44 protein-coding genes, 2 tRNA genes and 1 rRNA gene (1 of these 47 running past the window's edge) are annotated in these 56,834 nt (G+C 69.6%); 23 read left to right on the top strand and 24 right to left on the bottom strand.

Annotated features, from left to right (window positions below; all coding sequences use genetic code 11):
• Positions 1-175, bottom strand: partial view of a hypothetical protein gene (locus QHF84_RS16925; protein ID WP_281314338.1) — the start only. Its footprint begins 638 nt before the window's first position; 175 of the gene's 813 nt are visible here — the first part of the coding sequence; its start codon is at positions 173-175; its stop codon lies off the left edge, out of view.
• Positions 176-231: 56 nt separating this feature from the next.
• Here QHF84_RS16925 and QHF84_RS16920 point away from each other — a divergent pair, with 56 nt between their 5' ends.
• Positions 232-1,062 (top strand): J domain-containing protein, encoded by an 831-nt coding sequence (locus QHF84_RS16920; RefSeq protein WP_281314337.1) that lies wholly within the window; start codon positions 232-234, stop codon positions 1,060-1,062.
• 3 nt (positions 1,063-1,065) lie between these two features.
• Here the strand turns inward: QHF84_RS16920 and QHF84_RS16915 are convergent, their stop codons facing one another.
• Positions 1,066-2,241, bottom strand: coding sequence for a kelch repeat-containing protein (locus QHF84_RS16915; protein ID WP_281314336.1), 1,176 nt, complete (start codon positions 2,239-2,241; stop codon positions 1,066-1,068).
• A gap of 102 nt (positions 2,242-2,343) precedes the next feature.
• On the opposite strand from QHF84_RS16915, the gene QHF84_RS16910 reads away from it, so the two are divergent.
• Positions 2,344-2,748, top strand: a complete 405-nt coding sequence (locus QHF84_RS16910) for a PilZ domain-containing protein (protein ID WP_281314335.1) — start codon at positions 2,344-2,346, stop codon at positions 2,746-2,748.
• On the opposite strand, the gene QHF84_RS16905 is transcribed toward QHF84_RS16910, so the two are convergent.
• On the bottom strand, positions 2,735-4,393 hold the full coding sequence (locus QHF84_RS16905) for a PAS domain S-box protein (RefSeq protein ID WP_281314334.1): 1,659 nt from the start codon (positions 4,391-4,393) through the stop codon (positions 2,735-2,737). The genes QHF84_RS16910 and QHF84_RS16905 overlap by 14 nt on opposite strands.
• A gap of 142 nt (positions 4,394-4,535) precedes the next feature.
• On the opposite strand from QHF84_RS16905, the gene QHF84_RS16900 reads away from it, so the two are divergent.
• Complete coding sequence (locus QHF84_RS16900) at positions 4,536-4,967, top strand: hypothetical protein (protein ID WP_281314333.1); 432 nt, start codon at positions 4,536-4,538, stop codon at positions 4,965-4,967.
• Positions 4,968-4,971: 4 nt separating this feature from the next.
• Here QHF84_RS16900 and QHF84_RS16895 read toward each other — a convergent pair whose 3' ends face one another.
• Complete coding sequence (locus QHF84_RS16895) at positions 4,972-6,234, bottom strand: hypothetical protein (RefSeq protein WP_281314332.1); 1,263 nt, start codon at positions 6,232-6,234, stop codon at positions 4,972-4,974.
• Positions 6,221-6,937, bottom strand: a complete 717-nt coding sequence (locus QHF84_RS16890) for a hypothetical protein (RefSeq protein WP_281314331.1) — start codon at positions 6,935-6,937, stop codon at positions 6,221-6,223. The genes QHF84_RS16895 and QHF84_RS16890 overlap by 14 nt, the downstream gene beginning before the upstream one ends.
• 401 nt (positions 6,938-7,338) lie before the next feature.
• Between QHF84_RS16890 and QHF84_RS16885 the strand changes: the two genes are divergently transcribed.
• The gene (locus QHF84_RS16885; protein ID WP_281314330.1) at positions 7,339-8,943 is read left to right on the top strand and encodes a hypothetical protein; all 1,605 of its coding nucleotides are present in this window, start codon (positions 7,339-7,341) and stop codon (positions 8,941-8,943) included.
• 10 nt (positions 8,944-8,953) lie between these two features.
• Here QHF84_RS16885 and QHF84_RS16880 read toward each other — a convergent pair whose 3' ends face one another.
• Together QHF84_RS16880 and QHF84_RS16875 are read right to left on the bottom strand one after the other, a co-directional pair.
• Complete coding sequence (locus QHF84_RS16880; protein WP_281314329.1) at positions 8,954-10,549, bottom strand: YiiX/YebB-like N1pC/P60 family cysteine hydrolase; 1,596 nt, start codon at positions 10,547-10,549, stop codon at positions 8,954-8,956.
• Positions 10,546-11,400: an alpha/beta fold hydrolase gene (locus QHF84_RS16875; protein ID WP_281314328.1), complete on the bottom strand. Its 855-nt coding sequence runs from the start codon at positions 11,398-11,400 to the stop codon at positions 10,546-10,548. The genes QHF84_RS16880 and QHF84_RS16875 overlap by 4 nt, the downstream gene beginning before the upstream one ends.
• An 81-nt stretch (positions 11,401-11,481) precedes the next feature.
• Between QHF84_RS16875 and QHF84_RS16870 the strand changes: the two genes are divergently transcribed.
• Positions 11,482-13,293, top strand: a complete 1,812-nt coding sequence (locus QHF84_RS16870) for a bifunctional serine/threonine-protein kinase/formylglycine-generating enzyme family protein (protein WP_281314327.1) — start codon at positions 11,482-11,484, stop codon at positions 13,291-13,293.
• 84 nt (positions 13,294-13,377) lie between these two features.
• Positions 13,378-14,664: a metallophosphoesterase gene (locus tag QHF84_RS16865; RefSeq protein WP_281314326.1), complete on the top strand. Its 1,287-nt coding sequence runs from the start codon at positions 13,378-13,380 to the stop codon at positions 14,662-14,664.
• Between the two features lies 1 nt (position 14,665).
• Here QHF84_RS16865 and QHF84_RS16860 read toward each other — a convergent pair whose 3' ends face one another.
• The 4 genes from QHF84_RS16860 to QHF84_RS16845 all read right to left on the bottom strand — a co-directional run bounded on the left by QHF84_RS16860 (position 14,666) and on the right by QHF84_RS16845 (position 17,642).
• Positions 14,666-15,604: an alcohol dehydrogenase catalytic domain-containing protein gene (locus QHF84_RS16860; RefSeq protein WP_281314325.1), complete on the bottom strand. Its 939-nt coding sequence runs from the start codon at positions 15,602-15,604 to the stop codon at positions 14,666-14,668.
• Between the two features lie 44 nt (positions 15,605-15,648).
• Positions 15,649-17,337, bottom strand: coding sequence for a RecQ family ATP-dependent DNA helicase (locus QHF84_RS16855; RefSeq protein ID WP_281314324.1), 1,689 nt, complete (start codon positions 17,335-17,337; stop codon positions 15,649-15,651).
• A gap of 117 nt (positions 17,338-17,454) precedes the next feature.
• A tRNA-Glu gene (locus tag QHF84_RS16850) sits at positions 17,455-17,529 on the bottom strand.
• A 42-nt stretch (positions 17,530-17,571) separates the two neighbouring features.
• Positions 17,572-17,642, bottom strand: a tRNA-Gln gene (locus tag QHF84_RS16845).
• Between the two features lie 437 nt (positions 17,643-18,079).
• Between QHF84_RS16845 and groES the strand changes: the two genes are divergently transcribed.
• From groES to QHF84_RS16825, 4 genes are all read left to right on the top strand, one after another.
• Positions 18,080-18,385, top strand: a complete 306-nt coding sequence (groES, locus tag QHF84_RS16840) for a co-chaperone GroES (protein WP_281314323.1) — start codon at positions 18,080-18,082, stop codon at positions 18,383-18,385.
• A gap of 67 nt (positions 18,386-18,452) precedes the next feature.
• Positions 18,453-20,150 (top strand): chaperonin GroEL, encoded by a 1,698-nt coding sequence (gene groL / locus QHF84_RS16835; protein WP_281314322.1) that lies wholly within the window; start codon positions 18,453-18,455, stop codon positions 20,148-20,150.
• Between the two features lie 137 nt (positions 20,151-20,287).
• On the top strand, positions 20,288-20,935 hold the full coding sequence (locus QHF84_RS16830; RefSeq protein WP_281314321.1) for a Crp/Fnr family transcriptional regulator: 648 nt from the start codon (positions 20,288-20,290) through the stop codon (positions 20,933-20,935).
• A gap of 5 nt (positions 20,936-20,940) precedes the next feature.
• A complete protein-coding gene (locus QHF84_RS16825; protein WP_281314320.1) occupies positions 20,941-21,708 on the top strand; it encodes a 3',5'-cyclic-nucleotide phosphodiesterase in 768 nt (255 codons plus the stop codon).
• A 93-nt stretch (positions 21,709-21,801) separates the two neighbouring features.
• On the opposite strand, the gene QHF84_RS16820 is transcribed toward QHF84_RS16825, so the two are convergent.
• From QHF84_RS16820 to QHF84_RS16810, 3 genes are all read right to left on the bottom strand, one after another.
• Positions 21,802-22,575, bottom strand: a complete 774-nt coding sequence (locus QHF84_RS16820; protein ID WP_272421132.1) for a PP2C family serine/threonine-protein phosphatase — start codon at positions 22,573-22,575, stop codon at positions 21,802-21,804.
• Positions 22,576-22,753: 178 nt separating this feature from the next.
• A complete protein-coding gene (locus QHF84_RS16815; protein WP_281314319.1) occupies positions 22,754-24,349 on the bottom strand; it encodes an FAD-dependent oxidoreductase in 1,596 nt (531 codons plus the stop codon).
• Complete coding sequence (locus QHF84_RS16810) at positions 24,349-25,884, bottom strand: polyamine aminopropyltransferase (RefSeq protein WP_281314318.1); 1,536 nt, start codon at positions 25,882-25,884, stop codon at positions 24,349-24,351. Before QHF84_RS16810 ends, QHF84_RS16815 begins: the two co-directional genes overlap by 1 nt.
• A gap of 117 nt (positions 25,885-26,001) precedes the next feature.
• On the opposite strand from QHF84_RS16810, the gene QHF84_RS16805 reads away from it, so the two are divergent.
• Positions 26,002-27,474: a DUF4178 domain-containing protein gene (locus QHF84_RS16805; protein ID WP_281314317.1), complete on the top strand. Its 1,473-nt coding sequence runs from the start codon at positions 26,002-26,004 to the stop codon at positions 27,472-27,474.
• A 351-nt stretch (positions 27,475-27,825) separates the two neighbouring features.
• On the opposite strand, the gene QHF84_RS16800 is transcribed toward QHF84_RS16805, so the two are convergent.
• Complete coding sequence (locus tag QHF84_RS16800; RefSeq protein ID WP_281314316.1) at positions 27,826-29,127, bottom strand: UDP-glucose/GDP-mannose dehydrogenase family protein; 1,302 nt, start codon at positions 29,125-29,127, stop codon at positions 27,826-27,828.
• A gap of 58 nt (positions 29,128-29,185) precedes the next feature.
• Positions 29,186-29,653, bottom strand: coding sequence for a DUF4362 domain-containing protein (locus tag QHF84_RS16795; protein WP_281314315.1), 468 nt, complete (start codon positions 29,651-29,653; stop codon positions 29,186-29,188).
• 138 nt (positions 29,654-29,791) lie between these two features.
• On the opposite strand from QHF84_RS16795, the gene QHF84_RS16790 reads away from it, so the two are divergent.
• Positions 29,792-30,448: a bifunctional class I SAM-dependent methyltransferase/GNAT family N-acetyltransferase gene (locus tag QHF84_RS16790; protein ID WP_281314314.1), complete on the top strand. Its 657-nt coding sequence runs from the start codon at positions 29,792-29,794 to the stop codon at positions 30,446-30,448.
• On the opposite strand, the gene QHF84_RS16785 is transcribed toward QHF84_RS16790, so the two are convergent.
• Complete coding sequence (locus QHF84_RS16785; protein ID WP_281314313.1) at positions 30,415-31,152, bottom strand: lysophospholipid acyltransferase family protein; 738 nt, start codon at positions 31,150-31,152, stop codon at positions 30,415-30,417. The two genes, QHF84_RS16790 and QHF84_RS16785, sit on opposite strands and share 34 nt — an antisense overlap.
• A 104-nt stretch (positions 31,153-31,256) precedes the next feature.
• Here QHF84_RS16785 and QHF84_RS16780 point away from each other — a divergent pair, with 104 nt between their 5' ends.
• Complete coding sequence (locus tag QHF84_RS16780) at positions 31,257-31,646, top strand: OsmC family protein (RefSeq protein ID WP_281314312.1); 390 nt, start codon at positions 31,257-31,259, stop codon at positions 31,644-31,646.
• A 327-nt stretch (positions 31,647-31,973) separates the two neighbouring features.
• On the opposite strand, the gene QHF84_RS16775 is transcribed toward QHF84_RS16780, so the two are convergent.
• Positions 31,974-33,617, bottom strand: coding sequence for a L,D-transpeptidase (locus QHF84_RS16775; protein ID WP_281314311.1), 1,644 nt, complete (start codon positions 33,615-33,617; stop codon positions 31,974-31,976).
• 150 nt (positions 33,618-33,767) lie between these two features.
• Here QHF84_RS16775 and QHF84_RS16770 point away from each other — a divergent pair, with 150 nt between their 5' ends.
• Positions 33,768-35,975, top strand: coding sequence for an ATP-binding protein (locus QHF84_RS16770; RefSeq protein WP_281314310.1), 2,208 nt, complete (start codon positions 33,768-33,770; stop codon positions 35,973-35,975).
• Between the two features lie 347 nt (positions 35,976-36,322).
• Here QHF84_RS16770 and QHF84_RS16765 read toward each other — a convergent pair whose 3' ends face one another.
• The 4 genes from QHF84_RS16765 to QHF84_RS16750 are packed head-to-tail and all read right to left on the bottom strand — an operon-like array spanning position 36,323 to position 40,216.
• A complete protein-coding gene (locus QHF84_RS16765) occupies positions 36,323-37,846 on the bottom strand; it encodes an ATP-binding protein (protein WP_281314309.1) in 1,524 nt (507 codons plus the stop codon).
• A gap of 54 nt (positions 37,847-37,900) precedes the next feature.
• Positions 37,901-38,659, bottom strand: coding sequence for a CDP-alcohol phosphatidyltransferase family protein (locus QHF84_RS16760; protein ID WP_281314308.1), 759 nt, complete (start codon positions 38,657-38,659; stop codon positions 37,901-37,903).
• Positions 38,660-38,677: 18 nt separating this feature from the next.
• A complete protein-coding gene (locus tag QHF84_RS16755) occupies positions 38,678-39,145 on the bottom strand; it encodes a serine/threonine protein kinase (RefSeq protein ID WP_281314307.1) in 468 nt (155 codons plus the stop codon).
• An 18-nt stretch (positions 39,146-39,163) separates the two neighbouring features.
• On the bottom strand, positions 39,164-40,216 hold the full coding sequence (locus QHF84_RS16750) for a DUF4349 domain-containing protein (protein ID WP_281314306.1): 1,053 nt from the start codon (positions 40,214-40,216) through the stop codon (positions 39,164-39,166).
• Positions 40,217-40,370: 154 nt separating this feature from the next.
• On the opposite strand from QHF84_RS16750, the gene QHF84_RS16745 reads away from it, so the two are divergent.
• The gene (locus QHF84_RS16745) at positions 40,371-44,687 is read left to right on the top strand and encodes a DEAD/DEAH box helicase (protein WP_281314305.1); all 4,317 of its coding nucleotides are present in this window, start codon (positions 40,371-40,373) and stop codon (positions 44,685-44,687) included.
• Here the strand turns inward: QHF84_RS16745 and QHF84_RS16740 are convergent, their stop codons facing one another.
• Both QHF84_RS16740 and fbp read right to left on the bottom strand, forming a co-directional pair.
• Positions 44,688-48,215, bottom strand: a complete 3,528-nt coding sequence (locus QHF84_RS16740) for a caspase family protein (RefSeq protein ID WP_281314304.1) — start codon at positions 48,213-48,215, stop codon at positions 44,688-44,690.
• A gap of 13 nt (positions 48,216-48,228) precedes the next feature.
• Positions 48,229-49,287 (bottom strand): class 1 fructose-bisphosphatase, encoded by a 1,059-nt coding sequence (fbp, locus tag QHF84_RS16735; RefSeq protein WP_281314303.1) that lies wholly within the window; start codon positions 49,285-49,287, stop codon positions 48,229-48,231.
• Positions 49,288-49,489: 202 nt separating this feature from the next.
• On the opposite strand from fbp, the gene QHF84_RS16730 reads away from it, so the two are divergent.
• The 8 genes from QHF84_RS16730 to QHF84_RS16695 form a co-directional block, all read left to right on the top strand.
• A complete protein-coding gene (locus QHF84_RS16730; RefSeq protein ID WP_281314302.1) occupies positions 49,490-50,425 on the top strand; it encodes a class I fructose-bisphosphate aldolase in 936 nt (311 codons plus the stop codon).
• 243 nt (positions 50,426-50,668) lie between these two features.
• Complete coding sequence (locus tag QHF84_RS16725) at positions 50,669-52,147, top strand: leucyl aminopeptidase (RefSeq protein WP_281314301.1); 1,479 nt, start codon at positions 50,669-50,671, stop codon at positions 52,145-52,147.
• A gap of 10 nt (positions 52,148-52,157) precedes the next feature.
• A complete protein-coding gene (gene ttcA / locus QHF84_RS16720; RefSeq protein WP_281314300.1) occupies positions 52,158-53,021 on the top strand; it encodes a tRNA 2-thiocytidine(32) synthetase TtcA in 864 nt (287 codons plus the stop codon).
• 6 nt (positions 53,022-53,027) lie between these two features.
• The gene (locus QHF84_RS16715) at positions 53,028-53,846 is read left to right on the top strand and encodes a hypothetical protein (protein WP_281314299.1); all 819 of its coding nucleotides are present in this window, start codon (positions 53,028-53,030) and stop codon (positions 53,844-53,846) included.
• A 128-nt stretch (positions 53,847-53,974) separates the two neighbouring features.
• The gene (locus tag QHF84_RS16710) at positions 53,975-54,154 is read left to right on the top strand and encodes a hypothetical protein (RefSeq protein ID WP_272421154.1); all 180 of its coding nucleotides are present in this window, start codon (positions 53,975-53,977) and stop codon (positions 54,152-54,154) included.
• Positions 54,151-55,179, top strand: coding sequence for a peptidyl-prolyl cis-trans isomerase (locus QHF84_RS16705; RefSeq protein ID WP_281314298.1), 1,029 nt, complete (start codon positions 54,151-54,153; stop codon positions 55,177-55,179). The genes QHF84_RS16710 and QHF84_RS16705 overlap by 4 nt, the downstream gene beginning before the upstream one ends.
• Positions 55,176-55,838 (top strand): hypothetical protein, encoded by a 663-nt coding sequence (locus QHF84_RS16700; RefSeq protein WP_281314297.1) that lies wholly within the window; start codon positions 55,176-55,178, stop codon positions 55,836-55,838. Before QHF84_RS16705 ends, QHF84_RS16700 begins: the two co-directional genes overlap by 4 nt.
• Before the next feature lie 871 nt (positions 55,839-56,709).
• Positions 56,710-56,834: ribosomal RNA gene (locus QHF84_RS16695) — 16S ribosomal RNA — on the top strand; the annotation flags it as partial.

Below are 56,834 nucleotides of genomic sequence, written 5' to 3'. Positions count from 1 at the left end.
CGCAGGGGAGGGCGAGGCACGCGAAACGCAGGTGCTCGCCGAGCCCGCGCATGCGCACCTCCGATTGACCCACGAGGGCGGCGGACTCCAGCGTGGCGAGCAGATCTCGCAGCCGGCTCGAGAAGCCGAGCAACGAGGCTCGGGCGACGTCGGCGGCGGGCGCGGGAAGCGTCATGGCCCGCATCCTACAAAAACTTGGCCTCGATCGGAGGCTTTGGGTAACCGACGCCCATGATCCTGCCCAGCCGGCTCTCGGCGACGACGCTCGGGGATCTGCTCGGGAGGCTGTATCGCCAGCGGACGACGGGCACGCTCGAGCTCACCGATCTCTGGGCGCCTCCGGGCGCGGCGACGTCGAGGCACAAGATCCACCTGGCCTCGGGCCTCGTCGCCGGCGTGGAGACGAGCTTGCCCGCGCCGCCGCTCGGAGAGCTGCTCCGGCGCGAAGGATTCCTGGCCGACCCTGCATTTCGTGCGCTCCTGCGCCGCCTCGGCGACGGTGATCCGCGGCCGAGCGGAGAGATCCTCGTCGCGGAGCGCCTCGCGGATCCGGCGACGGTCGAGGCCGCGCTGCGCGTGCAGCTCCGCATGAAGCTCGACGCGTTGTTCGGGCTCCAGGACGCGGCCGTCGCGTTTCACACCGCGAGGCCCACGAAGGTCTCCGCGCGCCGCATTCATCCGCTCGAACCGCCCGATTTTCTGGTTGGCCGGCCCCGCTTTCGTGATCTCGTGCCCGCGTCCGAGGTCCGCTACCGCCGCGCGCCGGCACGCGCGCAAAGGTTTTACCCGGGCGCACCGAAGGCCGACGGCGAGCGACGCGCCGAGCCGCCGCGCGCGTCGTCGTCGCGGTTCGGACATCCGATCCCCGAGGCCAAGCGACGCGCGCTGGAGAAGCTCGGCCTCTCCGAGACGGCCGGCGCGGACGACGTGAGGCGCGCGTTCCGCAAGCTCGCGATCGAGCTCCATCCCGATCGCCACGCCACCGCCCCCGCGGCGACGCGGGATCGCAACGCCGCGCGTTTCGCCGAGGTCAGCGCGGCGTATCACGTGCTCGTGGCTTGAGGGTCAAAGCGGCGCTTCGGCGCCCGTGTCGGTCCGCGTCGACGGATCCGTTTGCCCGCCCCACGCGATCACCGAGCTCTTCGTGTACACGAGCGTCGCCCCGTACCGCGCCGAGAGGCTCGACTGCGCCGCGATCGGGTACCACGTGCCGCCGCTCCGGCTCGGCACGTATTGCCCCCCGTCGCCCTCGATGTTGTTCGCCGTGCACGGGTTTTCCCGACAACCTCCCCACACGACGAGGTGATTGCCGGCCCACACGCTCGCGTGATCGGCGCGAATGCCCGGGGCGCCCTCGATCGTGGTCGGGCTCCATTCGTTCGACTCCACGTCGAGCTGACCGCCCGTGTTCAAGTTGACCCCGCCGTTCCAGCCGCCCCACACGATGAACGACGGGCCCGTCGCGACCAAGGTCATGCGCTCGCGCCGCTCCGGTGCGCCGCCCGCGCCCGTCGGCTGGATCCACACGCCTTGCGGCGTACCCGTGGGATCGAACGTCAGGCCGTCGTTGAACCAATCGAAGCCGTCCGCCCCGCCCCAGACCAGCATCAGCTTCCCGTTCCACGCGGCCCCGTGGTAGCGGCGCGGAGGCGGGCTTCCCGCGCCGTTCGTGCTCGTCCACGTGTCCGTCTCCGGATCGTACATGCCGCCCGAGCCGAGCACGTTCGCCCCGCTCGCGCCGCCCCACACGATCATCTTCGAACCGGCCCACACCGCGGTATGCGCGAAGCGCGGCGGCGGTTGTCCCATCGTGCTCATCGGCGCCCACGTGTCCGTCTCCGGATCGTAGATCCCGCCCGCTGCTTCGAGATCCGTCGCGCCGAAGCCGCCCCACACGAGCATCTTCGAGCCGGTCCACAACGCCGTGTGCGAGAAGCGCGCCGCGGGCGCGCCCGTCGTGCTCATGCTCTTCCACGTGCGCGTGGCCGGATCGTAGATGCCGCCCGTGTTCGTCGCGGCCGGGTTTCCTCCGACATCACCGCCCCACACGAGCATCTTCGAGCCGGTCCACACCGCCGTGTGCGCGTACCGCGGCGAAGGCGCGCCGTCCGTGGGCAGCGCGCTCCAGACGATTTCCTTCGGCGGCCCGCCTTGGCTCGGCGGCGGCTCGTTCGAGTCCGGAGCAATGCAGGCGAGGCAAGCGAGAGGCAGAAGCGCGAGGAAAAAGGTACGCGAGAGCATGGCCCGAGCGTATCCCAACGCGGCGCGCTCCGGGGGCGTGGGAAAGGCGCTTTCTTGGCCGCATCGGGGAGGCTCGGTAGGCTCCGCGCGAGGAGGCCACTGATGGAGATGTTGCTAGCCAACGAGCGGCGCGCCCCGCGCCATGCCGTGACCGTCGAGTGTCAGGTCGTGCGCGAAGACGACTTCACCCTGCTCGGCGCTCGGGGCGTCGACCTGTCCACGTGCGGGATGCTCCTCGTCTCGGACGTGCCCGCCGCCGTGGGCGATGACGTCCTGATCACGCTCCGTATCCCCGGGCGCGAGCAGTGGATCGACGCGCGCGGCAAGGTCGCGCGGATCGCAGGCGAGCTCGAGGGCAGCCACGGCGTCGGCATTTCGTTCGAGCTCCAACCGGGCGGGGCGCGAGGCGTCCTCGAAGAGGCGCTCTGCGCGTATCCCACGGTCGCGTCGTCGCGCGAGCCGCGCGTCGATTACGCCGCGACGGTCGACATGATCAGCTTGCTCTAGCCCCGCTGCCGCGCCGCGACATCCCGAGCGCGATCGAGACGGCGCGCTCGAGCGTGCTGCACGGCCGGAGCACCGAGACCTCCTCGGCGTGCGCGACGAGCTGCCGCGCCACGAGGGGGCCGACGCCCGTGAGCAACGTCTCGGCGCCGAGCAGCCGCACCGCACGCGCGGCTCGCACGAGGCCCTCGGCCACGTCCGCGTCGACCACCGGCACGCCCGTGATGTCGAGGATCACCACGCGAGCCCCGTGCGCCGTGGTCCCGGAGAGCAGCGAGTCGAGCAGCCGCTCGGCGCGTGCCGAATCCACCCGCCCGACGAGCGGCATCACCAGCACGCCGGGCGCCACGGGCAGGATCGGCGTCTCCAGCTCCTCGATGAGCTTCCGCTGCGTCTCGATGAGCTTCTCGCGCAGGAGCAGCCGCTCCTCCTCCGCGAGCCGCTCCTCGGTCCGATCTCGCATGATCGTGCCGAACGACGTGGCCGTCCCGTCCTCGTTCGTCATGACGAACAGCACGCCATGCGTGGCGAGCTGCGACCGATCGCCGCGCACGAGCGCGAGATCTCCGCGGTAATGACCCTCGGCCCGGAGCGCCGCTTCGATGGTCCGGGCCTCCTCCGTCGCGAGCAGGCGCGACACGTTCGTCCCGACGAGCGGACCTCGACCGAGCATGTCCTCGAACGCCGCGTTCGCGTACGTGATCTTGCCGTCGAGGCCGACGATGGAGATCCCGTCGGGCGCGCGGTCGGCGAGCGCCTTCCAGCGCCTGAGCTCGTTCACCTGCGCGCTCACCTCGCTCGCCAGCCGATCACGCTCGACCTCGGCCCGCACGCGCTTCGTGACGTCCCGGATCGCGACCACGACCTCGCCCGTGCTCGCCCGCGAGAAGCTCGCATCGAAATGCATGGTCCCGTCGGGCGTCTCGACGGCATACCCGTCCATCCGCGGCTCGCCGTCCTCGGCCACGTCGCGGATGATGTCGGTTTGCCTTCGCGACCAGTCGGTGCCGAACACGTCGACGAGCCGCCGCCCGAGGAACTGCGCCGGCGGCACGAGCAGCGGCACGTCGCGCGCGGGTTTGCAGTCGAGGAAGCGCCCGTCGCGGGCCATCACGAAGAGCAGATCGGGCACCGCGTCGAGCAGGGCGCGGTTTCGGGCCTCGACCGCGCGCACCGACGTCACCGTGGTGCTGAGCTCCTCCTCCGCGTCCTTCAGCGCGCCGTAGGACGCGACGATCTCGCCCTCTTCGTTCCGCACGACGCCCGTGTACAGGCGCGCCCACATCCAGGTCCCGTCCTTGCGGCGGTAGCGCTTCTCGAACTCCACGAACGATCGCGTGCCGCGCGCGAGCGCGGCGAAGAGCGTCCGCTCGACCGGCAGATCGTCGGGGTGTGAAATTTCGTCGGTCGAGTGGCCACGCAGATCGTCGAGCGTGTAGCCGAGCAGCGTGACGAAGGCCTCGTTCATGTCCACGAAGCGCCCGAGGCCGTCGGTCAGGACCATGGCGGTGGGGACGCCGTGGAACAGCTCGCGGTAACCCGCGCCGAGATGCTTCTCCCGGTCCCTCTCCGCGCGGGCCTCTGCGAGCTCTGCGCGGAGCGCGTTCACCTCGGCGCGCAGCCCCTCCACCTCGTCCCGATGCTCCATCGCCCGCTTCGTGTCCTTGATGAGCCAGCGCGTATTGCGCCTGTTTGGGTCGCATCCTCGCACGATGCACGCGCGTCCGTCGACGGCATTGAAGGCGCTGTGGGCGCGCGTTCTGCTACACCGATGGTGGAAAGGAGGACGGGTGAGCGAAGAGGTCGTCTTCGGTACGCATCGCCTCGTGTTCGAGGATCCGGATCTCGTGTTCGTCGATCTGCGAGGCGACATCGGCGACGAGCTCGGCCCGATGATCCGTGTTGCCGTGGAGTGGACGCTCTCGAAGCCCTACGTCCTCGTGCTCGTGCCGCTGGGGCGCGTCGGCCATATGTCGGGCGCGGGGTGGAAGCTCGTGCGCGCGCCCGATCCGCGCATGCCGCCGCGCGCCGTCGCCACGTACGGCGGCGGCTTCGCGACGCGCGTCGCGCTCGACATGGCCATGCGAGCGACCGCGCTCCTCGGCAACCACAAGCGGCTGCTCTTCCACGGCAAGGACGAGGGAGAGGCGCGGACGTGGCTCGTTTCCGCGCGCGAAAAACTCGCCCGGATCACGACCAAGGAGCGCAGGTCTTCGTTCTAGCGCGTCACCGCGACGAACGATCGAGCGCGTCGGGCGGGAAGCCGAGCAAGCGTTCGAAGAGCCGCGGATAACTCGGCGCGCGCTCCTTCAACGACCGCGCGAGGAGCGGCCCGTCCTCGGCCTCGACCGCGCGCTCCACCGCGGGAATCCGATAACCGCTGCCCGTTGCGATCGCGCGGAGCGCTTCGAGCGCCTCGGCGCGCTCCTCCGCGCGGCGATCCGTCGCGAGGATCCGCAGCGCGAGCTCTGCCGTGAGGGGCACGTCTCCGAGCGACGTCGCCGCCGGCAGCGCCGTCCGGCAGAGCTCGGCGGCGAGCGGATCTCCGAGCGTCGCGAGCAGCCGCGACACGCGCGCTGCGATCGTCAAGTCGAAGAGCGTCGCGGGCCCGGCTGAGAGGCGCGATTCGACCCACCGCACGCACTCCTCGGCGACCGCGTGCGCCCGCACCGGGTCGCCGAACGCGGCGAGCGCCTCGGCGTGGCGGATCTCGAAGATCGGCCGCCGGATCGGGTGCGCCTCCGCGGCCCAGAGTGCGGCCACGAGCAGCGCCTCCTCGCCGCGACCGAGCCTGCAGAGCGAGACCAGATACGCCTCGCGCCGCATCGCTTCGAGCACCGGATCGTTCGGTGACGGCGCCTGGCCCCGCGCGATCTCCAGCGCGGCCTCGTGACGCCCCGATCCGAGCAACGTCCGTTGCGTCTCGATCGCCACCATCGACGTGAGCGCCGCCTCGGCGCCGCCTTCGCCCGGCCCGATGCGGGCCCAGGTCGCGGCCGAGATCGAGAGCGCCCCGAACGCGAGCCCCTGACCACGCAGGAGCCCCGAGAGGCGCTCGAGCACGCAGAGCGCCTCGTCGGTCCGACCGAGCCGCGCGTCGAGCCGCGACAGCTCCACGAGCGGGCCGAAGCCGAGGAGCAGGATGGTTTCGTCCCCCGACGTCTCCGCGTGCTCGGCCACGCTGTCGAGCCCCGCGTGGCAGACGAGCCGCGCCTCGTTCGGGCGGCCCAGATAACTCGCGATGAGCGCCGCGTCCTGGTGGGCGCGGGCGAACGCCGCGGCGCGCTCCATCGGGTCCTCGGGCGCCTCGTCGAGCCTTTGCAGCGCCTCGGCCGACCAGCTCGCGAGCTCGCGCCGCACGTGGCGGTCGTAGGGCGCGAGCGGCTCGTCCGTGAGAAACCGCCCGTCCACGCGCCGCCGCGACGCGGGTCCGATCGAAGGCTGCTGCAATGCATTTCGTCGCACGGGCACCTCTTCAAGCAAGGACACGGAATCCCTCCTCGCCCCAGGCCGTCGCGAGCTCCAGAAGCTCGCTGTCCTCGAGCTCGGCGAGCGCGGCGAGCTCCTCGTCGCTCAGCGCGTCGTTATCCTCTTCCAGCGTCATCGCGGCGACCTCCTCGATATCGCGATCGTCGAGATCGCCCATTTCGGTGTCGCACTGCGCGAGCAGATCGTCGATGTCGCTCGGCGTGAGCCCGAGGCCCTCGTTTTCGGCCTCGTCCTCGCCCGTGCCGAATCCCGTCTCGAAGATCCCGGTCGCGCGCCCCGAGATGCGGAAGATCGGCGTCCGCTCGGGCTTGTCGCCCTGCGCGCCCGTCAGCGCATTCTGTAGAGACGGCCCGCCTGGCTCGCACACGATCACGGCCACGCGCCGCACGCCGGGGCGCGCGCGGAGCGCCTGGATCGCCGCGGTGACCGCCTCGTCGCCGGCCTCGTCGTCTTCTTCGAAGCAATACATCTCGGGGCCCGTGCCGCGCGTATAGAGCGCCGCGTAGATCCAGGCTGCCGTGCGCACCGAGGAGCGATGCGAGCAGAGGAGCACGGCCGTTCCCTCGTCGATCCGCACGTAAGTATCCAGGAAGACGTCGATTCCTTGCATGGCCAGGTCCGAGGAATGGTTCGAGTCGTTCGTCGTTCGCTCGAAATGGGGGCGCGCCCACGTTTGGGCGCACTCCGCACAAAAGACGGCCATTGCCGCGCTTCTCGCGCGATCGGCCTCCCCGAGCGCCGGCTCATGTCCCGCGAGCCGTGAACCCATGCATACGCAATCTCCGGGTTCGCCGCAATGGAATCGATCCCGCGATCGGACATTCTCCGTCCGCGAACCGAATTCCTGGAAAAAAGCCGGAAGCCCTTGTTTCAAAGGCGATCCGGCGCGTTCCCGATTGTCGAGGGGATTGTCCGGCGATGGGACTGACAATGTCCATGCGCCCCACGGCGCAGTGCGTCGTCGTATTCACGCGAATCGGACATTGTTGGTCCGATCCGAGGCCAGGACGCGCGCCCTGCCGCCCGCGCCCGCGCCTCCGGATGGACGCCGCGCCTCGATCGTGGGAATTGCCCGGGCCCCCTCGTTCGTCCATCGGTCCCCCCATGCGCTGGGCACTCCTCCCGACCGTCGTTTTTCCGCTCCTCGGCCTCGCCTGCGACCGAGGCCCGCTCCCCGCGCCCGCGCTCGCCAGCACGGCGGCGCCCACCATCTCCGCCCCCGCGCCGGCCGCCCCGAACGTCGAGGACGAGGCAAACGCCTGCCGCCGCCGCGTCGCGGAGGTCCTCGCCTCGCCCGCATCCCCCGGCGCGCCCGCGTTCGACGCCGCCCGGATCGAGATCCTCGGCCGCGCCCGCGGCGAACCGGTCGTCTTCGTCCGCGAGCCCGCGCCTACGCCCGAGGAGGGCCTCGATACGCGCCTCGTCCCCTCGGCCCGCCTGTTCGCCAAGGAGCGCCCGGGCGGCCGCGTCGGCGGGCTGCGGAAGCGGCACCGCGGCGATCCCCGCGCCCTCCGTGCCCTCGTGCTCCACGAGGGATACGCCTATGCGTCGAGCCCAGAGGACGCTCTCGCGCTCATCACACAAATCACGCTGCCGGATCTCTTCGACGAACCCCGCATCCACCTCCTGCGCGGCCACGAGATCCGCGCCCTCGATCGTGTCGAGGTCCGCCGCGAAATCCGCTATCAAGACGCCTCGGGCAAACCCGCGGATTTGCTCTTCGGCGATCGGGTCGCCGTGACGGAGGCCGAGCTCGAACGCCCGCTCCACCGCGACCTCGCCGCGCTCGCCGATGAAATCGGCTTCGAGCGCGCGCGCCTGCGGCACACGACCGAGTCCGCGATCGTCGCCGATCTCCGCTTCGGCGAGACCTGGGCCGCGGCGCTCCTCCGCGCGGACGGCGCGCGCCTCTCGCTCGAATGCCTCGCCGAGGATCGACCCACCCGCGACGCCGTCCGCGCCTTCCAGGACAAGACCGCGCAAAAACGCCGCGCGATGCAGGCGATCCGCGACGCCGTGAGCCGCGCCGTCGACGAGGCGCTCCCGTTCGACCGCCCCGACGCCGAGCCCGACCATTTCCGCGACGGGACCCTCCGGCCGCAATGGATGACGGCCTATCTCCAGGGCCGCGACAGTTTTTCCTTCGAGGACAAACGTTACGCGGTCTTCGATTCCTCCGGCCGCCCGCGTCCGCCCGAGGTCTGCGTCGATTTTGTCCTCGATACCTACGAGCGCGCCGCCGGCACCTGGTACCGCGCCCGCGGCGACAAACCCGGCCGCGCCGTGGGCCGGCTCGATTTCGACGAGTCCGGCATCAAGAACCGCCGCGGCGTCATCTCGTTCGGCGAGTTCGCCGAGGCGAAGCCCGAGCTCTTCGAAGTGCGACGCTTCCGCGGCGAGGAGCGTATCCCCTTCGGCGAGCGCTCGCGGTTCTTCGCGGAGCTACGCGATTTCGCGGACGACGTTCGTCCGGGCGACATCATCTCGATCCAGGGCGAAAAGCGCGACAAGCACATCCACCAGCATGCGATCTTCGTCGAGCGCGCCGACCCCGTGACAGGTTTTCCGTTTGGTCTCGCCGATCAAATGAAGCGCCCGCGCCGCCGCACCTGGGAGGGCATCATGGCCGAAGCGCCGAAGCGCAGCCTGTTTTACCGCGCCCGGCCGCGCGACGAGGTCTTCGCGAAGATCGACCCTGGCGCGCCGTGAAACGAGGCCCTCAGGGCTGCGCGATGTCCCATTTCGGCCGGCGCGCGCTCGCGGCGAGGGCGTCCGCGTCCGCCACGATCGCGCGCTCCTTGCGCTCGCGCCCGTCGAGGAAATACACGAAATCGAGCTGGTGATCCTCGCGGGACCGCTCGGCCGCGAACAGGCGCACGATCTCCGTCGGCGGCACCGCGCGGCGGCCGGCGACGCTGATGAACGGGATCCGGAGGCCCGGCGCGCCCTCGCCCTTCGGTTCGTACGCCTTGATCACGAGCTCCGAGCAGACGAGCTCGTCGTCGGTGCCGAAATCGAAGTTGAAATCGTAGGGCCGGCCCACGAAGCCGAGCGTGCGATCGATCGCCGCCGCGATCTCCACGAGCGGGAGCCGCGGCCGGAGCGCCCCCACGTAATCGGCGCCGCACGAGTGCTCGAGCGACGCGGCGACGACGCCCTCGCTCACGGCCTCGATCACCGTGTGCGGGTGCCCTGCGGCGTCCTTCTCGCCGAGCTCCTTCCAGCCCCGGGCGCGCTCGCGCGCGAGGTGCTCGCTGAACACGCCGAAACGCGCTCGCGTCTCGGGATCCTCGTCGAACGTCTTCTTGATGTCGTCGGGGCTGCCCACGTAGAGCGCCGCGTGTGGCCAGAACCCGGGCAAACCCACGTTCGAGAGGTACCAGTTGCGCCGCTCGACGATGATGTCGCCGGGCCGGAGCGCGCGCCCGAGCTCCGTGATCTGCGCGTCCGAGATGAGCCGCCGATCCTCGGCCACGACACGCGTATCACCGAACCACTCGGCCACGTTTTTTTGCACCGGGAACCAGCGCTCGAAGGCCTCGCCGCGCAGCACCTCGGCCTTGTTCCGCGCCACGTTCGCCGTCGCCTCGATGCCGAGCCGCGCCTTCGCGCGCGCCGTGCGCGCACGCGTGAGGCCCGCGAGCTTCGCGTCAGCCTCGTCGTCGAGGTGTCGCTCGATCCACGTCGAAAACCACGCCTCGCCCGCCGGCACCATCGCGAGGTCGCGGGATCGCGCGAGGTGCTTGCGCAGCTCGCCGAACGTGCCCGCGGGCAAACCGAGGTCCTCGCGCGCCTCGTCGAAGAGCTTCGGCGAGACGTCACGCCCGCCGACGAGCTCCATCAGCCGATGCCCAGCCTCGACCTCCGCGCAGAGCGCAGCGAACGCGAGCGCGTACGCGCGGGCGTGCAGGCGCGGGTGGGTCTTGTAGTCGATGCTCCAGAAGCCCTGGTAGCGGTGCTTCAGCGCGTCGAGCGCGAGCAGCGGATCGAGCGTGTCGGACCAGACGTCGCGGATCGCGCCGCGATCCTCGGCCCGCAGCTCGTCGATGCGCTCGGCTGCGAGCAGCGTCTTCTTCGCCTCGGCGTTGCGAAGCGCGGCGTCGAGCCGGCCGATCACGCGGTCGAGCTCGGCGAAGTCGTTCGCCTCGGCGCGATCGAGGACCGGAGGCGCGAGCCGCGCGAGCGCGCCCGCCGCGCCGGGCAAATCCGGCGTGAAGGGATACCCGGCCTCCTCGTGGCTCCGTCGCCAGAGCGTGAACGCCACGGCGATCACGACGAGCAGCGCGGCCAGGCGCAGCGCGCGGCGACGGCTCACGAGGCCCGTTCGAGCGCGCGGAGCACGAAGTCCGCGAACGCTCTCGGGTCCTCCGTGTGCGGCGAGTGGCCGATGCCCTCGGGCTCCAGGAAGACCGTGTGCGGCGGCAGGTTCTCCTTGAAAAACTCGAGGCAGCACGACGGGATCACGCGGTCCGACTTGCCCCAGATCACGTGGATCGGCATGGAGAGCGAGGCGAGCTCGCCCGGGGCGAAGAAGTGTCTCGGCTCGAGCCCGTCGAGGATCGAACGCACGGACGGGTTCTTGAAGATGCGCACGAGGTCCGGCGCGACGAGCGGCCCGTACCACGGCACGGCGTGGTTCAATCGCCCGAGGAAGTCGCGGGCGTCGCGCACGTTCTCGAGGACGAACCCGCGCAGGAAGCGCTCGCGCTCCTCGGGATCCTCGACCGGCGCGCCGCCCGGCGAGGTGAGCGCGAGGCCCGCGACGCGGTCGGGCCTGCGTTGCGCGTACCTGAGCGCCATCGCGCCGCCGAGCGAGTTGCCCACGACGAGCGCCTTCGTGTCGAGCTCGTGATCGAGCACGTAGGACAGGGACTCGAAGAGGCGCTCGGGCCCGAGCGTCATCCAGGGCGTGCTCGACAGGCCGTGTCCCGGCGCGTCGACGGCGAGCACGCGACGGCTCTTTTTCCGGAGCCTCGCGAGGGTCGGTGCGAACACTGCGGAAGACGCGGCGATGCCATGCAGGAAAACGACCGGCGGGGCCGCTCCCTCGCCGCGCGCGTCGTACACGTGCACGCGCCCGACGGGCGTTTCGACGAAGCGGCTCTCGACGCCGCGGCGCACGAGCATCGCACGCGTCACGTGGTCGAGGACGGAGAGGAGTACCATGGTCACTTTTTACCACGCAGGGTTCGGGCGCGACGATGTCTTGCCTCGTGCCCCGGCGATCTGCGAAGCTCTGCCGCCCCCATGGCCTCGGGCGAGCCCTCCTGCCGGCGTTGCGGCGCCGTGATCGGCGAGAAGGCGCGGTTTTGCGCCGATTGTGGCGCCCCCGTGGCGGCCCCGTCCGATCCCACGGTCCTCTTCATGAAGGTGCCGAGCGCGCTGGCGCCGACGACGCCGGTCGAACGCGAGCCGACGCCTGCGTCCGCCCAGCCGAACAGCCGCCTTCCGCCCATGCGCATCCCGTCGGGCACCATGCTGTCGGGGGTGTACGCCGTGCAGAGCGTGCTCGGCGAGGGAGGCATGGGCGTCGTCTACCGCGCGCACGACGGCGCGCTCGGCCGCACGGTCGCGATCAAGTGCCTGCACTCGAACCTCGCGGGCGACGCCGAGATCCGGCGCCGCTTCATCCGCGAGGCCCGCGTCCTCCGCACGTTCTCGCATCCGCACGTCGTCTCCGTCTTCGACCTCATCGAGCACGAGCACCTGCTCGGCATCGTGATGGAGCACGTCGAGGGGCAGACGCTCGCGCACCACCTCGTGAAATGGCGCGGCCGCATGCCGTTCGTGGAGATCCGCGAGATCTTCGCGGCCGTGCTCGACGCGATGGACGCGGCGCACCGGCAGGGCATCGTGCATCGCGACCTCAAGCCCGACAACGTGCTCGTCATGCGAGGGCCCGCGGGCGAGCTCGTGCCCAAGGTCGTCGATTTCGGCATCGCGCGGATCCTCGAAGGCACGACGTACACCGTGAGCGGCGCGCTGCTCGGCACTTGCCGGTACATGTCGCCCGAGCAGGTGAAGGGCGACAAGACGGCCGATCATCGCTCGGACATCTATTCGCTCGGCGTCTCGCTCTACGAGCTCGCGGCGGGCCGACCGCCTTTCCCCGAGGACAACCATTTCGCGCTGATGATGGCGCACGTCCAGGCAGAGCCCCCGCCGCCCTCGCAACATCGCGCCGAGATCCCGGCCCTGCTCGAGGAGCTCATCCTCGCCGCGCTTTCGAAAAACCCCTCCCAGCGGCCGCAGACGTGCGCGGAGTTCCGCGAGCGCCTGCTCGCCGCCATCGACGAGCCCGCGCCGGGGATCGTCGTCCCGCGCCCGAGCAACACGTCCGTTCCGCCGCTCGCGACGGTCCTGCGTGATACCGACGGCGCCGAGTCCGTGCTCGTGCCGGCGGGGACATTCCTCATGGGGCCCGATCGGCGCGAGGTTTTCCTCGACGCGTATTACATCGATCGCACGCCGGTCACGAACCGGCAATTCGCGCTCTTCGTGCAGGTCACCGGATACACGCCGGCCGACGAGAGCGGGGGCCGATTCCTCGCGCACTGGGCGCGCGGCGCCGTGCCGCGTGGGCTCGAGGATCACCCCGTGGTGAACGTGTCGTGGGACGACGCGTGCGCGTATGCGTCGTGGGCCGGCAAGCGTTTGCCCACGGAGGCGGAATGGGAAAAGGCCGCGCGTGGGACGGACGGCCGGCGTTATCCCTGGGGCAAGGCCGAGCCGACGCCCACGCGGGCCCATTACGGCGGAAAACACCGCGGCACGTCGCCCGTCGGCTCGTATCCCGAGGGTCAGTCGCCGTACGGCGTCCTCGACATGGCCGGCAACGTCTGGGAGTGGTGCGAGGACGTCGACGATCCGGCGTTTTACATGGACGGCCCCTCGCGCAATCCCAAGAACACCGCGAAGCCGCGGCACCCGCTCTACGTCATGCGCGGCGGCTCCTGGCTCTTCGGCGCGCAATCGCTGAAGACGTATTCGCGCACCCGGTTCGAGCCGCATTATCGCTTCGCGGGCGGCGGCTTTCGTTGCGTGCGATCGGCGCGCTGAGGGCCGAGCCGGATCTCTTCGGGCGGCCCCCTCCCGCACGCGCCGGGCGTGCGCTACGCTCCGCGATCGAGGGCACGGCATCCCATGGGAATTCCGCGGTTGGTCATCTTTTTCGCGGTCATCACGCTCGTCCTCTTCGCGGCGAGCTTCTACGTCGGCCGCCGCGTCAAGCAGTCGTTCGGGCTCTCGGTGCGGGCCGAGCGGACCGGCCTCTTCGTGGTGCTCGGGTCCGTGGCGGCGATGATCCTCGCGCGCGCCCTCGGCGTGCGCCTGCTCGGCGAGGTCGCGTTCACGCTGCTGCTCGCCTTGCTCATCAGCACGGGTCTCCTCTTGCTCGTCGATCTTGCGAAGCTCGGGGCGCTGCCTTTCACGTGGCTCGCGTCGCGCGCGAAGCCCGTGCCCGCCCCTGCGCCCGCGGCCGAGCCCACGCTGGCCCTCGCGACCGAGCCCGCGGTGCCCGCGCCTGCGCCCGCTGCGGAGCCTGCGAAGACCGATCCTGCGCCCGAGAAGGGGCCCGTGTTGCCCACGCGCCGCGTGTTCCTCGGCCAGGCGGTGACGGGATCGGCGCTGCTCGTGGGCTCGGGCAGCTCGTTTTATGGCGCGGTCTTCGGCCGGCACGATTACGTGATCGAGGAGGTGCCCGTCCGGATCCCGGGGCTTTCGAAGCGCCTCGACGGATATACGCTGGTCCAGCTCTCGGACATTCATTTCGGCACGTTCGTCGGCGACGCGGAGATGCGCGCGGCCGAGGAGCTCGTGCGCAAGGCGCGGCCCGATCGGATCGTGCTCACGGGGGATCTGCTCGACAACGACGCGAAATACGCGGAAATGCTCGGGCGCTTCGTGCGGACCATCGCGCCGCTCGCGCGGGACGGTGTCGTGGCAATTCCGGGCAACCACGACTGGTATGCGGGGATCGACGAGGTCGTCTCGGCCTTGAAGGCGGCCGGGGCGCGGGTTCTGCGCAATGATGGTTTCGTCATCGGCGACGACAAGGACGGGTTTGCGCTGCTCGGCGTGGAGGACGTGTGGGCGCGGCGGCTCGCGCCGGGGGCCGGGCCGAACCTCGAAGCGGCGCTCACGCGTGTCCCGAAGGATTTGCCGCGCGTCTTGCTTTGCCACAACCCCGTGTTTTTCCCGGACGCCGCGGGCCAGGTGGCCCTGCAGCTCTCCGGGCACACGCACGGCGGGCAGGTCAATCTCGGAGCATTGCAGCCGGGCAAGCTCGTGCTGCCGTACGGATACGTGGCGGGGCTTTACGAGCGGAATGGATCGCGGCTCTGGGTGAACCGCGGATTCGGCACGGCAGGGCCGCCGGCGCGGGTCGGCGCGCCGCCGGAGGTGACGCGCGTCGTGCTCGTGTCGGCCTGATTCAAGAAGGCAGAACGAGGACCTTCAAGACGCCCGGCTGAGCCGCGTGCTCGAAGGCGCGCGCCGCGTCCGCGAGCGGATATCGCGCCGAAATGAGCGGCCGCGGGTCGACGACCCCTCGGGCGAGCACGTCGATCGCGCGCTGAAAATCGCCGCAACGCGAGCCGATGATCTTGTTCTCGTTGATCACGGCCGGCGCGAGATCGACGTTCGCGACGCCTGCATACGTGCTCTTCAGGATGATCGTGCCGCGGGGCTTGACGATGGCGAGCGCGCGGGCGAGCCCTACCGGCTTTCCGGTCGCCTCCACGACGAGATCGAATCCCGCCTCGGAAAACTCCGATTCGAGCGCGACGTCGAGCCCGGCCGCTTCGAGGATCGCGAGTTTGTCCCGGTGCCGGCCGACGGCGACCGCGCGACCGAGATCCCCGCGGCGCGCGGCGAGCGCGAGCCCCGTGAGCAGACCGAGCTTGCCGTCGCCGAGCAGGCAAACGCGATCACCCGGCCGTGGCGCGGCCTCGTCGAAGGCATGCAGCGCGGCGGCGAGCGGCTCGATGAAGGCGGCGCTCTCGTCGGGGATCACGTCCGGCAAGACGTGCAGGTTTTCCTCGGGGATCCGTACGAATTCGGCGATCCCACCGTCGCGGCCGAGGATGCCGAGCACGGTGCGCGTAGGGCAATGGTTGCGCCCGCCCGCGCGGCAGGTCGCGCATTTCCCGCAGGCGCAATTGATCTCCATGGCGACACGCTTGCCCGCGTGCACGCCGATGACCTCGTGCCCGAGCACGCCACGAAAGCCCATGTACCCACGGGCGAGCTCCTGGTCGGTGTTGCAAATGCCGGCCGACCGGACCTCGATCACGACCTCGCCCGGCGTGGGCTCGGGCGCGGGGACGTCGGCGAGTGCGACGCCGCTTTCTGTGCACTGGAGCGCCTTCATGCGTCCTCTCTCTCAAAAGCGCCCGGCGCGCGCAAGCACAGGGCTCAGGCCGCGTTCTTTTTTTCGAGGTAGGACGCCTCGACCACGCGTGTCCCGACCTCGCCCGGGAAGGCCACCTTGATGCGCTTTTCGTCCACCGCGACGACCTCGCCCTCGCCGAATGTTTCGTGGTGCACGGGCTCGCCCACGGCAAAGGGCGGCGGCTCCGGCGGCGCGGCGAGCGAGGGCACGACGACCGGCGGGGGCTCCTCGGCGCTCGCGGCGGCGGCCGCGGCGAGGCGCTCGGCCGCGTGATCGCGGCAATTGTCGCAATGGCCGCAGGACTCGCCTTCCTCCTCGCCGAAATAACGGCGGAGGTAGCGGGTGCGGCATTCGGTGGTCTCGGCATACCGGATGATCGCGTCGAGCCGCGCCCGATCCTCGTGGGTGCGGCGCTCGCGGATCTCGCGCAGCACGCTGGCGGAGCCGGCCCGCCGCAGCGCGGCCGTGGCGCGGAAGCAGCCTTTTCTGCGGAGGACGAGGCCCTCGGCGTCGAGCGACGCGAGCAGCACCTTGGCGCGGCGCTCGGAGACGCCGGCCATTTTGGCGATCTCGCGCGCTTCGAGGTCGCGGTTCGGCGCGGCGAGCAGGACCGCGAGCACCTTGTCCGCTTCCTCCGGGCGCGGGTGCTTGCCTGCGAGGAAATAGGCTTGTACGCGGCGATCCTCGATTCGATAAAGCAAGGCCGCGCGCGCGGCGTTCGTGTCGCGACCCGCGCGGCCGGCCTCCTGGTAGTAACTTTCGACCGAGTCCGGGAACTCCCAGTGCACGACGAAGCGGATATCGCTCTTGTCGATCCCCATCCCGAACGCCTTCGTCGCGACCATCACGCGGAACTCGTTCGCCATGAACCGCGCCTGGGCCTCGTCCCGCGCCGATTTCGTGAGCCGCCCGTGATACCGACCGGCCGCGATTCCACGGGCCGTGAGGGCCTCGGACAGCTCGTCGGCTTTTTTCACGGTCGACACGTAGACGATCCCGATCCCTGCCGCCTCCTCGGTGATCGCGAGGAGGCGCTCCATCTTGGCCTCCTCGTTCACCGTCCGAAAGACCTCGAAAAAGAGGTTCTCCCGCTCGATGGAGTTCGTCACGACGCGCGCGGACTCGATCCCGAGCGCCGCGTGGATGTCGTCGAGCACGGCGGGCGTGGCGGTGGCCGTGAGCGCGAGGACGGGCGGATCGCCGAGCTCTTTTCGCGCCGTGCGAAGGAATGAATACGCGGGCCGGAAGTCGTGTCCCCATTGCGAAATGCAATGCGCCTCGTCCACGACGAGCAACGAGACCCCGCCGCGTCGCAGATCTTCGAGGACGTCCGCTCGTTCGAGGCGCTCCGGTGTCACGTAAACGAGGGAAGGGCGACCTTCGCGGACATCTTCCGTCGCGCGGCGCTCCTCGTCCGCGGTGAGGGTCGAGTCGAGCCGCGTCGCGTCGATCTGGGCGTCCTGGAGTTTGTCCTCCTGATCGCGGATGAGCGCGATCAGCGGGGAGACGACCACGACGGGGTTCGGCAGGACGAGGGCCGGCAGCTCGTAACAGAGGGACTTGCCGGCGCCGGTGGGCAGGATGCCGATCGCGTCGTGGCCCGAGAGCACGGCCTCGATGAGCTCGCTCTGGCCGGGCCGGAAGCGCTCGACGCCAAACTTTTGTCGCGCCTCGCCGAGCAGGCGGCCCCAGGGAATCCGTTTGGTGGCCATCTGCCCCGGCTGAATGCAAGCCTGGGGCCGATTCCGGCCGCGGACGGGCATCCGGGAGCGGAAAGCACAAAACGAAAACGGCACCCGAAGGTGCCGTTTTTCGCGTTTCTGTTTTTCTGGCGATCCCAGCGGGAATTGAACCCGCGTTACCGACGTGAGAGGCCGGTGTCCTAACCGCTAGACGATGGGACCAGTTTTCAAATCCGTCGGCGACACTTCTTAGCCGACTTCGGGCTGGGGGACAAGGATTCGAACCTTGATAGACGGTGCCAGAAACCGTCGTCCTGCCATTAGACGATCCCCCAAGGATCGGCTGCCCCATAGCCCAACGGGTCATGGGACCGGTGGAGCACCGGAGCAGTCGCTCCGTCGTCCACGGGCCGCGCAAATTAGCCGAGCCGTCGGCCCTGTCAAGCACTTCTTGTCGTATGTTCGGAACAGCGCGGAATCGCTCGTGAATTCCGTCCACTTTGGCCCGGCTCGGCTCCTCGACGTCCGGTCCGGAACGCCGAACGAGGTCTTCGAGGTGCTTCCGGACGTACGCAGGCCTCCGGAAAAACGACCAGCCGGCCCAGGGCGGGCTTGACGGTGGAAAGGGGGGATCTATTTTCCCGCCCGGTTTTAGCCACCGGCATAGCCGAGTGCCAGCGGCGTTGGTGCTCGAGGCCCTCCGTGGCCAACAGCCACGGCCGGGGGGCGTCGGCCCGCCGGTGCCAGCAAACAGACGACAGAGGAAGCCATCATGAAGATCAGGCCGCTGCACGACCGCATCGTGGTCAAGCGTCTCGAGAGCGAGACCAAGACGAAGGGTGGGATCATCATCCCGGATTCGGCCAAGGAGAAGCCCATCGAGGGGCGCGTGGTGGCCGTGGGCAACGGCAAGCTCCTCCGCGACGGCAAGCTCCGGCCGCTCGACATCAAGGTCGGCGACGTCGTCCTCTTCGGCAAGTACGCCGGCAACGAGGTGAAGATCGACGGCGAGGACTTCGTGCTCCTGCGTGAGGACGATCTGCTCGCGGTCACCGGCGGCGAAGAGTCCGCGAGCTGAGCGCTCGCACGCCCACTCCTCCAAAACCCGAGCACGCGGCGACATCCGCCGCGAGGGAAGAAGATCCATGTCCGCGAAGCAGATCATTTTCAGCCGTGGCGCGCGCGCCGCGATCCTCCGGGGCGTCAACACGCTCGCCGAGGCCGTGAAGGTGACGCTCGGGCCCAAGGGCCGGAACGTCGTCATCGAAAAGAGCTGGGGTTCGCCCGTCGTCACGAAGGACGGCGTGACCGTGGCCAAGGAAGTCGAGCTCCACTCGAAGCTCGAGAACATGGGCGCCCAGATGGTCCGCGAGGTCGCCTCGAAGACGAGCGACAAGGCCGGCGACGGCACGACCACCGCGACCGTCCTCGCCCAGGCCATCTACAACGAGGGCCTGCGCCTCGTCGAAGCCGGCCACAACCCGATGGACCTGAAGCGCGGCATCGACGCCGCCGTCGCCGCGATCCTCGGCGAGCTGAAGAAGCAAGCCGTCCCCACCAAGGACAAGGGCCAGATCGCGCAGGTCGCCACCATCAGCGCCAACGGCGACAAGGAGATCGGCAACATCCTCGCCGAGGCCATGGAGAAGGTCGGCAAGGAGGGCGTGATCACGGTCGAAGAGAACAAGCGCATGACGACCGAGCTCGACGCGGTCGAGGGCATGCAGTTCGACCGCGGTTACCTGTCGCCGTACTTCGTGACCGATCCCGAGAAGATGAAGACGGTTCTCACGAACCCGCTCATCCTCGTGAACGAGAAGAAGATCTCGGCGATGGCCGATCTGCTTCCCGTGCTCGAGCAGGTCGTGAAGCACGGCCGCGAGATCCTCATCATCGCCGAGGACATCGAGGGCGAGGCGCTCGCGACGCTCGTCGTGAACAAGCTGCGCGGCACGCTCAAGGTCGCCGCCGTGAAGGCGCCCGGCTTCGGCGATCGCCGCAAGGAGATGCTGAAGGACATCGCGACCCTGACGGGCGCGACGGCCTTCATGGAGGACCTCGGCCAGAAGCTCGACACCGCCACGCTGCGTGACCTCGGCACGGCCCGCCGCGTCGAGATCGACAAGGACAACACCGTCATCGTCGACGGCGCCGGCGACAAGGCCGCCATCAAGGCCCGCATCGAGTCGATCCGCAAGCAGATCGCCGAGACGTCGAGCGACTACGATCGCGAGAAGCTCCAGGAGCGTCTCGCGAAGCTCGCCGGCGGCGTCGCCGTCGTGCGCGTCGGCGCGGCGACCGAGGTCGAGATGAAGGAGAAGAAGGCCCGCGTCGAGGACGCGCTGCACGCGACGCGCGCGGCCGTCGAGGAGGGCATCGTGGTCGGCGGCGGCGTTGCGCTGCTCCGCGCCTCGTCCGTGCTCGACACGCTCAAGTTCGGCGACGAGCGCGATGTCGGCGTGCGCATCGTGCGCAAGTCCGCCGAGGCGCCGATCCGGCAGATCGCCACGAACGCCGGCATCGACGGGAGCGTCGTCGTCGAGAAGGTCCGCGCGTCGCAGGGCACGTTCGGCTACAACGCCGCGACCGACACCTACGAGGACCTCTTCGCCGCGGGCGTCATCGACCCGGCGAAGGTCGTGCACCACGCGCTCGCCAACGCCTCCAGCGTGGCGGCCCTGATGCTCACCACCGAGGCGCTCGTCGCCGACAAGCCCAAGAAGGAGACCGCGGCCGCGGCCGGCGGCGGCGGCGGCATGGGCGGCATGGGCGGCATGGGCGGTATGGGCGGCATGGGCGGCATGGGCGGCATGGGCGGCATGGGCGACTTCGACATGGGCTGATCGCCCCGCGAAGGCTCACGCCATCAAGAAGGCCCCGGGCGTCCGTGACGTCCGGGGCTTTCGTTTTTCGAAGAGCGCGGCGGCGAAGCCTCCGGTTTTTGACCCGGCCTGCCGTATGGCGGTAAACTCCCCCCACGATGTCGGACCCGCTCTTCGCCCGGTTTGGCCGCGAGTTCTCGGCCGGGGACATACTGTGCCGCGAGGGCGATCCCGGCGACGTGATGTACGTGATCCAGTCCGGCTCCGTCCGCATCACGAAGATGATCGCGGGCGAGGAGCGCGTGATCGCGGTGCTCGGCCCAGGCGAGTTCCTCGGCGAGCTGGCGATCCTGAACGGCAAGCCGCGCAGCGCGACGGCGACGGTCGTCGAGACGACGCGGTGCCTCTTGGTCGAGGCGAAGACGCTCGAGAAGATGGTCGCAGGCAACTCCGAGATCGCGATGCGGCTGATCAAGAAGCTCGCGAAGCGACTCGACTCGGCCGACGCGTTGATCGAGGTGCTGATGCATCGCGATCCGAAGGCGCGGATCATGCTCGCGCTGGCGCGGAACGCGGAGGCGTTCGGCGAGAAGACGCCCGATGGGATCCTGATCCGCACGCGCGCGGAGGATCTCGCGCGTGACGTCGGCGTGGACTCGGTCGCGGCCTCCGATGTGATGCTGCGGCTGCGTAGGTTGCGCCTCGCGAGCGAGGTCCCAGGGGGCATCGTCGTCGCCGACGTCGGCAGGCTTCAGGACTTCGTCGAGTTCCTCGAGATGCCGCAGAAGTTCGGCGGGGAAGGCTGAGCGACGTGGAGCTCCGCGTCATCGGTTGCCACGGCGGCGAGACTCCGAAGCACCGCACGAGCGCCTTCATCCTCGACGAGCGTCTGGCGATCGACGCGGGATCCCTGACGAGCGGCCTCGAAGTCGAGGCGCAGCTCAAGCTCGAAGGGTGCCTCGTCAGCCACGCGCACCTCGATCACATCCGTGATCTCGCGACGCTCGCGGACAACCGCTGTCAGATGGGCTCGCCTCCGCTCATCGTCGCAGGCACGCGCGAGACGATCCGCATCCTGCGCGAGCACTTCTTCAACAACGAGCTCTGGCCCGACTTCGCGACGATCCCGACGCCGGAGAACCCGACGATCCGCTACCTCGAGCTCTCGCCGGAGACGCCCGCGCCGCTCGCGGGCTGCAACGTGCGCGCGGTCATGGTGAGCCACACGATCGAGTCGGCAGCGTTCGTGATCGAGACGCCGGGCGGCGCCATCGCGTACAGCGGCGACACGGGGCCCACGGATCGGCTGTGGGAGGTGCTCGACGAGCAGCCGAACCTGCGCGCGCTCTTGATGGAGGTGAGCTTTCCGAACCGGGAGCAGCGGCTCGCCACGGTGAGTGGTCACCACACGCCGCAGACGCTGCGCGCCGATCTGAAGAAGCTACGCCGTCCGCAGGATCTGCCGACGCTGCTCTACCACATCAAGCCGGTGTTCCAGGCCGAGGTGGAGCGCGAGTGCGCCGCACTCGAAGGCGTGAGCCTCGAAGTGATGAAGATCGGCGATCAGTTTTTGCTGTAGCGCACGAGCGTCTCGCGCTGCGACCGCTGCCAGCACCGCTGAAATGCAAAGCCCCTCTCCCGCTGGCGGGAGAGGGGTTGGGGTGAGGGTCGGTCAGGCCTGATCAGGCTCCACGCGCGCGAGCACGACCGTGATGTTGTCGAGTCCGCCGTGGAAGTTCGCGCGCTCGATGAGCACGCGGCACGCCTCGTCGAGCGACGGGGCCTTCGTGACGATGTCGCAGATCTCCGGGTCCTTCACGAGACCCGAGAGACCGTCGGAGCAGAGCAGGTAGATGTCCCCTGCAGCCGTCTCCTCGGTGAGAAGATCGACGAGCACGTCCTCGCGGATGCCGAGCGCGCGGGTGATCACGTTCGGAGGCAGCCGCTTGATCTCTTCCTCCGTCATCCACGGCGCCATGTGCAAGGCGTCGCTGACGAGCGAGTGATCACGCGTGAGCTGCGTGATCTTGTCGCCCCGGATGCGGTAACAACGGCTGTCGCCGACGTGACCCACGGTCACGCGCGTCGCGTTCTTGTCGAACATCGCCGTCACGATCGTCGTGCCCATCCCGAAGTCCGCCATGGTCTTGAGCGAACGATCGAAGATGCGACGGTTGGCCAGCCGCAGGCCCGTGACGACGTAGTTCTCCTCCTCCGTCAGGTTCGGATCGGCAGGAAATGGCCATGTACCGTCGCGACCGACGGTGACCGAGAAGAAGTCCGAGAGGGTGGAGACGGCCAGCCGGCTCGCCACATCGCCGGAGCGATGCCCGCCCATTCCGTCGGCAACGGCGACGACATGGTACTCGGGCATCACGAGGAGGTTGTCCTCGTTGTGCTCCCGCATCAGGCCGACATCGGTCATCCCGGCGAACCGGGTTCGCATGGCCGAACAGTAGACGCGTAGGGGGGGGGCCGTGCAAGGTCGGTGAGCAGATCCCATCACCTTTCCCGCACCGACCAGCCCGCTCCCTACCCCCAGAAGGCCAGCAAGCCCACCAGAACCCAGAATTCGTGGCAACACGGTGTCGGTTCTGTGCTCATGGCTACGATTTTCCTGGCTTTCACAACCAGGTCGAGCCGAGCTCGATCCCGAGCGCAGGCGCGAGCGCCTCGGCCGCACGTACACCGGACGCCTGTGACTCCTCGAAGAGCGCCATGCCCGGCTGATCCGCGTGCGCCCAGGCCACGCGCTCGTCGAGCAAGACGAGCGGCTCGAAGGGCCGTTCGCCGAGAAAACCAGGGCGCGGACGTGGCATCGCGTGGCCCCAGACGCACACGTCCATGCGCGAGATCTGCTCGCGCAGCTCGGGATGCGCAGGCGCGAGATCACGGAGCACGTCGTTCGCGATCCGCTCCCACGGCGCGACGACGAGGCTCTTCCGCGCGTCCACGACGTCGGGGCCGCCATACGCGCGGTAGTACGTGAGCACGGTGCGCGACGAGAGCTCGGTGAGCTGATGGCGCGCGTCGACGTAGCCGAGGCCCGCAGCGTCGTAGAGGACGGAGTCCCATGCCATGTCGGGATCGATCGGGCGCTCGACGTGCATGTTCGCGACGACCCACGGCGAGCTCGTGCGTACGGGCAAGCGCGCCGCAGCCGCGGGGAAAAGTCGAGCGGTGATGAACGCGGGCGCCGCGACGACGACGGCTTTCGCATGCGTGCGCCGCGGAGCGCGATCACGCACGTCGAGCCAGCGCACCTCGACGCGGCCGCCTTCGATCGTGCCGAGGCCCGTCACGAGCGCGCCGAGCGTGACCGTTGCGCGTGAGCGTTCGGAGAGCGCTTTGACGAGCCTGCCGTTGCCCTCGGGCCACACGAGGAAGTGGCTGCCGTCGAGCTCGGGTGTCTTCAGCTTGCGCCCCGCGAAGTAGTGCAGCGCGGCCCAGGCCGATACCTCTTCGGGCTCGGCGCCGAAGTCGTCGAGGCACGCGTAACGCACGTACCAGCGCAGGAACGGCGAGGTGTAGCCCTCGCGATCGAGCCACGCGCGCATGCTGATCCGATCGAGCGCGAGCGTGTCCGGATCCCGCGACGAGAGCGCGAGCGGGATCTGGAAGACGGGCTTTCCGTCGGCGCCGACGCGCTCGGTGAGCTCGTCTTCGAAGCGGGAGAAGCGCTCCATCTCGGCGCGATCGTGCGCGTCGAGCTCGTCCTGCGGCACGAGCCCCGGGTGCCACGCGTCGCGGTAGAAGATGCGCTCTTGCGGCGCATGGCAGAGCACGCGTGGATCGAAGCGCGGGCGGCCCGCCGCGTCCCAGCCCTTCACGACGCCCATCTCTTCGAGCAGGCGAAGCGCGGCGCGTGCTTCGGGGTTCGGCGCGGCGAGGTAGTGCGCGCCCCACGGGTGCGGCGCGGCGCCCTCTTCGCTCCACGTGCTCGTGCCGCCGGGGAAAGGTTCGAGCTCGAGCACATGCACGTCGAGCCCCGCAGGCGCGAGCCGCCATGCGGCGGAGAGGCCGGCGATGCCGGCGCCGACGACGACGACGTCGGCAAGATCGGGCGGTCCGTTCGGTGCCGGCGCGCCGCCGTCGCGCACGAGGTGACCTACGCCGTGCGAGGCGCCGATGATGCGGCCTGCGATCGGCGCCTTTCCCGGGAGGATCGTGTCGACCACCCAGCCCGCCGCGAGCGTCCTGAGGAAGGCCCGCCGGTCCATCAGCGCGTGAACACGCCCCACTCGCGCGCGTAGATCGCGACGAGCTTCTGATCGTTCAGCCGGTTCACGGGCGCCTCGACGCGGCCGATGTCGCGCGGGAAGCGGAAGAGCTCGGGCAAACCCGAGGACTCGAGCCAGCGAAGCTTCGTCGGCTCGATGCGGAGCGCGCCCGGCGCCGTGAGCTCTTCGCCGCCCGCCAACACGAAACCCCAGTCGCCGAAGCTCGGCACGTACACGTGGAGCGGCGCCGTCTTCCAGCCCGCGCCTTCGAGCGTCTGCACGATCGTCCAGAACGACTCGCGCGCGTACTGCGGCGAGGTCGCCTGCACGACGGCGACGCCGCGGAAGGAGAGGCGCTCGCGGAGCAGGTGGTAGAAGGCGTCGGTGTAGAGCTTGCCGACGGCGTAGTTCGAGGGATCGGGGAAGTCGACGATCGCGAGGTCGAACGAGTCGTGCGAGTCCTCGAGGAACTTGTACGCGTCCTCGTTGCGCACGGTGACGCGTGGATCGTTGAGGGCTCCGCCGTTCAGCTCGAGCGCGACGGGCAGCTTGCGGAACGCGTCCGTGACCGCGGCGTCGAGGTCGACGAGCACGATGCGCTCGATTGACGGGTAGCGGAGCAGCTCGCGCGCCGCGAGCCCGTCGCCGCCGCCGAGCACGAGCACGCTGCGAGGCTCTCGGCCGAGCGCGGCGACGGCGGGGTGGACGAGGACCTCGTGGTAGCGCTGCTCGTCGTCCGAGGAGAACTGGAGGTTGCCGTTGAGGAAGAGGCGCGTCGTGCGCGGCGATCGCGTGATGACGACGCGCTGGTAGGGCGACTGCGCCGTGTAGATGATGGGCGCGCCGAAGTAGACGGTCTCGGCGCGATCGACGAAGCGACTGACGAACCCGAAGGCCGCGGCGAGCACGCCGAAGACGAGCAAGCACTGCGCGCGCAGGCGGAGCGTGACGCCGCGATCGAGCGGGAAGAGGAACGTCGCGAGCATCGCCACGGCCGCGTTCAGGAGGCCGAAGAAGAGGCTCGTCTGGTGCACGCCGAGCTTCGGCAGGAGCAGCGACGGGAAGAGGAGGCTCGCGATCAGCGCGCCCACGTAGTCGAGCGTGAGGACACGCGCGACGAGCTCCTTCAGGTCGACCGAGAACTGGAGCAGCCGGATGAGCAGCGGGATCTCGAGGCCCACGAGCGTGCCGACGAGCACCACGACGCCGTAGAGCGCGAAGCGAAACGCCGCGGCCGCCGTGTAGACCTTGAAGAGCAGCGGCGCGGAGAGGCCCCCCGCGAGCGCGAGGCAGAGCTCGATCTCGACGAAGCGCTGGAGGAGGCGATCCTCGAGGAACTTCGACAGGTACGAGCCGATGCCCATCGCGAACAGGTACAGGCCGATCACCAGGCTGAACTGCGTGACCGAGTCGCCGAGCACGTAACTCGCCAGCGTGCCCGTCACGAGCTCGTACACGAGCCCGGAGGTCGCGATCACGGCCACCATGGCGAGGAGCGCGGGGTGGACCCAGCGGCGCGGTTGCTGCTGCGTCATGCCGCGCCTTCCTAGCACCGGGTCGGCGCGGCCGGTGAGCACGATCCGAGACGCCCACGTCGGAAGCGGCCCGACGAGGGAGCACGCCCGCGACGAAAATGGGCTACCATCCGGGGCGTGACTAGCCCGTTCGACCGCCAGGCGGCGTGTCCGTCGTGCGGGGCGCCCATCACGTTCCGCTTCGCCGGCGCCGCTGCGCAGGTCTGCAAGCACTGCAACTTCGTCGTTGCACGCACGGACCGGAATCTCGTCGCCGTCGGCCGGATGGCAGACCTCGTCGACATCCCGTCGCCCCTGCAGCTCGGCGGGACAGGCCGCTGGAGCGGTGGCGAGCCGTTCGCGGTCGACGGTCGCGTGCAGCTCGATCGCGCAAGCGCTCCCGGCGCCCCATGGCAGGAGTTTTTCATCACGTTCCCGATGAGCGGGAAGTGGTGTTGGGTCGCGAGCGCGCAAGGCCGCTGGTACTCGACGAGCGAAGTCCCGCTGCCGCCGGAGCTGCCGCCCATCCACGCGCTTCGCGCAGGTCAGCAAATCAGCCTCGGCACGTACGGCGTCTGGACCGTCGCGGAGGTCGGGCAGCGTCGCGTGATCTCGGGCGAAGGCGAGATGCCCGCAGTCGCATCTCCCGGCGTGCCCACGGGCTACGCAGACATCGCCGCGCCGAACGGCGCATTCGGCACGATCGACTACGGCGACGGTCGCATCCCGCCGAAGCTCTACCTCGGCCGGCAGATCGATCCCGCAGTGATGGTGCTCGACTCGGGCGCGCCCGTCGAAGCCGCAAAGGCCGAGGTGACGAGCGTCGCGTGCCCGAACTGCGGCGGCAACCTGCCACTCGTCACCCCAGGGCAAACCGAGCGTGTCGTCTGCCGTTACTGCGGCATGGCGAGCGATCTGAACCAGGGCGCATTGCGAGCGCTCGGCCCCGCGCCGAAGCCGCCGATCGAGCCGTTCATCCCACTCGGCACCGAGGGCAACCTCCGCGGCAACCGCGTCATCTGCATCGGCTTCACGATCCGCGGCTGCACAGTGGAGGGCGAGCGTTACCGGTGGCGCGAGTACCTGCTCTACGCGGGGCCGCGCGTCGGGTACCTGTGGCTGATGGAGGAGGACGGCGCGTGGTGGCTCGTCACGCCCATCCCGCCCGGTGAGGTCTCGGTCTCCGGCGGCGCCGCGATGTTCCGCAGCCAGCACTACAACTGGAAGCAGAGCGTCCGCGCCGAGACGGAGTACGTGGTCGGCGAGTTCTACTGGAAGGTCGAGATCGGCGAGGCCGTCCAGGCAACGGAATACGAAGGCCCAGGCGGCAAGGTCAGCGTCGAGCAGACACCAAAAGAGGTGAACTACTCGTTCTGCGAGCGCCTCTCATCCGGCGACATCGGCGCAGCCTTCGGCATCAAGCCCCCCGCAGGCTCCTTCCTCGCATCAGGCGAAGGCGGCAGCGGCTGCGCGACGAGCGGATGCGGCACGATGATCATCATCGGCGTCGTCATCCTGTTCGTCCTGATCATCGTCTTCAGCGACTGCGGCGGCGGAGGCGGCGGAGGCGGCGTCTTCATCGGCGGCCCAAGCTTCGGCGGCGGCAAGTAGCCTCGCAGGCGTCGCGCCGGGGCGCTGCCCCGGGCCCCGCCAGGGGCTGTCCGCCCCTGGACCCGGACCAGGGCAAGCCCTGGACCTCAGGGGGAAGAACTGCGCGATGCGCAGTTCTTCCCACAGGCCGGTGGCAAGACCGCAAAGGTCGTCGCACGCAGCGACGCGTTGCCGGTTGAAACGTCAGCGCTGCCGTCTTGGTTGGCAGGGTCGTCGCCAGTCTTGACCTGGCCTGTTCGATGAACTGCGCGGAGCGCAGTTCATCGACCCCGAGTCCAGCGCTTGCGCTGGTCCGGGTCCAGGGGTGGACAACCCCTGGTCGGGTCCGGGGTGAAACCCCGGCGCTGCGCCTCAGCCTCGACCGATCCCGGTGTACCAGAACCCGATCGAGCGCAGATCCTCTGGGTCCCAGATGTTGCGACCGTCGAAGAGCGACGGCGTGCGCATGAGGCGCTTGATGCGGTGGAAGTCGGGCCTTCGGTACTCGTGCCACTCGGTCACGAGGGCGAGTGCGTCGGCGCCTTCGGCTGCGGCGTACATCGTGTCCACGAAGGTCACGCGATCGCCGAAGAGGGGGCGCACGTTCTCGATGGCTTGTGGGTCGTGGGCGCGCACGGTTGCGCCTGCGGCGAGCAGGTCTTCGATCAGCGTGAGGGCGGGTGACTCGCGGATGTCGTCGGTTTGCGGCTTGAAGGCGAGGCCCCAGATGCCTACGACGCGACCTGCGAGTGAACCGTCGAAGTGGTGCTTCACCTTCGTGCCGAGCACGTGCTTCTGCCGCTTGTTCACCTCTTCGACGGCGCGCACGACTTCGAGGTCGTGGCCCATCGTGCGTGCTGTGTGGATCAGCGCGGAGATGTCCTTCGGGAAGCAGGAGCCGCCGAAGCCTGGGCCGGGGAACAGGAACTTGGGACCGATGCGCGGGTCGGCGCCGACGGCTTTGCGTACGCGATCGATGTCTGCGCCGAGCTTCTCGGCGAGCAGGGCGAGGTCGTTCATGAACGAGATGCGTGTCGCGAGCAGCGCGTTCGATGCGTACTTCGTGAGCTCTGCGGAGCGCGCGCCCATCGAGTGGATGCGGTCGCTCGTGCGCACGAAGGGATCGTAGAGGCTCCGGAGCACCTCGAGTGCGCGCGGGTTGTTCGAGCCGATGACCACGCGATCGGGCTTCATGAAATCGTTGATCGCGTCGCCTTCCTTGAGGAACTCGGGGTTCGATGCGACGCCGAAGGGGTGCGTCGTGTGGCGGGCGATGATGGCTTCGACTTGATCGGCCGTGCCGACGGGCACTGTGCTCTTCGTCGCGACGACCTTGAAGCCGTTCATGTTCTTGCCGATGGTCTCGGCCACGGCGTAGACGGCGGAGAGATCGGCGGAGCCGTCGGCTGCGGGGGGCGTGCCGACGGCAATGAACACGACCTCGGCGCTCTGGATGGCGGCGGCTACGTCCGTCGAGAACGACAGGCGCCCGGCCTTCGTGTTCTTTGCGATGAGCGTGTCGAGGCCTGGCTCGTAGATGGGCACCTCGCCGCGCAGGAGACGCGCGATCTTGCCTTCGTCGACGTCCACGCATGCGACGTCGTTGCCGAAATCTGCGAACCCGGCGCCGGCCACGAGGCCGACGTAACCCGTACCGATCACCGCCAATTGCATGGGGCGCACCCTATCATTTCGCGAGGGCCTGTGTGTACGTGGCGCGCCCCACGCGCCGTCAGGGAATCACGATCTCGGAGGCGCGCCCCTCGCATCCGCGCAGCACGAAACCGAAGCGGTCCCCCGTACCTGCGCGCTTCTCCAGCGTCTTGCACGTCGTGCGCGTCACGCCGGGTGATCCGAATCGGTCGCGGTTGTCTTCGGACACGTCGACCACGGGGCCTGGGCGCACGCGCAGCGTGTACGTGATCGGATCGCCCTCGACGGTGTGCATCGTGATCACGAGCCCTGCGGCGCTCCCGTTCTGCCACGCGTCCCAGAGGCACGAGCGCGCGGCGGCGTCGTAGCCCGCGCCGTGCACGTTGGTCTCGCGCCCGCATGTGGATGCGCCGTCCGACTCCGAAGGCATCAGGCCTGGCTCGACGACGGTGGTCGACCGCGTGTCGCCTTCGGCCGAGTTCCTCGCCGCGGAACATCCGCATCCGACGAGCAGGAGCGACGCGGCGATGTGTCCAAGACGGCGCATGGAATCGTGCGAACTCAAAAGGGATTTGAAGCGATGCATGATCGGCCAGCGTACGGCGCGCTCGGCCGCCTGCAACCTTGCGCGACGCGAAGAACGAAGCGTCGTTCTGCACGGACGACGGCGCTGTATGCTGAGGGCGTGCGCTACGACCGGGGGTATCACGAGACGCGCGTGCTCGCGAACGGCCGCGTCGTACGGCTGCGTTTCATTCGCCCGGAGGATCGCGACGCGCTCGTGCGCGCCTTCGGCAAACTCTCGCGCGAGTCGCGCTACCGACGCTTCCTCGTCGACGTGCCGTTCATGAGCCCGGCGATGGCGCGGTACCTGACGGAGGTCGACGGCAAGGATCACGTCGCGATCGTCGCGATGACGGACTCGCTCGATCTGAAGGAAGAAGAGGGCGTCGGCGTCGCGCGGTTCTTCCGCCTCCCGGAGGAGCCACACGTCGCCGAGGCGGCGGTGACGGTGATCGACGTGTATCAGGGCCAGGGCCTCGGTCGCATCTTGCTCGAGGCGCTCACGCGCGCGGCGCGCGAGCGTGGCATCCGGATCTTTCGCTCGGCGGTGCTCGTCTCGAACGCGCCGATGCGCCGGATCCTCGACGAGGCTGGGGGCGTCGTGCATCGCGACGAGGGCGACACGCTCGTGATCGACGTGCCGATCGGCGACCCGGAGCCGCACTGGTCGGACCTGGCGATCTTCCGGGTGCTGCGGGTGGCCGCGGAGGCCACACGTTCGGCGTTTTTCGGCGAGGCGGATGATCAACGCGCCGAGGACGAGAGCCCCGCGCGGTAGGGATCGAGCACGCTGCGGATGGCCTCTTCGGTCGCGCGCCGGATGCGCTCGACGGCTTCCACGTCGTTGGGATCGCCTGCGGTGTCGATGGGCGGGAGCAGGTAGTAATCGAGCGGCACGCGACGCGGGCGCAGGCCACTCGGCAGCGGGATGTCGTAGCGCGACGAGCCTCCGAACCAGCGACCGAGGAAGTGCTCGCGTCGATCGAGGTGGTAGAGCTCGTCGACGCCCGTGGCGGCGAACGGCACGATCGGAACACGGGCGCGCATGGCCACGCGCGCGAAGCCGGCGCGCCCTTGCCAGCGCAGCGTGTATGCGTCGCTCGAGAGCTTGAACGAGTCGTCGACGCCGCCCGGATACACGACGACGACCTCGCCGGCTTCGAGGAGAAAGGCGGCGTCGTCGGGCGTGCCCGGGATCGCGCCCATGCTGCGGAGCACCTCGCGGACGCCGGGGATCCGGAACAGGTTCCGCTCGGCGAGGAAACGAGGGAGCCTGCCCGTGTGGAGGAGCAGGAGCGCGGCGAGCGCGAAGGCGTCGATGCCGAGGAAGGCGTGGTTGCCGACGAGGAGCGCGCCGCCGTTGCGAGGCACGTGTTCGTCGCCGTGCAGCGTGGCGCGGAGCTGTGTGGCGAGGCTCTGCGCGAAGCGGCGGCCGGACTCGGTCTGCGCGAGCATCCAGCCTGTAGGGGCGAGCGGGACCATGGCGATCTCCTAACGTCGGGCGGGCCCGCCGTCGCGTAAAGCCCTGCGCGCGCGCGCGGCGACGTGGCTTTCTCCCGAGGCGGGATTCTGCGATACGAAGGGATATGCGAAACGTCACGGTGAAGACGAGCGAAGGGAAGTTCGGTCAATCGATCCACGTGGGGCCTCACGTGCTCGCGGGCGATGAGGTGCCGGCGGTGGGCGGCGACGATCGAGGACCGGATCCGTTCGAGTTCGTGCTCGCCGGCCTCGGCACGTGCACGTCGATGACGATCAAGATGTACGCCGACCGAAAGGGCTGGCCGCTCTCGTCGGTGGAGGTGGAGGTCGCGGGCGAGAAGCGCGAGGGCTCGTTCCTCGCGCGGAGGTCGATCCGGCTCGTGGGAGACCTGACGGAGGAGCAACGCGCGCGGCTGCTCGACATCGCGAACAAGTGCCCGGTGCACAAGATGCTGACGGGGAAGATCGAGATCGAGAGTGCGCTCGTGGGGTGAGGGCGCAGGAAATCGACGACCGAAGGTGTTCGAACGCGTCGACCCTCTCGGTCAACGATGACCCGCGCGTGTAGCAACGCATCGACCCCCTCGGTCAACGATGACTCGTGGGGGTCGCAACGCATCAACCCCCTCGGACCACGTTGATCCGTAGGTGTCGACGCGCATCAACCCCCACGCGCCACGTTGAGGAGAGGGTGTCGACGCGCATCAACCCCCACGCGCCACGTTGAGGAGAGGGTGTCGACGCGCATCAACCCGCTCGGACCACGTTGAGCCGAGGGGGTCGACGCGCATCCACCCCCTCGGTCCTCCGTTCTCAGCCCCTCACGGATGAATGAACACCACCGTGCCCGTGAGGTTCCGCGCCGCTCCGTGCCATCCGTACGGCACCTGCGGCTCCGTCCAGTGGAACAACCTTCGTGCGTCCTCCGGCGCGAGGTTCACGCAGCCGTGGCTCTTCGGCTGGCCGAAGCGGTCGTGCCAGTAGGCGCCGTGCAGCGCGTAGCCGTCCTGGAAGTACTGCACGTACGGCACGTCGCGTAGCTCGAACTCCTCGCCCACCGCGTCCGAGTCCATCGTCACGGTCACGTGTTTCGTATGGATCCGGAAGATTCCGCGCTTCGTCGCCTTGCTCGTCTCCGGATCCTCGAGGCCGCTCTCACCGCTCGAGATCACCGTCGCGAACACGGCCTTCGTCCCCTCGTAGGCGACGAGCACCTGCTTCGTGATGTTGATGTCGAGCCACTTCTCGCCGTTCTTCCCCCACGCCGGCATCTTCTTCGCCGGATCCACACGGCCCGCATGCCGATCGTCGATCCATCCGCCGTCCTTCATCTCGTAGTGCAGGACGCCGCCCACGAACTTCTGCTTGCCCGTGAGCCCGACCGCCGCGCGGTACGGCACCTCCCCGTTCGCGACGAGCTTCTTCTTCCCTTCGTCCCACACCCAGCGCTTCGCGCCGGGACGGCGCACGAGCGCGAACGGGAAGTCGACGTCCTTGCCGATCTCGTAGCCGTGGAAGTCGCTGCCGCGGATCGGGCGGAACCGGTCGGCGGGCATCACCCGTAGATCCGTCGACACGTTGTAGCGACGTCCCTCATGCAGAAACGTCTCCACGAAGGCCACGCCGTTGCGCCGGTCGACCTGACCGATCCTCACGAGATCGTTCGATTTCAAAAGACCCGACAGGTTCGGCACGCGACCGCCGTCCTTCAGGAAGAACGGGATGTCCTCGTCCGTGAGCCGTTGCTCCATCGCTTCGAGCGCGGGCGGCGAGGGCTGCGACTTCCACTTCATCCACACGTCGAGCCCGTACGTCGCCCCGCTCTCCTTGTCCTTCTCCCACTTTGCGAGGTGCTTCTTCAGCCCAGGCTCGTGCGTCTTCAGATCCTCCGCCGTGGGGATGCGCGCGTAGACCGGGCCGCCGCGCGTCACGATGCCGTACATGTACGGAAGCTTCTGCGTGATGTCCGGGCGGCGCGATGCGGCCTTCACGATCGGGTGGTTCAGATCGAGCGTGGCGTCGGGGCCCACGCAGACGTAGCCGTACGGCTTGATCTTGCGCCATCCGTCCTTGCAGCCCGAAGTCCCCGCGACGTCGGGTTCCATCTCGACGATCGCGCCGGCGCGGAGGAAGCCGACACGTGTCGCCTTCGGGTCCGGCTTTGCCAGGACCTCCGTCCGCATCGCGATGCTCGCGAGCCGTGGCGCGTTGTCGGGGATCGGAGGCGGCAGGTGCGCGACGCCCGCGAGGTCGACGAGCAGCGGTCCACTCGGCTCCGGCGGCGGCGCGTCCGCGTCCGCATCCGCACTCGCGGAAGGGGCGCCGTCCGTGTCGGCCTTGGTGTTCGCGGCGCCGGCTTCGACCGGAGCGTCGGCGACGAGGCCCGGAGCCGATCCTGGTTTCTCACGGCAGCCGCCGAGGCACGCCGCCGCGAGGACGAGCAGCACGTAGCAGTCGCGTCGCATGACGGGAGGCCCCGTTTGCGCATGCCTCGGCGCCGATGTCCAGTTTTCCGCGAGGCCCGCGCGTCGCCGTCGTCGCTCGACTCTCCCTCGGTTCTCCTTTCGTCGAGTTGCAACGCTCACTGGGCCACCTTATGAAAATCGGGAGGGGACGTGGCGAAGGCAGACGGAGAGCCCGGTCGACCCGAGACCGACAGCGCGGCGCCGCTCGAGAGCACGGCTTCGTTCCTCGACTCGATCGTCGAGAACATCCCTCACATGATCTTCGTCAAGGACGCGGCCGAGCTCCGCTTCGTCCTGTTCAACAAAGCTGGCGAAGACCTGCTCGGGCTGCGTCGCGATGCCCTGCTCGGCAAGAACGACGCCGACCTGTTTCCGCGCGAGCAAGCGACGTTCTTCGTGGCGAAGGATCGCGAGGTGCTCTCCGGCAAGCGCCTCGTCGACATCTCCGAGGAGCCAATCCAGACGCGGCACGGGCTGCGTGTTTTGCACACCAAGAAGATCCCGATCATCGACGGCGCAGGCGAGCCACGCTTCCTGCTCGGCATCTCCGAGGACATCACCGAACGAAAGCTGCTCGAAGAGCGGATCCGCCGCGCCGACGAGCGGCAACGTGTCCTCGCGCAGACGACCGCGCTGCTCGCGCCCGCCGGCGGAGATCCACTGCCCGCGGCCGCACGTCTGGCCCTGCCCGTCGGCGGCGACGGCTGCATCTTCCTCGTCGATCCGGCGAGCGGCGCGCCCCGCGCCATCGTCGCGCACGTGGACCCCGCGCGGGAAGCGCGATGGCGGCGGCTCGTCGAGACCTCGAACCTCGTCGAGCGCTTCTCCGGATCGGCCCGCGTCATGCTCGAAGGGGGTCAGCCGCTCGTGTTGAACGAGCTCGACCACGCGACGCTCGCCTCGTTCATGACGAACGAGAAAGGCACCGAGGAGCTCATCTCGCTCGGGGTGCACGCGCTCCTCCTCGTCTCGCTGCGCGGGCGTGATCAACGGCTCGGCACGCTCGTGTTCCTGCGTGACGTCACGCAGCGAGGCTTCGACGAGGAGGACGGCGCCTTCGCCGAGCGGTTCGCGCAACGCCTCGCCGGCGATCTCGACAATGCACGCCTCTACCGCGAGCTCGAGCGCGCGGAGGCGGCGCAGCGCTTCCTCGGCGATGCAGCCGAGCGGCTCGCGGGCTCGCTCGACTTCGACGAGCTCGTGCGCCTCGTCCCGCACGTCGCCCTCCCGTTCCTCGCCGATTGGTGCGTGATGTATCTGCTCGAAGCGGACGGGCAGATGCGCCGTTTCTCGGTGGCCCATGTGGATCCGTCGCGTGATCCGCTGCTCGTCGCGTCGGTGGAGCGATACCCGCCCGGAGGAAAGCAACCCGGCATGGAGCCCGCGCGCACGCTGAAGCCGCTCCTCAACCCCGTGGTCGACGAGGCCTTGCTCGATCGCGTCTGCGTCGACGCGAACCACAAGGAGCTCGCACTGCGCATCGGGACGACGACGGCGATGGCCGTGCCCGTGCGCGCCCGGGGGCGAGTCCTCGGCAGCCTCAGCTTCGGCCGCGGCCTCCGCGGGTCTCGCTACCAGAGCCACGATCTCGCGCTGGCAATCGCGCTCGCCGATCGCGTGGGCATCGCGCTCGACAACGCGCGGCTCTACCAGGAGGCGCAAGCCGCGCTGCGTGCGCGCGACGAGTTCCTCTCCATCGCCTCGCACGAGCTCCGGACGCCGCTGACCACCGTGTGTCTCTCGGTCGACTTGCTCGCGCGAGGCCTGCAAACCGGGTGGAGCCTCGACGCGTGTCTCACGCGCGTCGAGGGCACACAGAAGCAGCTCGCGCGCTTGAAGCGTCTCGTCGATGGCCTGCTCGACGTCTCGCGCATCGCCGCAGGGAAGCTCGTCCTCGAGCTCGGAGAGGTGGATCTCTGCGCGCTCTGCGCCGACCTCGTGGAGAGGATCGCCGAGGAGGCGCAGCGCGTGGGCAGCGAGGTGCGTCTCCGCGCGAGCTGCAGCCGCACCATCCGCGCCGACGCAATGCGGCTCGAGCAGGTGCTGACGAACCTCCTCAGCAACGCGCTACGCTACGCAGCCCCCGCCAACGTGCACGTGCAGGTCGAGGTCGGAGAGGAGGGCGCGCGTCTCTCGGTTCGAGACGAGGGCAGGGGCATCTCCCCCGCAGATCTCGCGCGCATCTTCGATCGCTTCGAGCGCGGCGGGGCATCCGCCGGCCATGGAGGCCTCGGGCTCGGCTTGTACATCGCGCGTCAGATCTGCGAGGCCCACGGCGGCACGATCCGCGCGTTCAGCGACCCCGGTCATGGCACGGAGTTCGTGGTGACGTTGCCGGTGGAGCCGCCAGGATGTTGAGCCGCGCAGGGCGTCGCGCCGGGGCGCTGCCCCGGGCCCCGCGGGGGCTGTCCGCCCCTCGACCCGGACCAGGGCAAGCCCTGGACCTTTGGTGGAAGAACTGCGCTGCGCGCAGTTCTTCCAACGGCCGGTGGCAAGACCATGAAGGTCGTCGCACGCAGCGGCACGTTGCCGGCTGAAACGTCAGCGCTGCCGTCTTGGTTGGCAGGGTCGTCGCCTGTTCGATGAACTGCGCATCGCGCAGTTCATCGACCCCGAGTCCAGCGCTTGCGCTGGTCCGGGTGCAGGGGCGGACAGCCCCTGCTGGGGCCTGGGGCAACGCCCCAGCGCAGCGCCTCCCGGTGGCGTCATCGCGCCATCGGCAGCGTCACGATGAACTCGGCGCCTTGACCTTTGGCGCTGCGAAGCTCGATGTGGCCGCCGTGCGCCTCCACGATGCGGCGTGCCGTGTGGAGACCGAGGCCGAGGCCTCCGTAGACCTTCGCTGCGTCGGCGCGCTCGTAGGGCTCGAAGATGCGCGTGTGATCCTCGGGCGCGATGCCCATGCCTGCGTCGCAGACGCGGAGCTTTGCCACGCCATCTGCTGCTGTGAGGCTCAACGTGATGGGCTTTCCCATCCCGAACTTGATTGCGTTGCGGACCAGGTGGCCGATGACGAGCTGGAGTGCATTGCGGTCCCAGAGACCGATTGCGGGCGCGTCTGCCAGCAGCGTGATGCTCGTGCCGCTCCGCGCCCGCTCGCCGTCGAGCTCCTCCAGCACCTCGCGCGTCATCTCCCGCAGATCACATGGTTCTTGCGCGAGCCCGAGGTTCGCGCCGAGTGCGCGAGAGACGCCGAGCATCGTCGTGACGAGCGATGACAGACGCTCGATCTGCCGTTCTGCGATGTCGAGCTTCCTGCGTTGCGCTGCGCCGAGCCGGAGATCACCTCGCTCGACGTCGCGGAGCAGACTCTGGATCTGCAGCGCGAGCGGCGTCAGCGGCGTGCGCAGCTCGTGCGAGGCGGCCGAGAGGAATTCGTCCCTCCGGCGGAGCGCGTCTTCCGCGCGTTCATGCGCCTGCTCCAGCGCGGCGCGTGTGGCCTGCTCCTCGGCGAGGAGCCGATCGCGTTCGACTTCCGCTTCCTTGCTCTCGGTGACGTCGACCATCACGCCGCGCAGGCGCCGCGGCACGTTCCCCTCGACGACGACGGTCACGATGTCGCGCAGCCACACCGTCCGGCCATCTGCTGCGATCATCCGGTAGACGAACTCGTGCGCGCTGAGGCGCTTCGTCTCGTTCTCGCAGTACGCCGGCGCCCACGAGCGGTCCTCTGGGTGCATGTGCCGGAGCCAGAACTCCCGGTCCGCGAGCCACTCCTCGATCGGGTAGCCGAGGATGCGCTCGGCCTGGCGGCTCACGAACGTGAAGCGCATCGTCGCGAGATCGAGCTCCCACACGATGCTGCCGACGTCGCTGATGACGAAGAGCGCCTCTCGCGCCTCGGCGAGATCGGAGATGTCGGTCATCGTCACGAGCAGGCAGGGCGCCCCGCACCGCTCCTCGACGATGTGGCTCGCCGTGATCCGCACGAACGCGCGGTGCCCGTTCGTGGTCACGGCCCAGGCGTCACCCGTCCACGGGCCTGCGCCCTGCGAAAGCGCGCCGAGCGAGGCACGCAGGACCTCGGCCCCCGGGGCCGTGAGGAACGGGAAGAAGCCGGGCCGGAGGTCGAAGAGCGTCGACGCTTGCGCGCTCGCCCAGACGATCTCGAACGTCCTGCCATCGACGAACCATGCGAGCGTGCCGTGCCGGTCGAGCGTACTCGCGAGCGCGTCGACCGAACGCAGGCACGGCGTGGTGGCCCGGCTCGAACTCTCGGTGAACGTCATCTCCCCCGAGAGCACATAATGCGCGAGAGCCGAGGCGAAAAGAAGCCCCTTGGCTCACGTGCGCCCGAACCGGACCACGAGCCCGAGCCAGCCGCGGGCGAGGTAGAGGCCGTTCAGCGCGAGGTACATCCAGAAGAAGAGATCGAGCCGATCGGCGAGCGCGAAGATCCAGATGTGGCTCGGGTAGTGGTTGAGGAACCGCAGGAACGTCATCACGAGGGACGCGACGCGACCCACGATCGACTGCGGTTTCTTCTCGCCCACGGTCTCGTAATGCGCCTCCGTCGGCGTGTCCTTGCCGGTGAGCTCGGGCCTGCGGACGAAGTTCGTCAGCGAGATGCCCGAGGCCACGATCACCGCGCCGGCCACCGCGGCGTACAAGAACCCCAGGCCGCCGGCGGGCCACGCGGCGCCGTCGATCCCGAGCCCACCTTTCCTGTGGAGGTGGACGCCGATCACGGCGACGAGCAGCACGGCTTTGAGCTCGTCGACGAAGAAGTCGAAGAGGTGGCCCGTGGGGGAGGCGAGCTTTTTGTAGCGCGCGAGCATGCCGTCCGCGCAGTCGAGGAGGTAGGCGAGCTCGAGGACGAGCACGGCCAAGAGCCCTCCGCGGTAGGACGGGAGCGCGATGAAGAGCGCGGAGCCCGTCACCGCGATGAAGAGGCTCAGGATCGTGATCTGGTTCGGCGTGAGAGGCGTGCGGTGGATCGCGGCGACGAACACGGCCGCGAGCGGACGCATCACGTAGGTGTTCCAGAGCTGATCGTGTTTCTTGCGGGTGAGGCGGTAGACCTCGATCGGGCTGCCCGGCATGGCCGGGCGCATCCTAGCTCAGCCTGGGACGAATCCCTCGATCGCCTTGCCCACCTCGTCTTTCGCCTTCTCGAATTCGCGGGCGTCGCCGCCCGTTTCGAGGACGAACACGTCGGCGTCCGTGACGAAGACCGTGAGCCAGAAGATGTGCGGTCGATCGAAGACCGTGCGCGTGTAGCGGAGCTGCTTGCCCACGGCGCCGCTCTTCGTCTTGACCTCGCGTGAAGCTTCCGCGGTGTAGCCGATGTTGCGGAGCTTCAGGTCGATCGCGTCGGTCCAGAAGGAGAGGTTGCCCTTCGGCCGGTTCGGCTCGACGCGCACGCTCATCACGATCCCCTGGGCCGTGGTCGCGCGGTAGGCGTACTCCTCCTGGTCTTCGAGCTCGACGAAGCCGTCGGGCGTGTTCAGCTTGAAGCCGGGGCCACAGCCGATCCCGAGGAGGGAGGCGGCGAGGCACAAGAGGAGCATCGAGACGTTGCGTTTCATGGTCCTTGCCTCCTTGCCTCAGCGAAGGGTCATCAGCGTCTCGAGGCCGACCCTCGAGAGCCAGTCGATGGGCAGATCGATCGTGCGCGGCGGCGGGGGCGGCGGCGGCGTGCCTTGCGCCACGACCTGCTGCTGCTTCGGCTTGGCCGTCACGTCGACGGTGATCGTCGAGAAGGTCGCGCGGGCGCGGAGGAAGCGCATGCGACCTTCGAGCTGATCGATCTCGCGGCCGACGCGCTCGAGCTCGCGCTCGACCTGCAGCGCGTCGTTCACGTTCGCCGCCTTCGCGAGGAACTCCTGCAGGCGCTTCTGCACGCTCTTCAGGTTCTGGAGGCGCACCTCGAGATCGTGGAACTCCTCGGACACGTCCTCCGCGCTCACGCTGCGGCGCTTGACCTCGCCGAGCTTCTCCAGCGCGGTGAGCGCGTCGCGGAAATGCCGCGAGGGCACGCGGATCACGACGCCCGCGTCCGAGCGTGACGCGAGGTAGCCGCCGAACGACTCGGCCATGTCGATGATCTTGTCGATCGTCCCGGGGACGACCGTGGCCTCCGCGACCTCCATCCCCACGCGGCCCGTGTAAATGAGCAGCGGCGTGGCCGGCTTCTCCTGCGGCTGCTGCGGCTCGGAGGCGCCTTCGGTCTTCTTGCCGGTCGGCGCGGGCTTCGCGCCCGTCGGCGGCGGCGTGGGTTGTTTCGGCGCGGCCGCGGGCGCGGCCATCGGTGCGCGCGCGCCGGGCGCCACGGGGGCCGGAGCCGGGGCGGGCGCCGCCTTCGCGGCTTCGTCGGACCCGCCGCCGAAGAAACCCGAGTCGTCGGAGCCGCCCGTGCTCTCGTAACTCTCGCTGCCGCTGTCGGCCATCGGCGCGGCCGAGGGCATGTTCATCGGCATCGGGGCGCCGGCGGACGCGGGCGCGGCTTCGGCCTGCGCGGCGCCGCCGTAATACGCGGGCGTGCTGGGGTAGGCGGCGGCTTCGGGGGGCGCGGAGCCACATCCGACCGCGAAAAGTGACGTGGTGATCAACGTGAGCGCGGCGAGCCGCGCTCGGAGGGTCCGGAACACGAAGGGCATGCGAGATCTCCGGGATGCCGACGAGAAACGAAGGCGCCGGTTCGAGCTTACACCGCCTCGCACTTGCCCGTGTTGCCGTTACGAACGGCTGGCTTCGGTCGGTCGCCGTCTCGGTGCGAAGGTCGGCTCGCCGCGGTAGCCTCTTGGTAAGGCCGTGTTCCACCCCCTCGTCGACGCCTGGTTCACCCGCCGCTTCGGGGCCGCGACGCCCGTGCAGTCCCGCGCCTGGCCCACGATTCAGCGAGGTGAGGACTGCCTCATCGCCGCCCCCACCGGCTCGGGCAAGACGCTCGCCGCGTTCCTCGCGTGCCTCGATCGCCTCGTGCGCGCGAGCGACGAGGGGCGGCTCCCGGATCGCATCGAGGTCGTCTACGTCTCGCCGTTGAAGGCGCTGTCGAACGACGTGCAGAAGAACCTCGACGAGCCGATCGCGGAGCTCACGGCGCTCGCCGACGAGCTCGGCGTCGCGCGCCCCGCCGTACGCACGGCGGTGCGTACCGGCGACACGCCGGAGAAGGACCGGCGAAAGCTCTTCAAGAAGCCCCCGCACGTGCTGGTCACGACGCCGGAGTCGCTCTTCATCCTGCTCGGATCGGCCTCGGGTCGTCGTGCGCTCGGAGGCGTGCGGACCGTGATCGTGGACGAAATCCACGCGGTCGCCTCGGACAAGCGAGGCGCGCACCTCGCGCTCTCGATCGAGCGGCTCGAAGAGCTCGTGACGAGCGGCGGGGAGCCACGACCGCAGCGCGTGGGGCTCTCGGCGACGATGCGGCCGATCGAGGTCGCGGCGCGGATGCTCGTCGGCGCGGGGAGGCCGCTGCCGGAGATCGTCGACGCGGGCGTGCGCCGGGATCTCGACCTCGCGATCGAGGTGCCGCGCGACGAGCTCGGCGCGGTCTGCACGATCGAGCAGTGGGAAGAGCTCTACGATCGCGTGGCGGAGATGTGCCGCGCGCACAAGTCGACGCTCGTCTTCGTGAACACGCGAAGGCTCGTCGAGCGCGTCGCGCTGCATCTCGGGGAGCGGCTCGGCGAGGAAGCCGTGGCCGCGCATCACGGCAGCCTCTCGCGTTCACGGCGGCTCGCCGCGGAGCGCAGGCTCAAGGCCGGCGAGCTCAAGGTCGTGGTCGCGACGGCGTCGCTCGAGCTCGGGATCGACGTGGGCGCCGTGGAGCTCGTTTGCCTCGTGGGATCGCCGCGATCGATCGCCACGGCGCTTCAGCGGATCGGCCGCTCGGGCCACGCGCTCGCGGCGACGCCGAAGGGGAGGATGTTCCCGCTGACGCGGGATCAGCTCATCGAGTGCGCGGCGATCGTCAGGTCGGCGCGGCGTGGCGAGATCGATCGCATCGCGATGCGCGACGCGCCGCTCGACGTGCTCGCACAACAGATCGTGGCCGCCTGCGCGTCGGGGGAGCGGGGCGAGGACGAGCTCTTCGACCTCGTGCGGCGGGCGGCGCCGTACGAGAACCTCACACGCGCGGCGTTCGACGACGTCGTGCAGATGCTCGCCGAGGGCGTCTCGGCGCGGCGCGGGCGTGCGGGCGCGCTCCTTTTCCGGGACGGCGTGGGCCAGAGGCTCAAGGCGCGGCGTGGGGCGTCGATCGCGGCGCTCACGTCGGGCGGGGCGATCCCGGACAACGGCAACTACGACGTCGTGCTCGCGGACGGGACGAAGGTCGGCTCGGTCGACGAGGACTTCGCGATCGACTCTTCGGCCGGCGACGTCTTCCTCCTCGGATCCACGTCGTGGCGGATCCGCCGGATCGAGGCGGGCAAGGTGTGGGTCGAGGACGCGCCGGGCGCGCCGCCGACCGTGCCGTTCTGGTTCGGCGAGGGGCCGGCACGCACGCGCGAGCTCTCCGCGGAGGTGGGCGTTTTGCGCGAGGAGGTCGCGCGGAGGCTCTTCGACGGGCGCGAGCCGGGTGAACCCGCGCGCCTCTGGCAGACCGCGGCGTGGCTGGAGGAGACGTGCGCGCTCGATCGCGCGGGCGCGGTGCTGCTCTGCGAGTACGTGGCCGCCGCGCGATCCGCGCTCGGGGAGATGCCGTCGCAGCGCGTCGTCGTGGCCGAGCGGTTCTTCGACGAGGCGGGCGGCATGCAGCTCATCCTGCACGCGCCCTTCGGCGCCCGCATCAACCGCGCGTGGGGCCTCGCGCTGCGCAAGCGCTTCTGCCGGAGCTTCGACTTCGAGCTGCAAGCGGCGGCGACGGACGACGGCGTGCTGCTCTCGCTCGGCGCGCAGCACAGCTTCCCGCTCGAAGTGATCTTCGAGATGCTCCGGCCCGAGGGCGTCGTCGGCGTGCTCGAACAGGCCGCGCTGCAGGCGCCGATGTTCGGCACGCGCTTTCGGTGGAATGCGACGCGCGCGCTGCAGATCCTGCGTTTCTCCGGGGGACGAAAGGTACCGGCGCCGCTCGTGCGCATGCGCAGCGACGACCTCATCGCCGCCGTCTTCCCGGCGCAGCTCGGCTGCCAGGACAACCACGGGCGCGAGGCGATCCTCGAGATCCCGGACCACCCGCTCGTGCGCGAGACGATGCGCGACTGCCTGACGGAGGTGATGGATGCCGAGGGCCTCACGGAGGTGCTCGAACGGATCAAGCGCGGCGAGATCCGGATCGCCTCGCGCGAGACCGCCGAGCCGAGCGTGCTGTCCCACGAGATCCTCAACGCAAACCCGTATGCCTTCCTCGACGACGCGCCGCTCGAGGAGCGCCGCGCGCGCGCGGTCGCCGTTCGCCGAGGGTTGCCCGCGGAGATCGCGGACCGGATCGGCGGGCTCGATCCCGAGGCGATCGAGGCGATCGTCGCGGAGGCCCAGCCCGTGGTGCGCGACGCGGACGAGCTGCACGATCTCTTGCTCGATCTCACGGCGTTGCCCGAGGAGGACGCGAGCACGCTCGGATACGATCGGTTGCTCGACGGGCTCGTGCGCGCGCGGCGCGTCGCGAAGCTCGCGGGGCCGGGGATCACGGGGGCGCTTTGGGTCGCGGCCGAGCGGCGGGATCGGGCGGCTTCGATCTGGCCGGCGGGCACGTTCACGCCTGCGCTGACGCAGCCGGCGAAGGGCTCCGCGGCGGAGCCGGCCGAGGGAGAACGCGAAGTCGCCCTCGCGGGCCTCGTGCGCGGCTGGCTCGCCCTCGTCGGCCCGATCCAGGCGGCCACGCTCGCCGAGCGTCTCTCGATCGATGTCTCCGACATCGACATCGCCCTCGCGCGCGTGGAGGCGGACGGCGTGGTCTTGCGCGGGAGGTTCTCGCCGGACCTCGAACCCGGCGTGATCGAGTGGTGTGATCGGCGCCTGCTCGCGCGCATCCATCGACGCACCGTCGACGGCCTGCGCCGCGCGATCGAGCCGGCTTCCCCTGTCGAGCTCATGCGTTTCCTGCTCGCGTGGCAGGGCGTGATCCCGGGCCAGCGCGCGCACGGCGCCGCGGGGCTCGCGCGTGTGGTCGAGCAGCTCCAAGGCTTCGAGATCGCCGCGGGCGCGTGGGAGAGCGAGATCCTCCCGGCGCGCGTCGAGGCCTACGATCCCTCGTGGCTCGACCTGCTTTGCCTGTCCGGGGAAGTCGCGTGGGGGCGGCTCTCGCCGCGCGCCTCGGCCGGCGGCGCGCCCACGCGCGCGGCGCCGATCACGCTCGCGCTCCGGCGTGATCTCGCGTGGCTGCTCGCGGAGCCCTCCGAGGCCGCCGCGCAGGCGCCGCTCGGCGACGAGGGCCTTTCTCTGCCCGCGCGACGCGTGCTCGCCACGCTCGGCGCGGCGGGCGCCTCGTTCTTCGAGGACATCGTCCGCGCCACGGGCCTCGCGCGGCCCGAGGTCGAGGAGGCGCTCTGGGAGCTCGTCTCCGCCGGTCGGATCACGGGGGACGGGTTCGCGGGGCTCCGCGGCCTGCTCGGTCCTTCCACGCGCGCCCGCGCTCGTTCGAGCACCAAGCATTCCCGCGGCGCGCCCGTCCTCGCAGCGGGCCGATGGGCGCTCTTCCGCGCGCCCGCCCTCGGAGACACGCCCCCCGCGGGCGGCGTCGATCCCGCGGCGACGATCGAGGCCCACGCACGGCAACTCTTGCGACGCTGGGGCATCGTCTTCCGCGAGCTCGTCGCCCGCGAGTCCCGCGCGCCTGCGTGGCGCGACCTCGTGCGTGTCTATCGCCGTCTGGAGATGCGGGGCGAGGTCCGCGGGGGCCGGCTCGTCGCGTCGTTCGTCGGCGAGCAGTTCGCGCTGCCGGAGGCCCTCGAATCGCTGCGGGCCCTCCGCAAGGCGCCGCTGCGCGGAGACGTCGTGCGCCTCTCCGCGTGTGATCCGCTGAACCTCGTCGGGACGATCCTCCCGGGCGAGCGCGTGCCCTCGACGCTCTCGCACTTCGTCACGTACCGGGACGGCATGCCGACCGAAGAGCCGATCGAGGCCGAAAAGGTTGGTCCTGCAAAGGTACGTTCGGGCGAACGGGCGTCGGCCCGCGCGGTCTGACTACCGCGCTGCCGGCGCGACCATGAACTCGCCGAACATCTCGCGCCGCGCGACCCACGGCGTCTGCTTGCCGTTCGAGGCCGCGCGCACCCGCTCGGTCACGTAGTCGACGAGCTCGTTCACCTCGATGGCGCCGCTGCGATCTCGATCGGGCGCCTCGCCGTCGAGCGCTTCGAGCAGCGCGCTCGTGAAGAGCCCGTGCCCGCCCTGGAGGTCCTTCTGCTTCGGAGGCGGCTTGCCATCCCAGGCGAGCTCGAGCCCGCGGCTCGCCCCCCTCGCTCCGTCCGGCGGCACCTCGTAGCTGAACTGCGATCCACGTGCCGCCGAGAACACCAAGACCCCCGCGCGATCGCCCGCCGCGAGCTCCCGCGCGAGCGACTCGTTTGGCGCGACGACCTCCGTCGACAGATGCCCCGCGTGGCAGGCGTCGAGCATCATGAGCACGCGCCCCCGCGCCCCGCGGAGCGCCTGCTCGATGTGGTCCCATCCGATCCCGTGCTTCGTCGCGGCCTCGCGGGTGAACGACGCCTGGCTCGTGAGGAAGAGCATCTGCGACTCACCGAGCCGCGCGCCGTGCCCCGCGAAAAACACGACGGCGAGATCATCCGGACGCATCCCTGCGAGCCCCGCGAGCGCCTCGTCCACGCGCTGCACGGTCACCTCGTCGTCGAGCAACGTCGTCGCCACGATGCGCCCGAACGGGCCCTTCGTTCCCGCGAAGCGCGCGAGCGACGCCGCGACCGAGCGCGCGTCGTCGTCCGCAAAATCGAGCTGCTGCTCGGGCGGCATGTTGGGATATCGGCTCACGCCGATCGAGATCACGTGCAGGCTCGGCTTCTCCGCGAGGGGGGACGTCGACACGACATCGAGCTGCTCGGGGTTGCTCGCGTAGCCGGCGGCGTCGTACGCGACGAGGCTCAGGCGGTTCCTGCCCGCGTGGAGCGGCACGTCGAGCGAGACGCGGCCTTCCGCGGCGCACACGAGTCGATCGGCCGCGGGTTTGCCGTCGACGAAGACGCGCACGCGATCGACACGCGAGGGGCTCGTCGCGACCACGTCGAGCGTGAGTCGGCTCTCCGTCGTCTCGATCATCCCTCGCGGGCCCTTCGCCTCGACGCGCAACCTCGGCGGCCGCGCGATCGCGGCCGGCGCCGGCGCCTCCTCACCGCCGAGGCTCCGCTCCACGAGATCCGGCCGCTCGAAGCGGGTGGCGAAGCGCTCGAACGAAAAGCCCTCCAGGGGATCCGAGAACATCCACGCGACGCTTCGCGCTCCATCGATGCTCGATCGATAGGCGCCGGACGGCGTCGCCGACACCCACTCCCCGTTCGGCGTGGAGACGAGCGTCATGACGACCTCGCCGCGCTCCGTCACGAGGGACGTCGCGCCCCCGTTGCCGCTGAGGAGAAAGAGGTCTCGCTTCGGAGCCACGGTGATCGCGGAGATCTCGTTGTCCGCGAGCGCGAGGCGCGCCCGCGCGGCGAAGCTCGACGCGTCGAGCACCACGGGTTTGAGCCCCCCCACGGCGATCGCCCCCTTGTGCCATCGCACGGCTCCATCCGTCTCCGGCTTGTGCACGTTCCGCACACGACCCGTGCCGGCGTCGATCTCCATCAGCACGGACACGAAGTGCTGCACGCCGCCCTTGTTCGTCTCGAGCCGCCGCGTCGATACGACGACCGTCTTTCCGTCGGGCGAAAACGCGGCGTGGGAATGATCGACGTCCATCCCTCCATCCGGCCGCTTCGCGACGCCGAGCGGGATCGTCTGAAGTTTGATGGCCCAGTCGATCTTCCCCGTGTCCGTGCGCAGGGACGTGAGCGCGTCGCCGCCGCCCACGACGAGGTGCACGCCGTCCGTCGAGAGCGCGAAGAACCTCGGGTCCGACGCGAGCTTGGCGACGACGCGCCCTTGGGGCCGCGCGATCTCGCCGAAGGGGACCTTCGGTAGCGGCGGCAGCGGCCCGCGCAGATCCCACCGTTCCACGGCCACGTCGTGTGTCTCGTCGATCACCGGCACGCCGCCCGGGCCCTTCTTGCTCGCGATCTTCCGATCCGTCAGCACACGCACGGTGAGCAGCTCCTCGCTCGTCGGCAGGAACTCCGTGAAACGCACGAACGATCCGGACTGCAAGCTCCAGCGGCGGAGAGTTTGTCCACGCGCGGTCTCGCGCACGCGCACCTCGTTGCCGCCCGTCGTCGAGGCGAGCTGCTCGCCGTTTGGCGCGTACGACAGCGCGATGACCCGCCCCTGCTCGCGCTCGTTCTCGGCGATGCCGGGCTTCGGTTTGCCGGTCCGCAGATCCCAGCGCGTGAGATCGCCGTTGAACGCGCCCGTGGCGAGCTCGCTCGCGTCGGGCCGCGCGGCGACCGACTCGATGGATCGAGGCAGCCCCTCGATCGTGCGCACCGCGCGCATCGTCTGCACGTCCCGCACCTCGATGCTCGTGCCCACGCCGAGGTGGCTCCGGGCCGTCACGACCGTCGAGCCGTCGCGGCTCGCGGCGACGAGATCTCCCTGCGGCGGATCGGGCGTGGAGAGCGAGACGGCCTGCGCGTCGGGGAGGGTGAACGCCGAGGCGCGCCCGGTCATGAGATCGAGGGCCCAGAGCCGCCCGCCCGCCGCGGACGCGTCCTTGTATCGACCTGGAAGGACGCGCGGCGCGCCGCCCTTCGCGAGCGGGAACAACGTGATCGTCCCGCCTGCGCTCATCGCGACGACGACATCGGGCGTGAGCGCGACGCGCATCGGCGTGTCCGCGAGCCCGCTCGCCAGCGGGAACCGATGCGTGACCGTGTCGGTCGAGACGTCGATGACGACGAGCTCTCCGGGGTAGGCCGCCGCGATGCGCCGTCCCTCTGCGTCGTGCGTGATCGCGAGCGCGCTCGGGACCTTCGCGCCGACGGTGATCTCCTTCTTCGGACGGCCCGTCTTCGTGTCGAAGAGCGTGAGTTTGTCCGCGGCCATGGCGAGCCACGTACCGTCCGGCGAGAGCTGGAAGGCCCCGTGGAGCGGGAACGTGGTGCGCGGGCTCTTCTGCTTGTCGAGATCGACCACCTGCACGAGGAGCCCCTCGGGCGTCCCGTCCGGCGCGTAGTACGCGAGGCGCTTGCCATCGGCGCTGATCGACAGGTCCTGCACGATGTATCCGGCCGTCACGAACCTCGTGAGGAGCAGCCCGGCGCGCAGATCCCACACGCGCACCGTGCCGTCCTGCGCGCCCGACGCGAGCTTGCTGCCGTCGGTGCTCACCGCGATGCGCTGGATCGGCCGCTCGTGACCGTTCTGCAGGAGGAACGTCGGCTTGCTCGGTGCGTGATCGGCCGGAGGCGCGGGCTCCGGGCACGTGGGCAGCTCTGCGCCGGGACCCGTCTGCGCCTCCGCGATCCGAGGAGCCGCCTTCGTCTGCGCGGGCTTCCCCGGAGGTCGAGCCTGGTGCACGGGCTGCACGGTCGTGTTGCAGCCGGCTGCGACGACGAGGGACGCGGCGAGCGCGCGGAAGGCGTTGCGTATCGAGGGCCGGGCCACGGGCCCGAGGGTACTACCGGTCGCCGCGCATGAACGATTCGAAGATGTCCACGTCCCGCGGCGAGCCGAGGACGAGCGGCACGCGCTGGTGCAGCTCCGTCGGCGTGATGTCGAGGATGCGCGAGGTGCCCGTCGTCGCCTTGCCGCCGGCCGCCTCGAACACGAACGCGAACGGATTCGCCTCGTAGAGCAGCCGGAGCTTGCCCTGCTTGCTCTTGCGATCGGCCGGGTAGGCGAAGATGCCGCCCTTCATCAACGTCCGGTGCGCGTCGGCCACGAGCGAGCCGACGTAGCGCGCGCCGTACGGCCTGCCCGTCGCCTTGTCCTCTTCCTTGAGCCACGTGTTCCAGCGGCGCACCTCGTCGGTCCAGTACGCGCTGTTGCCCTCGTTGATCGAGTAGAGCGAGGCCCGCTCCGGTACGCGGATGTTCTCGTGCGAGAGGAAAAACTCACCCACCGTCGGATCGTACGTGAACCCGTGCACGCCGCCGTGGCCCGTCGTGATCACGAGCATCGTCGACGAGCCGTAGAGGATGTACCCGGCCGCCACGAGCTCGCGCCCGGGCCGCAAGAAGTCCTGCTCCGTCGCGCCCTCGCCGTCGGTCTCCTTGCGCAGGACGCCGAAGATCGTGCCGATCGAGATGTTCACATCGATGTTCGACGAGCCGTCGAGCGGGTCGAAGACGACGAGGTACTTCGCGCGCCGATCGGTCGAGGTGATCCGGATCGAGTCGAGCTCCTCGCTGGCGACCGCGGCGCAGTGCCTGCGACGCCCGAGCACGCTGAGGAGCGTCTCGTTCGCCTCCTCGTCGAGCTTCTGCACGAGCTCGCCCTGAACGTTCGTCTGCCCCGTGTACCCGAGCAGCCGCGCGAGGCCGGCGCGGCGCACCTTCGAGGTGACGAGCTTCGCGGCGAGGCCGATCTGGTTGAGGAGCGACGTGAACGTCCCGGTCGCCGCCGGGAAGCCGAGCTGTCCTTCGAGGATGAACGTTTCCAGCGTGATGCCGACGCGCGAAGGCCCTTCGGGCGGCGGGGCCCAGCTCTCTAGCCGCTTGTCCGAACTCGTGGTCATCGTGTCTCCCCTCCGGGGCCTGCCGTCTACCACGGCCCCAAGCCCGACGTCGTCCGATTCCAGAGCATCGGTGTGCGTTGCGGAACGGTCATGCACGGCCTAGCCTGCCGAACCGTGCCCGCGCGTCGGGCGAAACCCGTCAACGTTTGGGGCTTCGGGTCGCCTTCGGCACCCTGCGCCCCAAACCCCGCCGGAGACGACCATGGCTCTCACCGATCGCGTCAAGCAGATCCTCTCTTGGTACTCCTCGGACAACCCTGGTACCCAGACGAACCTCGTGCGCCTCCTGAACCACGGCGGCCTCGCAGGTACGGGCAAGCTCGTCATCCTGCCCGTGGATCAGGGCTTCGAGCACGGCCCGGTGCGGTCGTTCGCGCCGAACCTCGAGGCGAACGATCCCGACTACCACTTCCAGCTCGCCATCGACACGGGCTGCAACGCGTACGCCGCGCCGCTCGGCTTCCTCGAGGCCGGCGCCGCCAAGTTCGCGGGCCAGATCCCGCTCATCCTCAAGCTCAACAACAGCGACTCGCTCGGCAAACCCGAGCACCCGATCTCGGCCGTCACGGGCTCGGTCGAGGACGCGCTCCGCCTCGGCTGCGTCGGCATCGGCTACACGATTTATCCGGGCTCCGGCGCTCGCAACCAGATGTACGAGGATCTCCGGGAGATCACGCTCGAGGCCAAGCGCAAGGGCCTCGTCGTCATCGTCTGGTCGTACGCGCGCGGCTCGATGTCGAAGGCCGGCGAGACGGGCATCGACATCATCGCCTACGCCTCGCACATCGCGGCCGAGCTCGGCGCGCACATCGTGAAGGTCAAACCTCCGACGGCGCACATCGAGCAGGACGAAGCGCGCAAGATGTACGAGAAGTACAACATCCCGATCGCGACGCTCCCTGAACGGATCCGCCACGTCATTCAGTCGACGTTCAACGGCCGGCGCATCGTCATCTTCTCGGGCGGCGAGGCGAAGGGCGTGGACGCCGTGCTCGCCGAGGTGCGCGAGCTCGCCGAGGGCGGTTCGTTCGGCTCGATCATGGGACGCAACGCGTTTCAGCGGCCCCGCGCCGAGGGCGCCGAGCTCCTCACGAACGTCATCCGCATCTACAAAGAAGCGGCCTCCGCCGGGCGCTGAGCGCGCACGCGTTTACGCGCCGGCCTTGCCGCAGCGCGGCGACGCACCCGAGGCGGCGCGCGTCACATGGGATTTGGGGCGTAGCTCGGCTCGTCCGAGCGCAGCCCCGAGCGTCGAAGGTTTGGCGCGCGCCGTCCACCCCCGTGAAACCCACGAGACGATCGGTCGACGTTGCCTGCGTCTCGTGATTAGATGCGCGCCCCGACCCCGCGGGGTCTCGCACGCAATCGTCCAGGAGAACGCATGTCCATCAAGCTTTCCGTCGTTTCCCAGGACCCGCTTCGGACCGCCTCCGACGTCATCGTCATCGGCGTGCCTGAAGGGGCCACGACGAAGGAGGGCATCCTCGCGAAGCTCGAGGAGGCGCTCGGTCCGGTTGTCTCCGCCGCCGTCAAACGCGAGGATTTCAAGGGCAAGAAGGACCAGACGCTCGACCTGCAGAGGGGCGACGCCGGCGCGTCTCGTGTTCTCCTCATCGGCCTCGGCAAGGCGACCGTGACCGACGTCGAGGTTCGTCTGCTCGCGGCCAAGGGCGCGCGCTTCGCCCTCGGCGCCAAGGCCGAGTCGCTCACGATCGCGCTGCCCGAGGGCGTCGCGCACGCCGCGCGCGCCGCGGCCGAGGGCGCGGTGCTCGGCTCCTATCGATTCACGAAGTTCCTCACGGGCGATCGCATCCCCAAGACGAGCCTCGCTCAGGTCACGCTCACGACGACGGGCCGCGTGAGCAAGGCGGATCGTGACGGCGCGGCGCTCGGCCAGAAGGTCGGCGAGTCGGTGTGCATCGCGCGCGACCTCATCAATACGCCTCCGAACGAGCTCTACCCCGAGAAGCTCGCGAAGGCGGCCGAGGACGTCGCCAAGGCGAACGGCCTCGAGTGCAAGATCTTCGACAAGGCCCAGCTCACGAAGCGCGGCATGAAGCTCATCCTGGCCGTCGGCCAGGGCAGCGCGCGGGATCCGCGCCTCGTGCACCTCACGTACAAGCCCGCGAAGCCCGCGAAGAAGAAGCTCGTCTTCGTCGGCAAGGGCCTCACGTTCGACAGCGGCGGCCTCTGCATCAAGCCCGCGCAGGGCATGGAAGAGATGAAGGGCGACATGGGCGGCGCGGCCAACGTGGTCGCGCTCATGGCCGCCGTCGCCGCCACGAAGCCCGCGGTCGAGGTGCACGGCATCATCGGCTCGGCCGAGAACATGCCCGACGGCAACGCGTATCGGCCGGGCGACGTCTTCGGCTCGCTCGACGGCAAGACCGTCGAGATCATCAACACGGACGCCGAGGGTCGCCTCGTCCTCGCGGACTGCCTCGCGTACGCCCGCGCGCTCGAGCCCGACCTCATCCTCGACAACGCGACGCTCACCGGCGCGTGCGTGGTCGCGCTCGGCCCCACGGTCTCCGGCTACTTCGCGAACCGCGAGGAGCTCGCCGAGCAGTTCCGCAAGGCGGCGAAGGCGGCGGGCGAGTCGACGTGGCAGCTCCCGCTCGTCGAAGAGCTGCGCGAGGGCCTGAAGAGCGACTGGGCGGACATCAAGCACACCGCGGATCGCTGGGGCGGCTCGATCACGGCCGCGCTCTTCCTGCGCGAGTTCGTGGGGGATCGCCCGTGGATCCACGTGGACATCGCCGGCCCCTCGCTTGCGAACAAGCCCTACGGCATCTACCCCAAGGGCGGCACGGGCCACGGGGTCCTCACGTTCCTCCGGCTCATCGAAGAGCTCTCCTGAAACGCACGCTGTGAACCTCCGCCGCAAGCTCGCGCGGGCGATGTCCCGCGCGATCGCCGACTTCAAGATGCTCTCCGACGGCGACCGCATCCTCTGCGCGGTCTCGGGCGGCAAGGACAGCTACGCGATGCACGACCTGCTCGTGGATCTCGCGCGCCGAGCCCCCGTGCGTTTCAGCGTCGTCGCAGTGAACATCGACCAGGGGCACCCTGGCTATCCGGGGCACCTCCTGCGCGACTACATGGCCTCGCGTGGGCACGAGTTCGTGATGATCAACGAGGACACGTACTCGATCGTCACGGACAAGATCCCCGAGGGAAAGACGTACTGCTCGCTCTGCTCGCGCCTGCGCCGCGGCATCCTCTATCGGATCGCGCAGGAGATGGGCTGCACGAAGATCGCGCTCGGCCACCACCGCGACGACGCGATCACCACCTTGATGCTGAACCTCGTCTTCGCCGGTCAGCTCAAGGCGATGCCGCCGAAGCTCGTCGCGGACGACGGCAAGAACGTCGTCATCCGCCCGCTCATCTACTGCGCCGAGGACGACCTCGCCGCGTTCGCGGCCGAGGAGAAGTTCCCGATCCTGCCGTGCGACCTCTGCGGCTCGCAGGAGAACCTCCAGCGCAAGGCGATCAGCCGCCTGCTCGCCGACCTCGACGCGCGTTGCCCCGGCGCGCGCCGGAACATGCTCGCGGCGCTCGGCAACGTGCGGCCGAGCCACCTCTTCGATGCGGGCCTCTGGCAGAAGCTCGGCCTCGAAGTCGCGCGGGAGGAGGCGGGCAGCGAAGCCTCCGCCGCGCTCGCGGGCGACGACGACGACACAGCCGGCTTCGTTCCGCTGTCGAGGCTCTCCGATCGGAGTATCGTGTGAGCGCGCATGGCGGATGATCGGGACCAGCGATCGAGCGAGACCGACCGCGAAGGAGCCCTCGCGGAGCCGCTGAAGGCCGCCCCGGCCCGCGCCCTCGCGCCGCAGGCCGAGGGGCCCGTCGCTCGTCTCGTCGCCGAAATCCGCGCCGGCGACTCTCCCGGACAAACCCTGCTCGCCACCTTCGTCGCCTGGGCGACCACCGTCGCGCCCGCCGCGCTGTCGCGCTCCGCAGCACGCCCTGCCGCGTTCGTCGCCGTCGTCGGGCTCCTCGCCGGCCTCGCGGGCCCGCTCTTCCGCGGCAGCCGCCCGGCCCTGGCGCGTCACGTCGGCATCACGGCATTCCTCGCGCTCACGACGGGCGCGTGGCTCCTCGGATCCCCTGCGCTCACGCCCGCGCGGCTCGATCCTTTGCGCGCATCGGTCGGCGCGATCGCGTGGGGCGCGTTCGCGCTCTCGTGGCGCGAGCGCTGGGAGACGGGCCCTTCGAAGCCCGAGGCCCCGCGAGATCCCGACGCGCCGATCCTGCAAGCGCGCTCGACGTTGCCGCGCGGCGCGATCCCCGTCGCGACCGTCGGCATCCTCGCCGGCCTCGTTTATCTCGTCCTCGCGTGGCACGTGCGTGATGGAGATCGCGCGCTCGCGGCGCAGGCCGTCGCGGTCGCTTGTGCGGTCGCCATCAGCGCGGTCGCGGCGACGGTGGCCGTGGACCGTGGCAAGCGTTCGTCGAGATCCTCGCGCCGCATGACGCCTGCGGCCGGGAAAGCGCTCCTCATGCTCGTCGTCTTCGTGGTGGCGGGGGTCGCCGTCGTCCTGATGCGCCGGTAGTCGCCTGGCGGACGAATCCAGGTGTTCGGTGGGGCCGCGAGGCATTCTCCGCGGCATTTCCCCACGTTCGACGACGTTCCGGACCGGTCCGGCCCCACAGGCCGCGCGCGTCGAGGTATGCTCCCATCGTGTCTCGCGCGATCGACGCCTTCGCGGTGCTCCTGCTCTTCGCAGCGGCTACCGCCTTTGGGTTCGGCGTTCATGCGCTCGGCCAGCGTGACGACTTCAAGGCGGTCTACCTCCTCGTGATCGGTGGCCTCTCCTTGCGCGCGTCGACGGAGCTCTTGCGCCCGCGGGGGGGTGGATGAGCGTGCGCGCGCGCGTGCTGCGCGACGGGCTCGGGATCTCCGCGCCGCGGCTCGTGTCGCTCGTATCGCTCGTGGTTGCCGCGGCCGGGTGTGGCGGCTCCGGTGGACCTTCGGGACCACCGCCCGAGCGAGGCACGCTCGCCGCGGGGATCGTCGCGCGCGTCGGGCAGGAAGAGGTGAACGAAGGCACGGTGACGCGCATCGCGACGGCGCAAGGCGTCGATGCCGCGGCGGCGCGGGAGCTCGCGGTTCGTGACGCGCTCTTCGCGAGCGAGGCTCGGTCGCGCGGTGCGTCGAACGATCCCGATCTCGAGCGTCGGGTCAGCGCAGCGCTCGCGCGTCGACTTTTGCATCAGCTCCTCGCGGAGGCGGATCACCAGGGGCCGGTGACGGACGCGGAGCTCGCGCGGGTGATGGAGCGGCGGTGGATCGAACTCGATCGCCCGGAGGGGTTTCGCACCGTGCATGCGGTCGTGCGGTTCGCGGAGAACGCGGACGCCGCGACGAAGAGCCGCGCCGAGACCGTGGCGCGTGCGATCCGCGAGGCCGTTCTGCCGGTTTCCGCGTCGGCGCGAACGATCACGCGCCCGCAGCCGAAGCGCCCGCTCGAGGACGTGAACGATCCGGTCGTCGCCTCGTTTCGCAGCGCGGTCGACGGCGTCGACAAGGATGGCTTCGAGATCGTCGTGGAGGCGCTCGCGCCGGTCACGGCGGACGGGCGCTTGATCCGCCCCGAAGGTGGGACGCTGGTGGAGTCGTTTGCGCGTGCGGCGAGTGAGCTCGCGGCGCGTGGTGACACGAGCCCACTCGTGCCCACGTCGTATGGCGTGCACGTCCTCGTCTTGCTCGAGCGCACGCCGGCGTCGATCGTTCCCTTGGAGGAGCGACGGAGGCTCGTGCGTGACGAGGTCGTGTGGGGCCGCGCGAGTGCGGCGCGGTCGAAGCTCCTCGAAGGGCTCCGGCGTGATGTCCTCGTCGAGCGGAACGCGGAGTCGCTCCTCGCCTTGGTCCCGATCGAGCGATGAGCGAACGCACGCGATCCCGCCGTCCTCGTCCTGCGCCTCCGCCGCGTGATCAGGAGGCTTCGACCTTCACGGCGATCCTCGAGCGCCTCGTGCGGGCCTTGCCTGGCGCGAAGGGCGCGGCGCTCGTCGATGCGGAGGGGGAGACCGTCGATTATTTCGGCGTCCTCGATCCGTTCGACCTCAAAGTAGCCGCGGCGCACTGGCAGATCGTCCTCGGCGAGCTGCGCGAGACGTCGAACTTCGCGTCGCCCAAGCAGATCACGGTCCGCGCGCGCGGCCGTGGGTACATCGTGCGGCAGCTCCCGGACGGGTATGCCCTCGTCGTCGTGTTCCATCCGCTCGCGGCGTTCGCGGCCTCGGAGCGCATGCTCGAAGAGATCGAGGCGAAGCTCTACGCGGAGGCGGGTTGGTCGCGTCCGCAGGGCAGCACGAAGTGGTTCCGGGTCGACGTGGAGACGGTCCCGCCGGATCACTCGCGCCCGCGGCGGCTCCGGGCGGCGGGCGGCTGGCAGCCGATCGAGGTGATGGGGGCGATGGTTGGACTTCGCGGGCGGGAAAAAGGCTTCCGCGTGCGCTTGCCGAGCGGCGCGGAGATGCTCCTCGTGCGCGAGTGCCGGGACCGCTGGTTTGCGGACGAGCACGTCGAGGAGCTCATCTAGAGACCCGTCCGTTGGTCTTGGCCGGCGTTTTTGCGGAGAAACCCGCAGCCGGACAAGACGGACGGAAAAAAAGCACTCTGCTTGTTGACAGGAGGGACCGGCTGAGTAGAGTCCGCCTCCCCAACGCGACGGCGCTGCTGCCGCGGAGGGACTGCCGAGGGCCAACGCCCCGGTTCTTCAGCAAGAAGGAGTGAGTACGGCTCGCTCCTTCGCCCCGCGAGAGGCGGGGAAAGCGGAAGAGGCGGGACGAAAAAAAGGTGACGAGGCAGTTGACAGGCGGAACTCGATGAGTAAAGTCCGCCCCCCTCGATGCGACGGCGCGAGCCGCCGCGGAGGGGCCGCCGAGGGCCAACGCCCCGGTTCTTCAGCTCAACAGGGTGAGGTTCGCCTCGCCTCCTCGACCTCGCAAGAGGCAGAGGAAAAGCGGAAGAGACGGGACGAAAAAAAGGCAACGAGGCGGTTGACAGGCGGGACTCGATGAGTAAAGTCCGCCGCCCCGACGCAGAGGAAGCCGCGATGAGCGGCCCCGAGCGAAGGGAGAGACGGTCGAAAAAGAAATCGACCGGCTCGAAAATGAAAGGTTGACAGGGCGCCGAGAGGCAACTAGATCAACCGACCTCGCCGAGACAAACGGGTTCGCGCAAGCGGCCCGGACGGACGGCGAGGCGACAGAACGAAGGAATGGCAGGAGACTCTGCCGAAAGCCTTCGGCTCGGTCCTTGAAAACTGGATTGTACGCAACACGCAATAACGTGTGGTGACGTGGCCCTCGCCTCGAACTGCGCAAGCACGGTCGAGGCAACACGTCATGCCAATAAGGCATGAGCCGTCACCCGGTCTTTAGCCGGACCGAGGTGACCTCCAGAAAGTTTAACTGGAGAGTTTGATCCTGGCTCAGAACGAACGTTAGCGGCGCGCCTAACACATGCAAGTCGTGCGAGAAAGGGCTTCGGCCCCGGTAAAGCGGCGCACGGGTGAGTAACACGTAGGTAACCT

The sequence above is a fragment of the Polyangium sp. y55x31 genome (assembly GCF_029946505.1).
Taxonomy (GTDB): domain Bacteria; phylum Myxococcota_A; class Polyangia; order Polyangiales; family Polyangiaceae; genus Polyangium.
The sequence above is the reverse complement of the archived record's forward strand: the minus strand, read 5'-3'. Positions and strand labels throughout refer to the sequence as shown.

What these genes read in the sequence shown, in the direction of transcription:
- QHF84_RS16885 (WP_281314330.1), top strand. Translation starts at nt 7,339, where the DNA reads ATGCGCTGGGCACTCCTCCCGACCGTCGTTTTTCCGCTCCTCGGCCTC.
- QHF84_RS16820 (WP_272421132.1), bottom strand. Translation starts at nt 22,575, where the DNA reads ATGCGAACCCGGTTCGCCGGGATGACCGATGTCGGCCTGATGCGGGAG.
- QHF84_RS16725 (WP_281314301.1), top strand. Translation starts at nt 50,669, where the DNA reads ATGTCCATCAAGCTTTCCGTCGTTTCCCAGGACCCGCTTCGGACCGCC.
- QHF84_RS16750 (WP_281314306.1), bottom strand. Translation starts at nt 40,216, where the DNA reads ATGCCCTTCGTGTTCCGGACCCTCCGAGCGCGGCTCGCCGCGCTCACG.
- QHF84_RS16795 (WP_281314315.1), bottom strand. Translation starts at nt 29,653, where the DNA reads ATGCGCCGTCTTGGACACATCGCCGCGTCGCTCCTGCTCGTCGGATGC.
- QHF84_RS16890 (WP_281314331.1), bottom strand. Translation starts at nt 6,937, where the DNA reads ATGGCCGTCTTTTGTGCGGAGTGCGCCCAAACGTGGGCGCGCCCCCAT.
- QHF84_RS16765 (WP_281314309.1), bottom strand. Translation starts at nt 37,846, where the DNA reads ATGACGTTCACCGAGAGTTCGAGCCGGGCCACCACGCCGTGCCTGCGT.
- QHF84_RS16860 (WP_281314325.1), bottom strand. Translation starts at nt 15,604, where the DNA reads ATGAAGGCGCTCCAGTGCACAGAAAGCGGCGTCGCACTCGCCGACGTC.
- QHF84_RS16915 (WP_281314336.1), bottom strand. Translation starts at nt 2,241, where the DNA reads ATGCTCTCGCGTACCTTTTTCCTCGCGCTTCTGCCTCTCGCTTGCCTC.
- QHF84_RS16785 (WP_281314313.1), bottom strand. Translation starts at nt 31,152, where the DNA reads ATGGTCCCGCTCGCCCCTACAGGCTGGATGCTCGCGCAGACCGAGTCC.
- QHF84_RS16760 (WP_281314308.1), bottom strand. Translation starts at nt 38,659, where the DNA reads ATGCCGGGCAGCCCGATCGAGGTCTACCGCCTCACCCGCAAGAAACAC.
- QHF84_RS16800 (WP_281314316.1), bottom strand. Translation starts at nt 29,127, where the DNA reads ATGCAATTGGCGGTGATCGGTACGGGTTACGTCGGCCTCGTGGCCGGC.
- QHF84_RS16830 (WP_281314321.1), top strand. Translation starts at nt 20,288, where the DNA reads ATGTCGGACCCGCTCTTCGCCCGGTTTGGCCGCGAGTTCTCGGCCGGG.
- QHF84_RS16855 (WP_281314324.1), bottom strand. Translation starts at nt 17,337, where the DNA reads ATGGCCACCAAACGGATTCCCTGGGGCCGCCTGCTCGGCGAGGCGCGA.
- QHF84_RS16700 (WP_281314297.1), top strand. Translation starts at nt 55,176, where the DNA reads ATGAGCGAACGCACGCGATCCCGCCGTCCTCGTCCTGCGCCTCCGCCG.
- QHF84_RS16730 (WP_281314302.1), top strand. Translation starts at nt 49,490, where the DNA reads ATGGCTCTCACCGATCGCGTCAAGCAGATCCTCTCTTGGTACTCCTCG.
- QHF84_RS16775 (WP_281314311.1), bottom strand. Translation starts at nt 33,617, where the DNA reads ATGCGACGCGACTGCTACGTGCTGCTCGTCCTCGCGGCGGCGTGCCTC.
- groES (WP_281314323.1), top strand. Translation starts at nt 18,080, where the DNA reads ATGAAGATCAGGCCGCTGCACGACCGCATCGTGGTCAAGCGTCTCGAG.
- QHF84_RS16715 (WP_281314299.1), top strand. Translation starts at nt 53,028, where the DNA reads ATGGCGGATGATCGGGACCAGCGATCGAGCGAGACCGACCGCGAAGGA.
- QHF84_RS16905 (WP_281314334.1), bottom strand. Translation starts at nt 4,393, where the DNA reads ATGGAGCATCGGGACGAGGTGGAGGGGCTGCGCGCCGAGGTGAACGCG.
- QHF84_RS16755 (WP_281314307.1), bottom strand. Translation starts at nt 39,145, where the DNA reads ATGAAACGCAACGTCTCGATGCTCCTCTTGTGCCTCGCCGCCTCCCTC.
- QHF84_RS16780 (WP_281314312.1), top strand. Translation starts at nt 31,257, where the DNA reads ATGCGAAACGTCACGGTGAAGACGAGCGAAGGGAAGTTCGGTCAATCG.
- QHF84_RS16910 (WP_281314335.1), top strand. Translation starts at nt 2,344, where the DNA reads ATGGAGATGTTGCTAGCCAACGAGCGGCGCGCCCCGCGCCATGCCGTG.
- QHF84_RS16810 (WP_281314318.1), bottom strand. Translation starts at nt 25,884, where the DNA reads ATGACGCAGCAGCAACCGCGCCGCTGGGTCCACCCCGCGCTCCTCGCC.
- fbp (WP_281314303.1), bottom strand. Translation starts at nt 49,287, where the DNA reads ATGACCACGAGTTCGGACAAGCGGCTAGAGAGCTGGGCCCCGCCGCCC.
- groL (WP_281314322.1), top strand. Translation starts at nt 18,453, where the DNA reads ATGTCCGCGAAGCAGATCATTTTCAGCCGTGGCGCGCGCGCCGCGATC.
- QHF84_RS16865 (WP_281314326.1), top strand. Translation starts at nt 13,378, where the DNA reads ATGGGAATTCCGCGGTTGGTCATCTTTTTCGCGGTCATCACGCTCGTC.
- QHF84_RS16815 (WP_281314319.1), bottom strand. Translation starts at nt 24,349, where the DNA reads ATGGACCGGCGGGCCTTCCTCAGGACGCTCGCGGCGGGCTGGGTGGTC.
- QHF84_RS16870 (WP_281314327.1), top strand. Translation starts at nt 11,482, where the DNA reads ATGGCCTCGGGCGAGCCCTCCTGCCGGCGTTGCGGCGCCGTGATCGGC.
- QHF84_RS16875 (WP_281314328.1), bottom strand. Translation starts at nt 11,400, where the DNA reads ATGGTACTCCTCTCCGTCCTCGACCACGTGACGCGTGCGATGCTCGTG.
- QHF84_RS16705 (WP_281314298.1), top strand. Translation starts at nt 54,151, where the DNA reads ATGAGCGTGCGCGCGCGCGTGCTGCGCGACGGGCTCGGGATCTCCGCG.
- QHF84_RS16920 (WP_281314337.1), top strand. Translation starts at nt 232, where the DNA reads ATGATCCTGCCCAGCCGGCTCTCGGCGACGACGCTCGGGGATCTGCTC.